Genomic DNA, 57,671 nt, shown 5'->3' on the forward strand with positions numbered 1-57,671 from the left:
GCATGAGGGCGCGGCCGCGCCGCGCTTGAGCGAGGGGCAGGACGTCGAGAAGCAGCTCGACCGCTGCCACGCGGACGCGCCGGACATGGTGGTCTGCGGGCTGGGGCTGGCGAACCCGCTGGAGGCGCAGGGGATCACCACCAAGTGGTCGATCGAGCTGCTGTTCACGCCGATCCAGGGCTACGAGCAGGCGAAGGACCTGGCGGAGCTGTTCGCCCGGCCGCTCGACCGCAAGACGCGTTTAAAGGTCTAGGCGCATGCAACTGACCGTCTGGACATACGAGGGGCCGCCGCACGTCGGCGCGATGCGGGTCGCCACCGGCATGACCGGCGTGCACTACGTGCTGCACGCCCCGCAGGGCGACACCTACGCCGACCTGCTGTTCACCATGATCGAACGGCGCGACCACCGGCCGCCGGTGACCTACACCACCTTCAAGGAGCGCGATCTCGGCTCGGACACCGCGGAACTGTTCTCCCGGGCGGCCAGGGACGCCTACGACCGCTTCCGGCCCGAGGCGATGCTGGTCGGCTCGTCGTGCACGGCGGAGCTGATCCAGGACGATCCGGGCGGGCTGATGAGTGCCCTCAACCTGCCGATCCCGGTGGTGGCGCTGGAGCTGCCGGCCTACCAGCGCAAGGAGAACTGGGGCGCGGCGGAGACCTTCTACCAGCTGGTGCGCGGCCTGATCGGGCGCAACGACGGGCAGACGCCGGTCGGCAGCCCCGCAGGCGAGCGCCCCCGGGCGAACATTCTGGGCGCCACCGCGCTCGGCTTCCGGCACCGCGACGACGTCGCCGAGATCACCCGGCTGCTAGGCCAGCTCGGGATCGAGGTCAACGTCGCCGCGCCGCTGGGCGCCAGCCCGCACGACCTGCAGCGGATCCCGCAGGCCGACGTCAACATCCCGCTCTACCCCGAGGTCGCGGGCACGCTCGCGCGCTGGCTCAAGCGCGAGTGGAAGATGCCGCAGACCGAGACGATCCCCTACGGCGTCAATGCCACCCGGGAGTTCGTCCAGGAGGTCGCGGAGATCTGCGGGGTCGATCCCGCCCCGGTGCTCGACGCCATGCCGACCCGCCTGCCCTGGTGGTCGCGCTCGGTCGACAGCAACTACCTGACCGGCAAGCGGGTGTTCGTGTTCGCCGACGGCACGCATGCGATCGCCGCCGCGCGGGTCGCCCAGGAGGAGATGGGCTTCGAGGTGGTGGGGCTGGGCACCTACGCCCGCGAGTTCGGCCGGGAGGTGCGCGCGGCGGCGCAGGCCTACGGCGTCGAGGCGCTGATCAGCGACGACTACCTGGAGGTCGAGGCGCAGATCGCCGAGCTGCAGCCCGAGCTGGTGCTGGGCACGCAGATGGAACGCCACATCGCCAAGCGCCTGGGGATCGGCTGCGCGGTGATCTCCGCCCCGGTGCACGTGCAGGACTTCCCCGCGCGCTATTCCCCGGTGATGGGCTTCGAGGGCGCCAACGTCCTGTTCGACACCTTCGTCCACCCGCTGGTGATGGGCCTCGAGGAACACCTGCTCGGCATGTTCCGCGAGGACTTCGAGTTCCACGACGACGCCCGCCCCTCCCACCACGGTCCCGGCGCCCGCGTCGAAGCTCTCGAGCCCGCGCCGCAGCCGGCCCCCGACGCCGCAGTGCCCGAAAAGCAGCTGGAAACGGCTGGCGCCGATGCCGGCGACACCGCCACGCTGGACGCCCCCACCGACGCGCCCGCCTGGACCCCCGACGCCGAACAGGAACTGAAGAAAATCCCCTTCTTCGTCCGCGGCAAAGCGCGCCGGAATACGGAGAAATTCGCCCGCGAGCGCGGGCTCAGCAAGATAACGGTCGAGGCCTTGTATGATGCCAAAGCGCACTTCGGCTCATAACAGCACGCCCCTGCGCGTGGTCATCGTGACGCTGGATACGCATCTGGCGAGCGCGACCGAACAGGCGTGCCGTCAGTTACAGCAGCGCGAGCTGCCGGGTCTGGAGCTGAACCTGCACGCGGCTACCGAGTGGAATCGCGATCCCGACGCCCTTGAACGCTGCCGCGAGGACATCGCGCAGGGCGACATCGTCATCGCCTCGATGCTGTTCATGGAAGACCACATCCAGGCGGTCCTGCCCGACCTGCAAGCCCGGCGCGACACCTGCGATGCGATGATCTGCGCGATGAGCGCGGGCGAGGTCATCAAGCTGACCCGGATCGGCCAGTTCGATATGAGCGGCGAGCAGTCCGCGCCGATCAAGCTGCTCAAGCGCCTCAAGGGATCTAAGAAGCCAGGCAGTGGCAGTTCCGGCAGCAAGCAGATGGCGATGCTGCGCCGGGTGCCGAAGATGCTGCGCTACATCCCAGGCACCGCCCAGGACGTGCGCGCCTATTTCCTGACCCTGCAGTACATGCTGGCGGGCTCCACCGAGAACGTCGCCAACATGGTGCGCTTCCTGGTCAACCGCTACGCCGCCGGTACGCGTGCGCCGCTTGCCGGCACCCTGGCCGCGCCAGCGCCGCGCGAATATCCGGACGTCGGCGTCTACCACCCGCGGATGAAGGACCGGATCGCCAGCGACGCCGGCCACCTGCCCCGCCTGTCAGGCGCAAAGGCACGCGTCGGCGTGCTCCTGATGCGCTCCTACGTGCTGGCCAATAACGCGCAGCACTATGACGGCGTGATCCAGGCGCTGGAGGCGCGCGGCCTGGAGGTCGTGCCCGCCTTCGCAAGCGGCCTGGACAACCGGCCGGCGGTCGAGACCTTCTTCATGAAGGACGGCCAACCGACGGTCGACGCCGTGGTCTCGCTGACCGGCTTCTCGCTGGTTGGTGGCCCGGCGTACAACGACGCCGGCGCGGCCGAGGCGATGCTGGAGCAGCTCGACGTGCCCTACATCGCCGCGCACGCCGTGGAGTTCCAGACGATGGAGGCCTGGAAGGCCTCCGAGAACGGCCTGATGCCGGTCGAGGCCACGATGATGGTCGCGATTCCGGAACTGGATGGTGCCACCGGCTCGATGGTGTTCGGGGGCCGGTCGATCAATGCCGACGACGGCCAGCTGCGCGACATGCACGTTCATCCCGAACGCGCCAACATGTTGGCGCGACGGGTCGATAAGCAGGTCCAGCTGCGCAAGTCGGCGCGCAAGGACCGCAAGCTCGCGATCGCGCTGTTCAACTTCCCGCCGAACGCAGGCGCGACCGGCACGGCGGCCTTCCTGTCCGTGTTCGAGAGCCTGCACCGCACGTTGGGCGAGTTGAAGCAAGCCGGCTACACGGTTGACGTGCCCGAGACGGTCGACGAGCTGCGCGCGGCGATCGTCCAAGGCAACGCCGAGCAGTTCGGTGCACTCGCCAACGTCCACCACCGCACCCCGGTCGATCAGCACGTCAAGCGGGAGACCTGGCTGAAGGACATCGAGGCCGCCTGGGGCCCGGCGCCGGGTCGGCAGAACGCCGACGGCCGGCACCTGTTCGTCATGGGCGCACAGTTCGGCAACGTCTTCGTCGGCGTACAGCCCGGCTTTGGCTACGAGGGCGACCCGATGCGCCTGCTGTTCGAGAAGGGGTTCGCGCCGACCCACGACTTCTCCAACTTCTACCGCTACATCAAGGAAGACTTCGGCGCGCACGCGGTGCTGCACTTCGGCACCCACGGCGCGCTCGAGTTCATGCCCGGCAAGCAGACCGGCCTGTCGAACGACTGCTGGCCGGACCGGCTGATCGGCGATCTGCCGAACTTCTATCTCTATGCCGCCAACAACCCATCCGAGGGCATGCTGGCCAAGCGGCGCGGCGCCGCCACGCTGATCAGCTACATGACCCCGCCGCTGGCGCGCGCGGGTCTCTACAAGGACCTGCTCGACCTCAAGCACTCGATCGAGCGCTACCGCGCCCTGCCGCCGCAGCAACAGGACGAGCGAGATCAGCTGACCGAGCTGATTCAGGCGCAGGCGATCAAACTCGATCTGGCGGACGAAGACGCGGCTACCTGGACCGGGGCAACGGCCGAGGAGAACATCTACCAGCTGCACGAAGACGTGCGCGAACTCGAGAACACGCTGATCCCCTATGGTCTGCACACCCTCGGCGAGGCTCCCACGCCGGCGCAGCGGGTCGAGATGCTGACCGCCATGGTGGAGAGCGACGCCGAGGCGGACGGCAAGACCTCCCTGCCCTACGCCACGATCGAGGCACTGGTCGAAGGCCAGAGCCCCGAGCAAGCGCTCCAGGCCGGGGGCCGCAAGCGCGACGCGTCGGCCCTGGACCGCGCGCGCGAGCTGCAGGGGATCGACCGTCAACTGAAGACGCAAACGGAAACGCAGGCGATCCTGCACGCGCTCGACGGCGGCTTTATCCCACCGGCCCCGGGCGGCGACTTCCTGCGCAAGCCGAGCGTTCTGCCGACCGGGCGCAACATTCACGGCTTCGACCCCTTCCGCCTGCCCAGCGCGTTCGCCATGCACGAGGGCCGGCGCCAGAGCGATCAACTGATCGAGCGCTACCGTGCCGATGGCAACGGCTATCCGGAATCGATCGCGCTGGTGCTCTGGGGCACCGACAACCTGAAGAACGAGGGGGCGCCGATCGCCCAGGCGCTCAGCCTGATGGGGGCGGAGCCGCGGTTCGACAGCTACGGCCGGCTGGCCGGCGCGAAGTTGAGCGACCTGGATACGCTGGGCCGGCCGCGGATCGACGTCGTTATGACGCTGTCCGGCATCTTCCGTGACCTCCTGCCGATGCAGACCAAGCTACTGGCCGAGGCGGCCTACCTCGCCGCACAAGCGGACGAGGCGCCGGAATGGAACTTCGTGCGCAAGCACGCGCTCGCCTACATGCAGCAGGAGGGGGTCGATCTGGAGACCGCCGCGCTGCGGGTGTTCTCGAACGCCGAGGGCGCCTACGGCTCCAACGTCAACCAACTGGTCGAAAACGGCCGCTGGAACGACGAGGACGAGCTGGCCGACGCCTACACCAAGCGCAAGTGCTTCGCCTATGGCGTCTCTGGCAGCCCGATGAAGCGCCCTGCGCTGCTGAACCGCATGCTGGGCGACGTCCAGATGGCTTACCAGAACCTCGACTCGACCGAAGTCGGCGTGACCTCGATCGGCTACTACTTCGACACGTTGGGCTCGATCAGCCGCGCCGCCGGCAAGGCGCAACGCGAAAACGGCCAGGCCGCGGCCGGGAACGCCGGCAAGAACGGCGAAATTCCGGTTTACGTCGGCGACCACACCACCGGCAAAGGCAAGGTGCGGACGATCGGCGAACAAGTCGGTCTGGAGACCCGCACCCGCAGCCTGAACCCGAAGTGGTACGAAGGCATGCTGGAAAGCGGCTACGAGGGCGTGCGCCAGATCGAGCAGCAGATCACCAACACCATGGGGTGGTCGGCGACGACCGGCCAGGTGCAACCCTGGGTGTACGACCGCCTGACCCAGACGTTCGTGCTCGACGACGAGATGCGCGAACGCCTGGCGCAGCTCAACCCGGCCGCGTCCGCGCGCATGGCCAACCGACTGATCGAGGCGCACGAGCGCAACTACTGGACCCCGGACGACGCGACGCTGGAGGCCCTGCGGCGCTTCGGCGAGGAGCTCGAGGACCGGCTCGAGGGCATCGACGAAGCCGCGGCCTAACATGCGCCGCATCCGTCCTGGCACGCCGCCGGGACATCATTCGCCGCCCTTGTGGGATGGCACGGCTGGGCAACAAGGGAGAGCCTCATGAGCACACTCACCGCGCGACGCAGCGGACCGACCCGGGGTGACGGCGACGGCAGCGTCCAGGTCAAGCTGGACCCGCGCGACGAGATTCAGGGGGCGCAGGTCTTCGCGGTCTACGGCAAGGGCGGCATCGGCAAGTCGACCACCTCGTCGAACCTCTCCGCGGCCTTCTCGCACCTCGGCAAGCGGGTTCTCCAGATCGGTTGCGATCCCAAGCACGACAGCACCTTCACGCTGACCGGCAAGCTGGTCCCGACGGTGATCGACGTGCTGCAGTCGGTCGATTTCCATCCCGAGGAGCTACGCCTCGAAGACTTCGTCTACGAGGGCTACAATGGCGTGATGTGCGTCGAGGCCGGCGGACCGCCGGCCGGTACCGGCTGCGGCGGCTATGTGGTCGGCCAGACGGTCAAGCTACTCAAAGAACACCACCTGCTGGAAGACACCGACGTGGTGATCTTCGACGTGCTGGGCGACGTCGTCTGCGGCGGCTTCGCCGCGCCGCTGCAACACGCCGAGCGGGCGTTGATTGTCACCGCCAACGACTTCGACAGCATCTTCGCGATGAACCGGATCGTCGGCGCCATCCAGGCGAAGTCGAAGAACTACAAGGTCCGGCTCGGCGGGGCGATCTGCAACCGCTCGCACGGCACCGATCAGCTTGACCTCTACAACGAAGCGGCCGGGCTGAAGACGATGGCGCAGATCAAGGACTACGACGTCATCCGCCGCAGCCGGCTGAAGAAACGCACGCTGTTCGAGATGGAGGGCGAGGACGCCGAGGCGATCCAGCAGGACTACCTGCAACTTGCCCAGAAGCTCTTGAGCGGCAGCGAGGCGCTGGAGGCCAAGCCGCTCAAGGACCGGGAAATCTTCGACCTGCTCGGCTTCGAGTAACTGCGCACGCGAGATCGCAACCTAGCATGACCCAAACCAGCTACCAGCAACGCCGCAGCCAGCTCGCGGAGTACTTCGACCGTACCGCGGCGACGGCTTGGCAGCGCCTGACCTCCGACGCCCCGGTGAGCCGCATTCGCGCCACCGTGCGGGAGGGGCGTGCGCAGATGCGGGAAACGCTGCTGGACTGGATGCCCGCCGACCTGACCGGCCGCCGCTTGCTGGATGCCGGCTGCGGCACCGGTATGCTGTCGGTCGAGGCCGCGCGCCGCGGCGCCGAGGTGGTTGCGGTCGATATCTCGCCCACGCTGGTGGACCTCGGCCGACAGCGCCATGCCGAAGCGGTGGAAGCCGGCCACGCCAAGCCGGGCGCCGTCGACTTCCGGGTCGGCGATATGACCGATCAGGAGCTTGGCACCTTCGATCATGTCGTCGCGATGGACTCGATCATCCACTACAAGCCCGATGACATGGTGGCGATGATCGCCAACCTGGCGGCGATGGCCGAGCGCCAGCTGCTGGTGACCTTCGCGCCGCGCACCCTGCCGCTTACGCTCATGCACCTGAGTGGCCAGTTGTTCCCGCGCGGCGACAAGTCGCCCGCGATCGAGCCGATCCGCGAGACCAAGCTGAAAAAGCTGATGGCGCGCGCGCCGCGTCTGCAAGGCTGGCAGCCCGGGCGCACGCAACGGATCGGCCACTTCTTCTACACCTCCCAAGCGCTGGAGGTGTTGCCGCGATGAAGAAACTGAACGCCCAACTCGCGCAGGGCTGGCAGCAACTCGGACCGCGGTTCCTCCCCTTCGCGGATGCCGCGTCGGCGGAACTGCCGCTCGGCCGGCTACTGCGCCTGTCGCTGTTCCAGGTCTCGGTCGGCATGGCCGTGGTGCTGCTGACCGGTACGCTGAACCGCGTGATGATTCTGGAACTGGACGTGCCGGCCTGGCTGGTTTCGCTGATGGTGGCACTGCCGGTTGTGTTCGCGCCGTTCCGCGCCCTGGTCGGCTTCCGCTCCGACACCCATAAGTCGGTGCTCGGTTGGCGGCGCGTGCCGTATATCTGGATCGGCACGATGCTACAGTTCGGCGGCTTGGCGATCATGCCGTTTGCGCTGCTGGTGCTCTCGGGCGATACGGTGCAGACGGTGCCGCCATGGGTCGGCCAGGGCGCCGCCGGCATCGCCTTCCTGCTGGTCGGCGCCGGACTGCACACGACGCAGACCGCCGGCCTGGCGCTCGCGACCGACGTGGCCCCGGCGGACAAGCGCCCGCGTGTGGTCGCGCTGCTGTACGTCATGCTGCTGGTCGGCATGGTCGCCGCCGCGCTCTCGTTCGGCGTACTGCTCGCCGAGTTCGACCAGATGAAACTGATCCAGGTGATCCAGGGCGCCGCCGCCGTCACGATCATCTTCAACAGCATCGCGCTGTGGAAACAGGAAGCCCGGAACAAGGAACTGACCGCGCCGGATCGCGATCGTCCCAGCTTCACCGAAGCGTGGCGCACGTTCCGGGGTCAGGGCCGCACGCTGCGCCTGCTGACGGCCGTCGGCCTAGGGACCGCCGGCTTTTCCATGCAGGACGTCCTCCTGGAGCCCTACGGCGGTCAGGTGCTGGGCCTCAGCGTGAGCGAGACCACGCTGCTCACCGCCATGTTGGCAGGCGGTATGCTGATCGGCTTCATGCTGGCCGCCCAACAGCTCAACCGGGGCCGGAACCATCACCGGCTGGCGGCGGTCGGCGTGCTGATCGGTCTCGTCGCCTTTTCCCTGGTGATCTTCGCGGCACCGCTCGGCTCGGCCACGATGTTTCGGGCTGGCGCGGTGCTGATCGGCCTGGGCGGCGGGCTGTTTGGCGTCTCAACGCTCACGGCCGTCATGGAGATGGCCGAGGGCAGCGAAAGCGGGATCGCACTGGGCGCCTGGGGGGCCGTGCAGGCTACCGCAATGGGCTGCGCGATCGCGCTGGGCGGCGCTGTGCGGGATGTGGTCAACGGCTTCGCGCTGTCCGGGGCGCTGGGCCCGGCGATGAACCAGGCCAGCACCGGCTACGGGGTCGTTTACCACCTGGAGATCTTGCTGCTGTTCGCGACCCTGGTCGCGGTCGGACCGCTGGTGCGTTCCACTCAGCGGTCAAACGAGAAGACGTCGCAACGGAAGTTCGGTCTGGCCGAGTTCCCCGGCTAGACAAGTGCAAGGAGTAGAGCCATGCCCTTTGGCGCCATTACCGAATATATGGACGTGGCACAGATCGTGCTTTACGTCTTCTGGATTTTCTTCGCAGGCCTGATCATCTACATCCGCCGCGAAGACAAGCGGGAAGGTTATCCACTGGAATCCGACCGCATCGAGAACACCAACCGCATCGTTTTGCAAGGCTGGCCGTCGATCCCCAAGCCCAAGCGTTTCCTGCTCCCCGACGGCAGCGCCTACTTCGCGCCCGACTTTAAGCGCGACGAGCGTCCGGTGCCGGCCGAGCCGGCGGGCAATTTCCCCGGCGCCCCGCTGATCCCGACCGGCGATCCGCTCAAGGACCAGATCGGTGCGGCCGCCTACGCCGAGCGACACGATACGCCCGAGCTGACTTGGCACGGCGAGGCGAAGATCGTGCCGATCAGCCAGGCCGAGGGCTGGAAGGTGATCGACAGCGACCCCGACCCGCGCGGCATGGACGTCTACTGCGCCGATGGCGAAACGGCCGGCACGGTGAAGGAAATCTGGGTCGACAAGCCGGAATCGATCATCCGTTACCTTGAGGTCGATTGCGGCACCGCCCAGGCGGCCAAAAGCGTTCTGGTTCCCTTCTTCCTGACCAAGGTCAAGGGCAACGCCCGGAAGAAGTGGATCGACGTGAAGGCGGTTACCGCCAGCCAGTTCAAGGACGCACCGACGGTGAAGGACAACACCCAGATCACGCGCCTGGAAGAGGACAAGATCATGGGCTACTTCGGCGGTGGTCACCTGCATGCCATGCCGCACCGCGCGGAGCCGCTCTTATGAGCCATGACGATTTCGATTTCGAGCCGATCCCGGGTCTGCCGAAGCGTCCGCCAGAGGGTGAAGAGATCCTCTGGCAGGGCGCCCCGAGCGCCCGGAGCCTGGGACGCTTTCTGTTCAATCTCAGGCTGATCGCGCTCTATTTCGGAATCCTGGCGGCTTGGGGCGCGGCCACGGCGATCTCCGACGGTCGCGGCATCCTCGATGCCGCGACCTCGGTGATCTGGCTGGCCGTCCTCGGGATTGGTGCGATCGCTCTGTTTCAGGGCTTCGCCTGGCTGGTCGCCCGCACCACCGTCTACACCATCACCAACCGGCGGGTGGTGATGCGCATCGGCGTGGCCTTGCCGATCACCTACAACGTCCCGTTCAGGGTGATCGACACCGCCAGCCTCAAAGAGCATAAGGGCGGCGCAGGCAACATCAGCCTGCAGCTGCGCGAAGGCAACAACATCGCCTACCTGCGCCTGTGGCCGCACGTCCGGCCCTGGCACTTCAAGCAGGCCGAGCCGACCTTGCGCGAGGTACCGAACGCACGGCACGTTGCAGAGATCTTGGCAAATGCGTTGCAGCGCTTCGTCAACCAGCCAAGCGGCGCGGCCGAAACGCCCGACCAGACGTCGACGACCGGTGGCAACGCGGATCAAGATGATCGGCAGATGCCGCACATGGCCCAACAGCAGGTGCGCGTCTCGGCGGCCGAATAGGCCGCGCAGAGACGCGCCCTGCGCGCCTTTCTACGCCGCGGCACAGACCGCGGCACACAGAACATCCCGGCGGCCCCCGCCCGCCGCAGACGTAGACGTAGACGCAGACAACCACAGTGCCGCGCAGGACCGCCGACAGCCAACGGCGCCGCGACGGCGCACCGCCCGCGACCCACGAACGGGCCACCGCGAGCCCGAGGAGGAGGACGAAGCGCGATGAGCGACAACCGTGGTGTGGTTCCGCGCAAGGCGATCATTGGCGCTGGCCTGATTCTGGCGATCACGATGGCGTTCGCTGCTTACGGCAGCATCACCGGTTTGAACCTGCCCGGCGAGCCGGACAGCGAACCGCGGACCAGCGTGCCAATCCGAGTCGACGACCGGCCGGATGGGTCGGTCGCCGTCTACGACGCCGATACCAATGAACTGATCGATACGGTCGCCCCGGGCGAAAACGGGTTCATTCGCGGCGCCATGCGCGCGCTCGCCCGCCAGCGGCAAATGCAGAACATCGGCGCCAAGCCCCCCTTCAAGCTGACGCTTTGGGAGAACGGCCGGCTGTCGCTGAAGGACATGGCGACTGGCGAACGGATTTTCCTGGAAGCCTATGGCACAACGAACCGCGACGCCTTCGCAGCCCTACTGGTCACCGCGACCAAGCAACGCGAACGGCAATAGTCCGCCGCACGCAGATCGGGCGGTTTCGAATCAACGCCGCGCGATGCGCGCGTTATCCTGACCGCACCTGTCGGGCGGTTTCGCCGCAACGCGGTCCCGCGCACAGGTAACACCACGCCGGCGCCGATTCGGCATGCGGCACGGGATCAACGGTAACGACGGACACCAGCGCGCACATGGACGCCTACCTCTGGCCAGCGCTGTTCGCCCTGTTCCTCTGGTGGTTCTCCACCGGAGCGGTGATCTATCTGGACGGCCTCCCCCGGCCAACCTTCAAGTGGAGCATGCTGGGAGCATCCGTCGTGCTGGTCGCCGCCCTGTTCGGCATCGGCGCGACGGCAAACGACACGACCCTGAGCGGCGCGTACTGCGCGTTTGCCAGCGGCCTGCTGGTCTGGGGATGGATCGAGCTCAGCTTCTACACCGGCTACGTCACCGGGCCACGCACACACCCCTGTCCCGAGGGCTGCCGAGGCTGGAAGCACTTCGGCCACGCGATCATGACCAGCCTGTGGCACGAACTGGCCATCCTGGCGGGGGCGGCGATCGTGCTGGCGGTCACCTGGGACCAGCCGAACAAGGTCGGTCTGTGGACCTTCGTCGTGCTCTGGTGGATGCACCAGAGCGCGAAGCTCAACGTGTTCCTCGGCGTGCGCAACGTCACCGAGGAGTTCGTTCCGGAACATCTCACCTTCCTGCGCTCCTTCCTGACCAAGCGCACCTCGATGAACCTGCTGTTCCCGGTCTCGGTAACGGTGTCGACGGTGGTGTGCGTCTACCTAGTCGACGCCGCCGTGGCGCCGGGGGCCAGCACGTTCGACGCGGCTGGCTACAGCTTTCTTGCGACCTTGATGACGCTGGCGATCCTGGAGCACTGGTTTCTGATGCTCCCCCTGCCCGCCCAGAAGCTATGGAGCTGGGGCCTGAAGTCGCGTCCCGAGGGACAGCCGTTCGAGGTCGACGTGGTCGCAGGGTTCCTGGGCGCGGGTAAGACCACGTACCTGCGCCGCGCCCTCGCATCGGTCGATCCGAATGTCCCGACCGTGGCGCTGATCAACGACTTCGGTGAGTTGGGGGTCGATGCGTCGCTGCTGTACGGACGTGGCGCGGATGTGGTCGAGCTGCCAAACGGCTGCATCTGCTGCTCGCTCCGCCAAGACCTCGCCCAGCAGCTGCGCGAGGCGCTCGCAACCTACCGGCCGCAACGCATCCTGATCGAGCCGAGCGGAATTGCCGACGTCGCCAGCCTGCTGGGTGTCCTGGAAGAGGCCGACATCAAACCGTTGCTGCGCACCCTGCGCCTGACCACGGTGGTCGACGCGGGCGCTTTCCTGCGCGATTACGCTCAGCTGCCCGAGCATTTCGAGACACAGGCCCGCCTGACGCCGCTGTTCGTGGTCAACAAGATCGATACGGTGAACGAGGGTGAGCTGCAGACCGTCTACGATACGCTGCGCGCCCTGAACCCGCGGGCGGGGATCATCAAGGCAACCTACGGTCAGACGGAAAACGGTACGCCGGACGGCAACAGCCTTGCTCTCCTGTCCGCCGACACCACCAAGGCGCTGGACAGCCAACATACTGCGCACCATGTCCACGACGGCGCCCACGTCGCACCGGATGTCGACCCGGGGCAGCAGCAGAACAGCGAAGACGCGGGCAATGACGAGACGCCCCCCACGCACGTCAACGCACTCGGTCTCGACACCTGGAGCGCACGCTTGACCGGCGCCTGCGATCCGCAGAGCCTGCGGGCGGTGCTGGATGCGGTGGCTTCCGGTGCGTTCGGCGATGTCGCGCGGGTCAAGGGAATCGCCCGCGCGGGGGCCGGCTGGGTGCATTTCGACATGGCCGGGGGACGGTCGTCCGTCGCCGCCTTCGCGCCGCACCGGGACGACGAGCCCCGCGTGGTCGCAATCGGCCGGGAAGTCGACGGCGACCGCTTGAAGGCGGCGTTCGAAGCGTGCCGAACCCCGATCGTGGGGACCTGCTAGCTCCGATAGCCATACGCTGTCGGCAGGCCACTGACCTGCGGGGGCCCAAAGGCGACAGGCGCAGCAGAGAGACGCCAATGGACTACGAAAGCTTTTTCCAGCAACAGATCGGCAGCCTGAAGACGGAAGGCCGCTACCGCGTCTTCGCCGACCTGGAACGCCATGCCGGCGACTTCCCGCGCGCCACCCGTTACGAGGGTGCGGACCGCAGCGACGTCACCGTTTGGTGCTCCAACGACTACTTGGGTATGGGCCAGCACCCCGACGTGCTGGAGGCCATGAAGACCGCGATCGACCGCTGCGGTGCGGGCGCCGGCGGGACGCGCAACATCTCCGGCACGAACCACTATCACGTTTTGCTGGAGCAGGAACTGGCCGCGCTGCACGGCAAGGAGGCCGGCCTGCTATTCACCAGCGGCTACGTCTCCAACTGGGCCGCGCTCGGCACCCTCGCCGCACGCCTGCCGAACTGCGTCGTGTTGTCGGACGCCCTCAACCACGCCTCGATGATCGAGGGGATTCGGCATTCGCGCGCGGAAAAGCGGATCTTCGCCCACAACGATCCCGAAGACCTGGCCCGGAAGCTGGCCGACCTCGATCCGGAACGGCCGAAGCTGATCGCCTTCGAGAGCGTCTACTCGATGGATGGCGACATCGCCCCGATTGCGGAGTTCTGCGAGGTTGCCGAGCACTACAACGCCATGACCTATCTGGACGAGGTGCATGCCGTCGGCCTGTATGGGCCGAACGGCGGCGGCATCGCCGACCGGGAAGGCGTGGCGCACCGGCTGACGGTGATCGAGGGCACGCTCGGCAAAGCGTTCGGGGTGATGGGTGGCTATATCGCCGCGTCCGACGCGCTGTGCGACTTCGTGCGCTCGCATGCTTCCGGCTTCATCTTCACCACCTCCCTCCCGCCAGCCATCGCCGCAGGCGCGCTGGCCAGCGTACGCCATGTCCGAGACGCCCATGAGCTGCGCGCCCGTCAGCAGGACCGTGTCGAGAAGGTTCGCCGTTGGCTGGACGATGCGGGGTTGCCGCATCTGCCGAATCCGAGCCACATCGTTCCGGTCATGGTCCGCGATGCCAAGCAGTGCAAGGCCATCACCGACCGGTTGCTGAGCGAGCATGGCATCTACGTCCAGCCGATCAATTACCCGACCGTCCCGAGGGGTGCCGAACGACTGCGTCTCACCCCCTCGCCCCTGCACAGCGATCAGGACATCGAGCAATTGGTCGATGCGCTGTCGATCGTCTGGGCGGAACTCGGAGTCCAGTGCGCGGCTTAGGCCCGCCGGACTCAGAGCTTTCGCCGTCGCCAAGCCAGTTTCCTGCTCACGCACCCGATTCCGATCTTCGCATAGGGCCTTTTGCGGGCGTGAATTGATTCACGTCAACGCGGGCTTACAGCGGTCTTGTCAGGTTTATATGACAGTTACGGCAGGCCTGGGGAGATCGTCATGCGTATCCTGCTGATGCATCCGAACTACCATTCCGGTGGCGCGGAGATCGCGGGCAACTGGCCGCCGGCATGGGTGGCCTACATAGCCGGCAGCTTGAAGAAGGAAGGCTACGACAACATCCGTTTCGTGGATGCGATGACGCACGATCTCTCCGACGAGCAGATCCGGGCGATCATTGCCGCGGAGCAGCCGGACGTCGTCGGCACCACCGCGATTACGCCGTCAATCTATAAGGCGGAACGGATTCTGGAGATCGCCAAGGAAGAGGTGCCGGAGGCGGTGACCGTCCTGGGCGGCATCCACGCCACCTTCATGTACAAGCAGGTGTTCGTCGAGGCGCCTTGGATTGACTGCATCGTGCGCGGCGAAGGCGAGCACGTGTTCGTCGACCTGATCCGGACGATCGACGAGGGTCGCTGGCCTGAGGAGTGCGACCAGGTAAAAGGCATCGCCTGGCACGACGGCGAGCAGGTGATCGCCAACCCGGCGGCGCCGCCGATCACCCGGCTGGACACGCTGGCGCCCGACTGGGGCGTGCTCGAGTGGGACCAGTACCACTATATCCCGATGCAGAACCGCCGAGTCGCAGTGCCGAACTTCGCGCGCGGCTGCCCCTACACCTGCACCTTCTGCTCGCAGTGGAAGTTCTGGCGGACCTATCGGGTGCGCAACCCGAAGGACGTGGTCGACGAGATCGAGCACCTGTACCGGGAATACGACGTCGGCTTCTTCATCCTGGCGGACGAAGAGCCCACGATTCACCGGAAGAAATTCATCGAGTTCTGCGAGGAGCTGGCTTCCCGGAACCTGGATATCTACTGGGGCATCAACACCCGCGTGACCGATATCCTGCGCGACGAGGAATACCTGCCGCTCTACCGCCGGGCCGGGCTGATCCACATCTCGCTTGGCACCGAAGCAGCCGCGCAGATGAACCTGAACCGGTTCCGCAAGGAAACCACGATCGAGCAGAACAAGAAGGCGATCGAACTGCTGCGCAAGCACGGCATCGTCTCCGAAGCCCAGTTCATCGTGGGGATGGAGAACGAGACGCGGGAGCAGCTCGAGGAAACCTATCAAATGTGCCAGGACTGGGCGCCCGACATGGCCAACTGGGCCATGTACACCCCCTGGCCTTTCTCCGACATGTTCGCGGAGCTGGATGACAAGGTCGAGGTCTACGACTTCGACAAATACAACTTCGTCACGCCGATCATTAAGCCGGACCAGATGGATCGCGCGGAAGTGCTTGACCGCGTCATGCACAATTACCGCCGCTTCTACATGAAGAAGAGCTTCTTCTCCTATCCCTGGACGCGCGACAAGGCGAAACGGAAGTATCTGATGGGCTGTCTGAAGGCCTATGCCCTGTCCGGTTTCAAGCGGAAATTCTACGACCTCGGCCGGGTGAACTACTGGGGCTCCAAGAAGACGGTGCACTTCGACTTCGACGAGACCAAGTCGACCATCGTTCAGCCCTCGCTCGGTGAATGGAAACAGGCCCCGCGCAAGAAGCTGGAACGGGCACGCAACGTCGCTCGGGAGGCGCAGGTCAACAAGCAGGCCGCCCGTGAGCGGGCCAAGGAGGAAGCTGCCCGGATCAAGGCAAACGGTGGCCAGGCCGACGCCAGCACGCCCACGCGCAGCGGCGAGCCGGTATCTCTCAACAAGCGGCGCGAGCGCGACGAACAGCGCACCGCGGAGAGCACGCCAGCGGAATAGCCGCCACCTCCGAGCGATAACGGATGCGGCCCCGCCGGCCCTGTGCCGGCGGGGCCGTTTGCTTTTATCGGTTCCGCGTTAAGTTGCGCGGTTACCACCACAACGCCGACGCCGACCTAACACGCTCGGCAGGCTTCTGAGATTCTTGTACACAGCCCCTGACCGTCCGACAAAGTCGCCTCAAGGGGTAGCAATTGGAGGACCGGCGTGCTGAACGACGGCAGCGAAGCCCCCCACGGAACCATCCAGCCCCCCGCGCATGGACACACCGCCCCGCCCGGCCGTGTCGGCCCGAATGCCATCACGCGCGTTGGCGAGGCACTGGATGCGCTTTATGGGCGCGCGACGACCCATGCGGTGTTTGCCGATGCGGGCCTGACCGGCTACCTCGATGCTTGGCCGCACGAGATGGTCGACGAGCGCGAGGTCGCCGCGTTGAATCGCGCCCTCCACGCCGCCTTGCCAGGGGACAGTTTCCGCCAAGTCACCCGGGACGCAGGACGGCGAACCGGTGACTATCTGCTCGCCCACCGAATCCCCAAACCCGTGCAGGCGGTGCTACGCCCGGCGCCAGCGTGGCTGGCTGGACGCGTCCTTCTCAAGGCAATCGAACGCCATGCCTGGACCTTCGCCGGGTCAGGAACGTTCGCCGCGACGGCAGGCCCGCCGGTCACGGTTACGATCGTGAACTGCCCACTGTGCCACGACATCCGGGCCGATACCCCGGTCTGCGACACCTATACAGCGACTTTTGAACGGCTGTTCCGTGAGCTGGTTAGCCCACGCGCCCAGGCGACGGAAACGGCCTGCCAGGCGACAGGCGCCCCGGCCTGCCGCTTCGAGATCCGCTGGTAGCTCGACGCGTCCGTTCCTCCGCGCGGACAAAAGAAAACCCCGGCAACGTTGGTTGCCGGGGTTTAGTTTGTCGGAGGCTGGCCTGCCCGCAACGACGGGGCAGGCCAGCGCTCTGCTAGAAGCGGTTGTCGACCGCCGGTTCGGCGTTTTCCGAGCCGATACGCGGCTGCAAACCGTAGTTGGCGCCGTGATCCGGCCCCAGCTCGTCACGGAGCTGCGCGGCCTCGTCGCGGCTGAGGTTCGGGTCAAGGCCCGGATAGTCCTTGACCATGTTGGCGCCGAACAGCGGCTTGTACACGCCCTGGTGACAGGTCGTGCAGTTGATCTTCGGCGCATCGCCCGTCGGGCCCAGACGCTCCGGCGGCAGGAACTCGGTCGTCGGAATCACGTGCTCGTTGTTGAGCGCCTGGGTCATCCGCTGACCGTGCCACGCCGTCACGCGCTGCGGCGGGCTCTGATCCCAATCGCTCCAGGACCGGCTGTTGTGGCAGTACGTGCAGTTGACGCCCAGGGCTTCGGACTGGTGCATCATCAGGCTGTACGTCGCCTCAGTCGACTGGATCGAGTCCGTGCTCTGGGGATCGGGCAACGCCTGGCCGCCCTGCACACGGATCATCTGGGTCAAGTCACCCTCGCCAACCAGATAGCGCTCGAACGGATTGCCGGGCATAGCGGTATAGCCGACCTCCGTGTTCGGCGCGTTCTGACCATCCGGCCGCCAGCCCGCCAACATATTGTTGGTGCTGCGCGGATCGTCCGCGTTCTCCCACCAGACGTACTCCGGCAGGTTGTTGCCGCGGTGGCAGGTGAAGCAGGTCACGCCCGTCGCCCCGACGTGGTCTTCCCAGTTCTCGTTGATGTCCCTGGTCATCCGCAGCATCTGACGGCTGACCTGCTTGGTGTAGACATCCTCGTAGGCAAACCCCTGAGCCAGGTTGTGGCAATAGCCACAGCCCTGCTCCGGCGCCACCCATTGGGTGATGGCGTTCATCAGGCGGGTGAACTGGGCCTGGTTGAGGTCACCCAGCACTTCTACGTTCTGGTAGACCTCAGAGGCCTTCTGCCCGCCCTCAGGCGCCGGAGTTCCAGGTTCCGGCACCTGATTCTGCTGGATCAACGTGGCGAAGTCCTCGGGATTGTAGTTCTGCTCGAGGGCCACGCCGCGGTACCCGCGCTGCACGCTGTCCTTCGGCGGATCCTCGCAACCCGACAGCGCGACGGCAACGCCGAGCGAGACGAGCGCGAGCGATTTCTTATAGCTCCAAGCCATAGTGCGCTCTCCCTCTACTGTACCGTTGCCGCGCCCGACATCGCCGGGTCACTCATCTCGGTCATGCCCGGGAAGACGTCCGGATAGACCGGGGCCAGACCGTGCTTCACGCCCCAGAGGTACCAGTTGTCCACGACCGTGCCGGTCAGCAGGATGCCGATACCACCGGTCAGCGGGGTCAGCACCGCGAACCACCACGCCCAGCGGTGGATACTCTCCATGGTGGCGTTGAAGCCCATGGTCCAGCGCCAGAACAGAGCCGCACGCTCCGAGGCAGTGCCGCGATCGGTGATCTGCTCGCTTTCACGATCGCCGCCGTACCGGCTGGTCGCCAGAATGGTGGCGCCGTGCATGGCGAACAGCAGGGTCGAGCCGTACAGGAACGCGATCGAGAGCATGTGGAACGGGTTGTAGAAGAGGTTCCCGTACCGGATCGAGAACGCCGCGGTCCAGTCGAGGTGCGGGAAGATCCCGAACGGCACGGCTTCCGCCCAGCTGCCCATCATCACCGGGCGAATCAGGCCCAGCACGAGGTACAGCCAGATCGCCGAGGCGAACGCCCAGGCCACGTGCGTGCCCATGCCGAGCTGGACCGCCCGACGGTAAGTCCGCACCCACCAGAGCAGGATCGCCGAGGTCAGGAAGAAGCCGGCCATCAGCCACCAGCCACCCTCATTCAACGGCGGCAGGCTCAGCCCGTATTCCGGCGGCGGCGGCTCCAGCGCCAGCCAGGGACCCTGGCGAACGAACTGGATCGGATCCCAGTCGACGCTCGCGAACATGTTGAGACCGATGATCTCGATCGCGATGAAGCCGCAAAGGATCGAGGCGATCCCATACCAGCCGAGGTAGATCGGCCCAAGCTGACTGTGACCGAGGCGCCCCAGCCAGCTGTTGTGCATGGGGGTGCCGAAGCGCCGGCCGGTTCTACCGGGCGGCAAGGCCAGACCGGTCTCGACTGGTCCTTGGACTTCGACCCGTGTGAAGATATTCTGATATTCAGGCATGGTCGGTGTCCCTTCGCCCTAGTAGAAGCCACCGGCAGCATCCCAGACCGGGAGCTCGAGCCACCACCACCACCACTCGGGCCAGCCGCGCGTCCAGATCGGCCCGGAGATGATGATGCACACGGCGCTCCAGAACCCGGCGTTCAACGCCAGGAACAGACCTAGTCGGTGGATGCCGAGCGGGCCGATCGAGTAGCCGATGAAGTCACGGAAGAAATTATCCTCGTGCTCCGCGGCTTTAACCGGCTCGTCGTCCTTGCCGGTGTTCGCGGCGGACAGGATCGCACTGCCATGCAACGCCAGCGCGAAGGTCGTGGTGAAGAAGAAGCTCACCGCGAGCATGTGCGCCGGGTTGTAGTGGAAGTGCAGGTACTGGTAGCCGACGTTCGACACCCAATCGAGGTGCGATAGGATGCCGTACGGGAAGCCGTGCCCCCAGGCGCCCAGCAGTAGCGGGCGGAACACGACCAGCGTGATGTAGGCAAAGATCGCCACGCCGAAGGCGAAGGGTACGTGCAGTCCCATCCCCAGCTTGCGTGAGATCTCAACCTGCCGAAGCGCCCACGACACGAACGCCCCGATCGCGCAGATCGTGATCAGCTGCCACAGACCACCGTCCTGCAACGGGGCCAGTGCCAGGCCGTAACTCAAATCCGGCGGCGCGATATTGATCCGCCAGATATTCCATGTCGGGCCGAGCGCGGCGCCCCAAAGGATCAGGCTTGTCCCCAGGACGGCGAAGAACAGCGTCGTGACACCGAAGAACCCTACATAGAAGGGGCCCACCCAGAAATCAAACAGGTCGCCGCCTACAAGCGTGCCGCCACGGACCCGATATTTTCGTTCAAAACTCAACATAGCCATAACCGAACCCTCCAATCGGATACCGGCCTCGGTGCCCGTCAGCGGCGGGCCCGAGCCGCGGTGCGGGGCGCCGGCCCCGGCGCCCCGCCCGCTGACTCGTTGGTCGGGCCCGGTTTAGGCCTTCGACGGCTCGACCGACCGCTCGATCACGCTGGACTGTTGAGTACCGCTCGCAGCGGGCCCCTGCAGCCAGTTGAAGCGATCGGTGCTGAGCAGGATGAAGTGGATGAGCAGCGCCAGCACGAACAGAAACGTGCCCAACGCCACCAGCATCCGACGGGGATCGAAAAGAAGCCAAATCTTCCACATGGTAACTCCTCCTTACGCCAGAACTGGCAGGATCGTGGCCAGCGTCTGCTGGGCACCGTCCAAGATCACGCTGGCCTGCGCGGCACCGTCACCCTGGAGCCACGGACGCCAGATCCAGGCGAGGATGTGCGCGAACACAGCGATCGCCACGAAGATGATGAAACTCGACATGAAAATCTTGTGGAACTCTTTGGCCTCGCCTTCCGTCAGTCCGGAAAGGCTCTCGTTCCGGGCCTTGCTCTCGGTTGCCATATCTGCACCTACTCCCGTTTTGCTAGTTGCACCTAGCTGGAATACCGCTTTCCGTCTCGAACGCGGCTGTTGAGACCGCGATACAGACGATCGCGGCGGTTACCGGCCGGCCTTAGCCGGCCGGGTTCTCGCGTGGGCTGACCTCAGCCCATGAACGCGAAGGGGACGTATGTGTCCGCTGCCGCCCGCGCCTCGGCGAGCAGGGACAGCCGCTCGCCCGGCACCGCATGCGCGCCGCTTGGCAACACCCGCCCGACCATGGCCGCAACCAGGAAGATCGGCAGGCTCACCGCCATCAGCAGGCGATACTCGAAGGAGTCCCCTTTGCGGTGTTTCTTGTCGCCAGTCGCGGCGATCCGGTTACGATCCGGCATGTCCTTGTCCTCCCAGTTATAGGCCGAGCGGCCTTCGTTCGGCCGCTGCCAGGCAGCGGCGCGGCGCGCCTGGGTCGCCCCCTCGGCGCGGTTCCGGTCTGGAGCCGGGGTCAGGTGCACCACCGTCATGCCGCAGCTCCGGTATTCAGGGCCCCGCGTGCGGCGTCGACGTGCTCGGCAGCCACACGGGGAACGCCGTTCTGGCGGGCGATCGCCTCAGCGCGTTCGCGCAGGCGCTTGGCGGCGGAAATCCGCACCAGGAACGGCTGTGTTTCGATGTATGCGTCCAGCTTGGCCTGCGCCGCGTCCGCCCAGGGCAGCGTCTGCTCCAGATCCAGCTGCGCCTGGCCACGGGCCGGCGTCGCGTCCGCCGTATCCATTTGCGTGGACAGCGGCAGGATGTTGAACAGCGCGTCGAACAGCTGGTTGCAGAACTCCTGGACGACGTAGGTCGCACCCGCGTAGCCCATGAACGGTGTGCCCGTGCTGCGCCGGACGATCGCCCCGGGGAAGGACGCCGGAACGTACATCGCCCGCCCCCCGGCCTCGGCGTTGTACATCCGTTCGTTGTAGGAGCCGAACAGGACAAGCGGCGTGTTCTCCTGCACGTCGCGGCGGACCTGGGCGTTATCCGGCTTCTTGCCGGGCTTCCGGGCGTGATGGAACGCGCAGGGCACGCCCATCTCGTCTTCTAGGAACTTGCGCAAGCCGCGGGTGTAGGTTTCGCTTGCGACCACGCCGAAGCTGGAGGTCGCGAAGAAATCCTGCGTCACCGAGCGCCAGAGGTCCCACACCGGTTTCAGCGTCGTGTGCTTCTCCTGCTCGATGAACGGCTCCGGGTCGGCGCCGGTCAACTCGCCCAGCGTGCGAAGGAACTTGGTGGTCGAGAACACGCCGATCGGGGCCTGCAGGTACGGCCGGTCGAGCGCCTCGCAGAGCTTCCGCCCGAACTCGCGGTACATGCAGATGTTCACGTCCGCGTTATTCAACCGCGGAATGTCCAGCACATGACTGCCGAGCGGGAACACCATGTTCACTTCGCAACCGATCCCTTCGACCAAGCGACGGATCTCGGCCAAGTCACTCGGCATGTTGAAGGTGCCGAAGATCGGTCCGATGATGTTCACCCGGGGCTTGTCCTGCCCCTCCCGGCGCTTGGGCTTATCCGTCTTGCCCTTCTTGGGCCCGAATTCAGTCCATAGCCAGTTAATCGCGCGGTCGGCCGCTTGCCATTGATCCTCGTCAATGGTGCGACAAAGGAACCTACGAAGATTACTTCCTTCGGGCGTGACTCCACCGCCGATCATTTCAGCGATCGAGCCTGTGACCACGACAGCGGGCAAGTCGTTGTCCTGAGTCGCCGAGGCACGTTTGAGATTTTCTTCCGTGCCGGTCATTGACAATTCGTCTTCCGACAGGCCGGTCACGGTGATCGGCAGTTCGTGCGGCGGCAGGCCGTCGGTGTAGTGCAGCACCGAGGTCACCGGCAGGTTCTCGCAGCCCACCGGGCCGTCGATCACCACCCGCATCCCCTGGATCGCGGTGAAGGTGTAGATGGCGCCCCAGTAGCCCCCGGCGCGGTCGTGATCGAGTACGAGCATGGCTCTCAGGTCCCCACGCTGTCCGGAACGCCGGTGTCGCGCTTCTCGGCCTTCGCCGCGCGGCGCATCTTGCGCTTGGCCGACGGTACCTCGGTGAAGCCGTAGCCGGCCGTATGGCCCTGGCCGACGCCCTCGAAGAAGGACACCATCTCGCGGAAGCGGTCGGCCCCGGCGGTCTGGGTCTCCACGATCCCGGTCAGCGCGCCAATGCCGGCGGCACCGAACAGCGGCCGGGCGGAGACCATGTTGGTGAAGTAAATCGCCGGCCAGCCGAGCTCCTTCGCCTTCTGCACCAGCGGCGTCGTGCCGATCGACAGATCCGGGCGGACCTCCTGCATCGCCGCCGTGTCTTGCTCCAGCGCAGCGCGGTACTGCACGTGGCAGCCGTGCGCTTCGAGCCACTCGCGGTCGATCCGGCTCCATTCCGTGCGCGGGCAGGCCGTGCCGACGTAGGGCACCTCTGCTCCGGCCTCGATCAGCAGCCGCGCGACCAGCAGCTCCGAGCCCTCGTAGCCGGAGACCACCAGACGCCGGCCCTTCAGGCTGTGTTCGGCGAGCGCCGCCTGCACTGCCCGGCCCGCCTTCGCCTTGGCGGCGTCGATCTTGGACTCGGCCACACCGGCCGCCGCGCCGATGCGCTGCAGCCAATCGGTCGTCCCCTCCAGGCCAACCGGACCGGAGCCCACGACCGGGCGGCCAGCGCGATCGAACTGCTCAACGCAGCGGGTGTAGAAGGGATGCACCGCGCCCACGGCCACGCTGTCGAGCGCGGCGTAGAGGTCGCGCCACTCGCGCGTCGGCACGTTCGGCGCCACCTTCAGGCCCATCGGCTCGATCATCTGACCGACACCGACCGGATCGGCCGGGAACATCTCGCCCAGCAGGGTGATCGTCGGCGCGTCCTCGACCAGGTTGCGCGGCTTGGCGACCGGACCGGCTTCAGCCTCCTCGCGGGCGTACTTCAGCATCGCGCCGGCCAGGATGTCCTTCGCTTCCGCATGGGTCGGCACGCCGAAACCCGGCACGTCGATGCCGATCACGCGCACGCCGTTGATCTCTTTCGGCAGGCGGTCGAGCGGGATGCCGGAGGCGGTGGGCACGCACAGATTGATGATCACCACGCAGTCGTAGCGCTCCGGATCGGCCATCTGCTCCACGCCGTTCCGGATGTCCTGGTACAACTCGCCGGTGACCAGCGTTTCGGAGTTGAATGGCACGTAGCCAACCGTCCGCCGCGCGCCGTAGAAGTGCGAGGTAAAGCTCAGGCCGTAGACGCAGCAGGCCGACCCCGACAGGATCGTCGCGGTGCGGCGCATCCGCAGCCCCACCCGCAGCGAGCCAAACGCCGGGCACATCGACTGCGGCTGGTCGTGCGGGCCCTGAGGGTAGTCCTCCGCCAGCTTGGCCAGCGTCTCGGACTTGCCGGCCTTCCGCGCGGCGTCCATCAGGGTCTGTTTGCCGCCGTGGCAACCGCCCTCGGCAACGGCCTTGGCCGCAGCCTGCTCGATCGGTTCGCTCGGCGCACCCGTCGCGGGCGCGTCGTCGGCCGGCTTACCGGAGGCCTCAAGGCCCTGGATGCGATTGTCCGTCGTGTCGGTCATCGCCCGGCCCCTTACGCGTCCTCGTAAACCACTTCGAGCGACTTGCGCTGCGGCGCCACGCCGCCACACATGTCGGCCATCGTGGCCGGCTGCAGCTCGACGCCACGGCCAACATCCTCACCCTTGAACAGGTCGAGCAGCCCCTCATGCTCCAGCGGCGCGGGCAGGACCGGTGCGGCCTCGGCCGCGGCCAGGCCCAACTGCTCGAACAACGGGCCCCACGGGCCGCCGGGATAGCCGATGATCTCGTAGTTCGCGGATTTGCGGCGGATGTCGTCGTCCGCCGGGATTGAGGCGAGTACCGGAATACCGACCTGGCCCGCGAAGGCCTTCGCCTCGCCGGTGCCATCGTCCTTGTTCACCACCAGACCGGCGACGCCGACGTTGCCGCCCATCCGGCGGAAATAGTCGACGGCCGAGCAGACGTTGTTGGCGACGTAGAGCGACTGTAGGTCGTTCGAGCCGACGACGATCACCTTCTGGCACATGTCGCGGGCGATCGGCAGACCGAAGCCGCCGCACACCACGTCACCCAGGAAGTCGAGCAGGACGTAGTCGAAGCCCCAGTCGTGGAAGCCCAGCTTCTCCAACAATTCGAAGCCGTGGATGATGCCCCGGCCGCCACAGCCGCGACCGACCTCCGGACCGCCAAGCTCCATCGCGAACACGCCGTCGCGCTTGAAGCAGACGTCGGAGATGTCGACTTCCTCGCCAGCGGCCTTTTTCTTCGCGCTCGTCTCGATGATCGTGGGCGTGCTGCGCCCGCCGAACAGCAGCGAGGTGGTGTCGCTCTTCGGGTCGCACCCGATCAGCAGGACGCGCTTGCCCTGCTGCGCCATCATGTAGCTGAGGTTGGCGAGCGTGAAGCTCTTGCCGATCCCGCCCTTGCCGTAGATCGCGATGACCTGCGTCTCGCGCGCCTCACCCGGTTCGGCTGTCTGGTCCGGATTACTTGTGGCCGACGTTGTCATATGCCCCTCCAATCCAGGACCATCTTAAGGCAGGCGGAGTCGCCAAAGGCGGTCCGATAGGCTTGTTCGGCGTCTGTCGCCGCCCGCCGGTGGGTAATCAGGCCATCCAAGGAAAGCGCGCCACTCTCGGCCAGATCGCGCGTGGCGTGCAGGTCGCTTTCGCGCCATTCCGCGGCGATCCGGATGCGCGCTTCCCGCATGAAGGCCTGCGGAAACGCAAACGACGGACGGTCGCTGTAAAAGCCCGCGAGAACGACCTCGCCGCCGAAGGCAAGACGTCCGATCAGTTCATCAAGCAGACCGGCATCGCCGCTCACGTCGTAGATCGCGGAATAGTCCCGTCGGCCATCATCCTCGGGCGCCACCACGGTGTAGCCCTGCGCCCCCTCACGGCGGGCGGGATCGGCCTCCCAGACCACCGGCGACTCACCGCCTAGCGCGAGCGTCACGCGCGCCAACAGCCGGCCCAGCGTGCCGTGACCGACGATCAGCTCGGGCAGCTTGGCATCCTTGGCCTGCAGTGCATGGTACGCCGTCGCGGCCAGGGCCAGCAGCACGCCCCCCTCGCCCAGATCGTCGCTGACCTTCACCACCCGACTGGCCGGCACGACGACACGACTCGCAGCACCGCCGAACAGGCCGCGCACGTCGCCGAAGCAGCGCGCCCCGGGAACGAACACCCGGTCACCTTCCTGCAGACCGCTCTCACCATCGGCCTGACTGACCCGCCCCAGCGCCTCGTAGCCCGGCACCAGCGGATAGCCCATGCCCGGGAAGTGCGGCATCTGACCGGTCCAGAGCAGCCGCTCAGTGCCGGTCGAAATACCGGAAACCTCCATGTCCACCACGATGTCGCCGGCAGCCGGAGCCGCGAGATCGAGCCGGCTCAGCGCCAGCTTCTCGGGCTCCTCCAATACGACGGCTGTGGCGTTCAGCGGCGGGGTCACGGCGGCCCCCTCCCGGTTTGATGGTTTTCGCTATGTGTCAGTCTAACGTGACGCAAGGCTATGTCAATCTAACCTTACGTTCCTTGTGGCTTTCCGTGCTGAGATGACGCGGCACAGGAACGGCTGGCGTGTGCGCCATTCCCGCACCGCTTCAAAGCCAGCATGTCTCAGAAATCCCCGCTGCTCCGCGGCGGTGCGAGCGCGGCCACGCCCCATCGCAAGCAGGTAGAAACCGAAGTACGCATCCCCGACCGGCGCCGCCGAGTCGTCGCTTGCCATCGGCTCCGCCACGACGACCGTGCCGCCGGCTGGCAGGGCGCTGTAAACGTTGGTCAACAGACGCTCTACCCGGGCGTCATCGTGGTCGTGCAGAATGCGCACCAGGGTGATCACGTCCGCCCCCTGCGGCAGCGGATCGGCGAAAAAGTCGCCCCCGTGCGTCGTCACCCAATCGTCGAGTCCGGCTGCGGCGATCTGCTGACGGGCGCGCTCTGCAACCGCCGGCAGATCGAACAACATCAGCTCCAACGCAGGCATGGACTCGGCTGCGGCGGTTAGGAACGCGCCATCCCCGCCGCCGACATCGAGCAACCGGCGATGCTTGTGGAAGGGATAGGCCTCCAGCGCTTCCGCCGCGACGAGCGGCTGCGACTGCGCCATCAACTGCGAGTACGCGCCCACCTGCTCTGCCGGCAGGGTCTTGGGATCGTCGGTTTTGGCGTACGGCCAATATCCCCCGAGCTGCGTCGGCCCGCGTTCGCCGCGCAGCAGCGCGACCGGATCGGCCAAGTCGGCGTAGAGCATGGCGTGATGGTCGACCATCGCGGCGATCCCCGGACTGCCGACCACGACGGCCCCTTTAGGGCCCAAGCCGATCCGCCCGTCCGACCGGGTCTCCAGCAGCTTCAACGCGATCGCCGCCCGCACCAGCCGGTCAGCACCGTCAAGCGGCAGTGACACCCGCTGCGCCAGTTCCTCTCGCGTCTGCGGCCCGGCCCGCCACAGTAGATCGAACACGCCCAAATGCACGCAGCAGTACAGCACCTGCGCGTAGACGAAACCAGCCGTCAGGTCGAACAGATCGTGGGCCTGGCGCCGGGCGATCAGCCGGGTCAGGGGAAAACCCGCCGCCCAGCGCTGGAAACGTGCGCTGGCCAGCAGGCGGTTGCGCCAATCGGCCAGGCGATCGCGCAAACCGGCAGCCCCCCTGTCAGGCTGGGGCGCGTGGGCCTGGCGCTTTTGGGATGAGGGTGAAGCGGTCACCGTTCGCCCCTCGCAATCGCGGGCGCGGGGTTGCGCACGCGTCGTTCAGACAGCCAAGCCCGCCTTCGGGGCGCCAGCGGTTACGCCGCCGCCTGGGCCAGCGACTTCGGCAGGAAGCGCTTGGTCTCGCTGCGGATCAGTTGGATCAGTTGATCCCGGCCGGGACATTGCGGGATCGACGCCACCGCGTCCTCCACCAGCGTGTTCAGGCGTGCCTTGGCGCCCTCCAGGCCCAGCTCACGCACCGCGCTCGGGCGGTCCAGGGCCTCGTCGCGGCCGGTTGGCTTACCCAGATCCTCCGCGTCGGCATAGACGTCCCGGATATCGTCGGCGACCTGATAGGCCTCGCCCAGCTTGGCGCCAAGGGTGCGCCAGGGCTGGCCGTCCCGCCCGGCGGCTTCCGCGCCGATCACGGTGGCGGCCGCAAACAGCGAGCCGGTCTTGAGCTGCTCGTACTTGTCCAGCGGCACGCCGTTCGGCTCGCACTCCCAGGCCTGACCAGCGCAAATGCCGGACGGCAGCCCCACCGAACGACCAAGCGTGCGCAGCAGCGCGGGCAGCCGTTCCGGCGCGCTCGCCGCGGCATCGGCCAGCGTTTCGAAGGCCAACACGATCAACGCGTCGCCCGCCAGCACGGCCAGTCGCTCGCCATAAGCGACGTGCACCGACGGCTTGCCGCGGCGGACCTGCGCATCGTCGAAACAGGGCAGATCATCATGGATCAGTGAGGCACAGTGCAGCATCTCGATCGCCGCCGCGGCGGCATTGGCCGCATCCGGCGCGTCGTCGCCGCAGGCGCCGGCCACCGCCAATGCCAGACGCGGCCGCATCCGCCCCCCACCCGGGAACACCGCGTAGCGTACCGCGTCCGCCAACCGCGGCGGGGAATCCGGCGACTCGCGCCGGGCCAAGACGTCCTGAAGGACGCTTTCAATCCGGGTCGAGGTGTCCATACTGCCGCACTCCCCTGCCAGGCTGTCCAGGTTGTGACCGTGGTCCCTGCCCCGCTCGGCCATCGCAGACACGAGTGTCAGGTTTTATGGTCATTCATAAGTGTCATTATGACTAGACACCCCTTATCTGGCAAGTCAACGTCGACCGGGTCTCTTGCAAAGTTCCCAACGCCCCGGGAGGTCGAGTGAAACGCGCAGGCGAACGCATCGTGGTCATCGGCGGCGGCGTAGCGGGCTTGGTCTCCGCCCTCAAACTCGCCGCGCGCGGACTGGAGGTGACGTTGGTTGAACGCCAGAGTCACCTGGGTGGCAAGATGCGCGCCCTACCCGCCGGCGATACGGCCATCGACGCCGGCCCGACCGTGTTCACGATGCGCCAGGTGTTCGACGAACTGGCGCAGGAACTGGGCGAGCGGCTGGAGGACATCGTCAGCCTGCGCCCGGCCGACCGGCTGGCCCGCCACGCCTGGGACGGCGACGACAGCGCCCCTGCTAAGCGCCTGGACCTGTTCGCCGACGTGACGCGCTCGGCGGAGGCCATCGCCGCCTTCAGCGGGCCAGCGGAAGCCAAGCGCTACAAGGCCTTCACCGAAGAAGCCCGCAAGATCTACGCGACGCTCGACCGCCCGTTCCTGCGGTCGCCCAAGGCGACCCCAGTCGGGCTGATGCAGCACGCCGGGCCGAAGGACCTATGGGGCATCAAGCCGTTCGACCGGCTGTGGGACGCGCTCGGCCGGCATTTCCACGACCCCCGGCTGCGCCAACTGTTCGGGCGCTACGCGACCTATTGCGGGTCCTCGCCGTTCCAGGCGCCGGCCACGCTGATGCTGGTCGCCCACGTCGAGCAAAGCGGTGTCTGGCTGATCGATGGCGGCATGCACACCTTCGCTCAGGCTTTGGCCGAGCTGGCCCAACGCCACGGCGTCACGCTGTACACGGGCCGGGAGGTGCGGGAGATCGAACTCGCCGGCAACGCCGTCTCAGGCGTCCGGTTGGATGACGGCACGCACCTGCAAGCGGACGCGGTCGTGTGCAACGCCGACGTGGCGGCGCTGGCCGACGGCAAGCTGGGTCGGCGGGCCGCACGGGCAGCGCCGCAGACGCCGACGGAGATGCGCTCGCTGTCCGCCATGACCTGGACCTTCCTGGGGTCCGCCGGCGAGTTCCCGTTGCTGCACCACAATGTGCTGTTCTGCCGCGACTACAAGAAGGAATTCGCCGATATATTTGATCGCCGCCGCCTGCCGGACTCCGGCACGGTCTACATCTGCGCGCAGGATCGCAGCGACGGGGGAGAGCTGTCCGCGGCCGCCCGGGAGCGCGGATCCGAACGCCTGTTCATGCTGGTCAACGCACCGCCGACCGGCGACCGCGACCGCTTCGACGAACCGGAGATCACCGCATGCGAGGAACGCCACCTGGCCCTGCTCAGCCGCTGCAACCTGGATTTGTCAATCGACCGTTCGACCTGCACGGTGACCACGCCGAAGGACTTCGCCCGGCTGTTCCCGGGGACCGGCGGCGCGCTGTACGGACGGGCGAGTCACGGCTGGCGGGCGTCGTTCCAGCGTCCGCCGATCCGCACCAGGCTGACGGGTCTGTACCTGGCGGGGGGCAGCGCGCACCCGGGTCCGGGGGTGCCGATGGCGGCGATGTCGGGGCGTCTGGCGGCGGAGTGCCTGTTGGCGGACTGGGGCATCAGCGACCCAACACGGACGGCCCCGGGTTCGATCAGCCGGTCGCGCCGGGCGGCTACGTCTGGTGGTACGTCGACGCGCTGAGCGACGACGGTCAGCACGGCCTGACCATCATCGCCTTCATCGGGTCGGTGTTCTCGCCGTACTACGCCTGGGCCCGACAGCGCGCACCCGGCGGCGCGGCGGACCCGCTGAACCACTGCTCGATCAATGTGGCCCTCTACGGCGAGGGGCCGAACCGCTGGGCGATGACGGAACGTGGCCGCACCCGCATCGATCGCGGCGCGCGGCACTTCTCCGTTGGTCCCAGCGGGCTGCACTGGGATGGCCGGACGCTCACCATCCACCTCGACGAGATCGCCGCGCCGCTGCCACGCGCGGTGCAAGGGCGCGTGCGCGTCACCCCGCACGCGATGACGACCCAGGAGTTCGCGATCGATCACCAGGATCGCCACCACTGGTGGCCGATGGCCCCCACGGCGGAGGTTTCGGTCGCCTTGAACAAACCGGCCCTGTCCTGGCACGGCACCGGCTACCTGGACCGCAACCGCGGCGACGAACCGCTCGAAGCCGGTTTTCAGGAATGGGACTGGGCGCGCGCCCCGCTGCCCTCCGGCGGCACCGCGATCACCTACGACACCTTCCGCCGCGACGGCTCCGACCACGCGCTGTCCCTGCTCGTCAGGAAAGATGGCGGGATCGAACGGTTCGACAACGCCGTCCTCAACGATCTGCCGTCGACATCGATCTGGCGCATCCGCCGCAAGGGCCGCGCCGATGCCGGCCATCGGGCCTGCGTGTCGAAGACGCTGGAGGACACGCCCTTCTACGCCCGCTCGCTGGTCGAGACGCACCTGGCAGGCGAACCGGTGCGGGCGATGCACGAAAGCCTGTCGTTGACGCGCTTCGACACGCGGATCGTGCGCCTGATGCTACCCTTCCGAATGCCCCGTATCCGCGCCTGACCGGGGTTCACGGGAGCGGATGAAGGCGGACTCGCCCTCCCGTCCCTCGGCCGCCGCCTTGGCCTTATCTTCGCGCTCCATCTTTTTCAGCGAACGCAACTGCCAGATGCCGAAGCCGATCAACAGCCCGAAGACCGTCATCCCCTCCAGCAGCACAATCCAACCGCCATCCATGGCGCGTCTCCGCTGTTCGGATAGACGAACGGGGCTATTCCCTCTCCTTCAAGCGGCGAAGGCCCCTACGCAAGGTCGGGAACACACCCTCCAGGCGATATAGGCCGCCCCGAAGCTTCGGCCAGGATCGAGCCTACCCGCGTGCCTGGTCGCGCTGCTCCAGACGCATGAACAGGTCGATCACGAAGGCCGCGGCGCCCTCTTCGACGGGAGCGGACGCATCCGCTGCGTCCGGCTTGAAACCGTGCAGCGCGGGCAATGCCTCGTGCACGGCCTGAACCAGGAACCGGGTCTCCGGCAAGCAGGGATAGTCGCTGTAGTGCGCAACCGGCATCGGCCCCTTCAACGCGTCGACCATCAGCCCGACCTTGCGCATCGCCGGTACAACCGCCCGCCGGGACAAGGAATCGTGGCCTTGCCGGGCGACCTGATGGCCGATCGCCCGGTACAGACGGCTGGCGGCGGTGATGCCTGGGCGGCAGGAAGCCGGCAGCGCGGGAATGCCAGCTTCCGCACGCTGATACAGCTCCTCCGCGTGGGCTAGCAGCCGTTCCACCGTCCGCGCGACGCCCGGACCAAACCGTGGGTCGGCGAGCCAAGCGTCAGCGTCGATGCCTTCCGCCTCCAGCCAATCGATCGGCAAATAGACGCGCCCCTGGCGCGCATCCTCGCCAACGTCGCGGGCGATATTGGTCAGCTGCATCGCCACGCCGAGGTCAGTGGCCCGCGAGACGACCTCCGCCTGGCGCGCGCCCATCAGCATTGCGACCATCGCGCCGACCGCCCCGGCAACCCGGGCGCCATAGGCGCGCAGATCCTGAATCGTGCGGTAACGCCGCTCCTCGGCATCCCAGGCGAAGCCTTCCAACAGCGCTTCGGGCAAGGTCTGCGGGATCGCATAGGCGGCGACCACGTCGGCAAACGCCCGGTCCGCGGCGTTGTTGCCTGGGCGACCGTCATAAATCCACTGCAAGCGCTGGCGCAGTTCTGCGAGCGCGCGCGTGCGATCCGGGCGAGTGTCGACGGCGTCGTCCGCTTCCCGACAGAAAGCGTAGAGCCCGCGCGCCGGTTCCCGCACCCGGCGCGGCAGCACCAGCGACGCGGCATGAAAGCTGCGCGATCCGGTACGGATCGCCGCCGTCGCCGCTGCGGCATCGGCCGCGCGGAGGGTTGCGTCTCTAGGCGAATTCACTGGCATCGGGCACCACCTGGTCGAGCACGCGAGCGGACGAGAGGACTCCGGGCAAACCGGCACCGGGATGGGTACCGGCACCAACGAGGTATAGACCCTCGACGTCCTCGCTCTTGTTGTGGGGGCGGAACCAGGCGCTCTGTGTCAGTCGCGGCTCCAGCCCGAAGGCCGCGCCGCGCTCGGACAGCAGGCGGTCCTGAAAATCCTGCGGCGTGATCATGTGTTCGGACACGATGTTCTCGCGCAGGCCCGGCAACTCGGTGCGCTCCAGGAAATCCGCGATCCGCGCGCGATACGCCTGCGCCTGCTGCGACCAGTCGATCCCGGCATCCATGTGCGGCACCGGCGACAACACGTAGAAGCTATCGCAGCCGTCCGGCGCCAGCGACGGATCGGTCGCGGTCGGCCGGTGCAGATACAGCGAGAAGTCGTCGGCCAGGATTTTGCGCTCGAAGATGTCCTCGATCAGCTCCTTGTAGCGCGGGCCAAGCAGGATCGTATGGTGCGCCGTCTCCGAGTACTGTCGCTTGGTGCCGAAGTACCAGACGAACAGACTCATCGAGTAGCGCGCGCGGTCCAGCTTGCGGTCGGTCCAGCGCTTGCGGACCTGCGGCGGCAGCATCCGGCGGTAGGTGTAGGCGCTGTCGGCGTTGGAGACGACGATCTCGGCGGGAATGCGCTCGCCGGTCGTAAGGCGCACACCGGTCGCCCGGCCGTCCGCAACCTCGATCTCCTCGACCTGCGCGTGATAGCGGATCTGGTTGCCCTGCCCCTCCACCAGCTTCGCGAGACCGCTGGCCAGCCGGCCGGTGCCGCCCATCGCGAAATGGATACCCCAGTGCCGTTCCAGATAGGAGATCAGGCAATAGACCGAACTGGCATGGAAGGGGTTGCCGCCGATCAAGAGCGGATGGAACGACAGCATGACCCGCAGCCGCTCGTCCTTCACGTAGCGGCTGACCGTCTGATAGACGCTGCGGTCGCCGCGCAGGCGCATCAGATCCGGGGCGACCCGCGCCATATCCATGATCGACCCGAAGTGCACGTGACCGAGCTGCTGAAAGCCGACCTCGAAGATCTCGCGGCTGGTTTCCAGGAAACGCTCGTAACCCGCGACGTCGTCCGGGGACAGTTTGGCGATGCGCTGGCGCATCGTCTCCGGGTCGCCGTTGTAGTCGAAGGTCGTGCCGTCGGCGAAGCGCATCCGATAGAAGGGGTCGACCGGGCGCAGCTCGACGTCGTCGGACAGCTTGCGGCCGGCCAGCTCCCACAGTTCCTCGAACAGGAACGGCGCGGTCACGATCGTCGGCCCGGCGTCGAACACGAACCCGTCCTGCTCGAACACATACGCCCGGCCGCCCGGCTTATCCAGCTTCTCCAGCACGGTGACCCGGTAGCCACGCGCGCCCAGGCGCACGGCGGCGGCCAGCCCGCCGAAGCCACTGCCGATCACCACGGCATGCGGCCGCTGCTCCGGATCGTGGGCGCTATCGGCCGCGCGTGCCGTGGTGGTGTCGAACATGCGTGTGTCCCTCGGTTGCCCTCTAACAAACCACGTGTGTTGCGCCAGCGCCGCGCTTGGCCGCAGCGGACCTAAGCGGCGCTGCTCGCGTCAGTGAGGCCGGCGGCCTCGAAGATCAGGTCGGCCACCACGTCCGGTTTCTCCTCGTGCACCAAGTGACCGGCGCAGGGAACCGTGGCCAGGCGCGTGCCTGGGCGATGCGCCGCAACCCGCCCAGCCTCCGTCGGTGGCACGGAGACGTCGTTCGCGCCCACGATCATCACCAGCTCCCCCTTGAGCGTGGGCAAGTCGCGCTGCAAGCGCTTCAAATTCCAGCGCGCCATCATCCCGAGCGCGGCCGCGGTGTGACGGGAGAAGCGGATCAGGCGCGCGTACAGCTCGATGCCGCGGGCATCGATGCAGGACCCCGTCCCCCACAGCAGCCGTTCCACGGCCGCCGGTTCGCGCGCGTTGAGTGAGAATACCCGCGCGGCGAAGCCGCCCTTGTTCAACACCTTCGCAATCGGCGAAAAGACGATCCCCGGCAGCCCGGGCAGCGGTAGCAGGGCGCCGTTGATCGACACCAGCGTGTCCAAGGTGAGGTGCCCGTGCAGTTGCATCTGCGCCAGCACGGCCGCGCCCGCGGAATGCCCGGCCGCCACCTTGGGCGCTAGACCAAGGGTCTGCAGCAGCTGCCCCAACGCCGTCGCCATACCGGGCAGCGACAGCGCGTCTTCCCGGGCCGGCCAGCTGGAAAAGCCGTGCCCCGGCATGTCGGGCACGATCACGGTGAACCGCTCCGCCAGCAGCGGCGCCAAGTCGCGGAACGAATGGCTCGCGGCACCGGTACCGTGGATCAGCAACAGCGCCGGCCCCTGCCCCATCACCTGGACATGCCAGGTCACGCCGCCAGCCTCGACGAACCGGCTGGCCTCCCGGTTCGGCCAATCCGCGCCTTCGCGCGCCCACTCAGGAGCGGTATAGCTGACCCGGCACTCAGACACGGTGGGTCCCCGATTGTGTCCCGCTCACAACGACTTCTCCGCGGTCTTGACGGCCTGCGACAGCGCGCTCGCATCGGCGTGGGGCAGCGGCAGGTAGTGGCCGCCCATCGCGCCAGCTAGTTCGTGCGCGCTCTGGCGCGGACGGGGCGAGGTGTCGATCAGCAGCGCCGTAACGCCAGTCGCACGCAGCCGGCGCGCGGCCGCCTGGGCATCCGCCTTCGCCTGCGCGCGGTCGGTGCCGCCGGTGTGGTCGACGTTGGCGCGGCCATCGGTCATCAGGATCACCACCGGCGTCTCGCCACGACGATTGGCGTGATCCGCCAACACCCACGCCTCGGTCAGGCCAGCGGCGAGCGGTGTCCCGCCACCGCCAGGCAGGCTGGCGAGCGAGCGCTTGGCGCGGGTCAGGGAGCGGGTCGGCGGCAGCAGCACCTCCGCCGCCTTGCCCCGGAAGGCGACCAGCGCGACCTTATCGCGCCGGACGTAGCAATCCGCCAGCAGGAGTTCGACCGCGCCCTTGGTCTCTGCCAGCCGATGCAGTGCGGAGGAGCCGGAGGCGTCGACACAGAAGATCGTCGCCGTCTCGGTCTTGTGCTTCAGGCGCTTGATCCGGAAGTCGTCCGGCTGCACCACCAGCCGGCCGCCAGAACCGCCCTTACCCGGCAGCCCCCGACCGCGCAGCGGCTGCCAGGGGGCGGCGGCACGCAAGGTCGCCAGGACGTCCAGCTTGTTGTCGCCGCCCGGCGCGCCACGAAAGGTGCCGACCTGCCGGCCACGGGTGCGCGACTTGGCGAGCGCGCCGGCCCGCCCGGCCTGGCCACTTTGGCGCCGGCCCATCTGGTCGCGCAGCCGCTCCAGCTGGCCCGGCTGCAAGGCGGATTGCGCGGCGGCCAGAATGGTCTCCGCCAGTTCCTGGGCGCTCGGCGCGTCCTGCTCTTCGTCTTCCTCGTCGCGGTTTGAGTCTTCGTCCTGAGACTCTGGGTCCTGCGTTTCGGGCTCTTCGGGCGGCTGCTGCTCGGGTGCCTCCTGCTCCTCTTCCGCCTGTTCCTCTTGCGGGGGCGGCGGCAGCTGGGTGGCGCGCGGCGCCAGGACCATGCGCGCGGCGACCTCGGCATCGTCCTGGCGGACGGCATCGACACCGTTCAGGGCGGCGTGCGCCTTGGCGACCTTGAGCGCAAGCAGCGGCGCCCGCATCGAATGCACGCCCAACGCCTGCGCCGTCCCGGTCAGTGCGCTCAAAATCTCCTCGGACGCGCTCACATGGGCCAACCGCGCGCGCGCCAGTTCGATCGCCCGCGCACGCTTGGCCTGTTCGCCGTCGGTGTCGTGCGGCGGCACGGACGACAGGTCGATCTGGATCGCCAGTCGCTCGGTCAGCGCGCCCGGCGGCTGCTCCTCGTCCTCCGCCCCCTCGTCGCAGGCGACCAGGGCGAAACGGCTGGGCAACGTCTGGGCGAACCCTTCGCGCTCCAGGCGCACCTCGCCGTTGTCCAGGACGGCGGCGATCCGGGCGGCCGTGCCGGCATCCATCCGCTCGGCCATGGCGATCTGCATTACCTTGCCATCGCCTTCCGCGAGCAGCCCCTTGCTCACCACAGGCTTCCCGCTCTGCAACGTCGTTGCCAGATCGAGCCCGCCGATCAGCCGGTCGTCGGAGACGTTGAGCGGGATCTTGCGCATCGGGCCGAAGTCGCCGAGGCGATCCGTCAATTGATCCAGCCAGCGCTGGCGCACCGGGCCGGCGCGTGCGCGCAGCAGCACGCCACCGATGCCCATCGGGTCGACGGCAAAAACCGCCAGCGCCAGCAGCGCGTCGCGCCAGACCGCCCCCGCGCTCGGCCGCGAGGCCGACCGGGAATCGGCGACCACGCCGGAGCCCGTGTCCGCACGCACGTCCGCCCGTGGGGTCGTGGAACCGGTCTCAAGCTGCGCGAACGCGCCGTCCATTACGCCGCCTCGCCGCTCTGCTCGGCGTCCGCGTCGAAGAGCTCCGACAACACCCGCTCGACACGCGTGGTCGACCCCGCCTCATCCAGCGGATCGCGACGCAGGCGGTGACGCAGCGACATCGTGGCGACGCGGCGCAGATGCGCGTCGGTGACTTCCGGATCGCCGTCGATCGCCGCTGCGGCACGGGCGGCGCGCATCAAGGTCAATTCGCCACGCAGGCCGTCGGTGCCGAGCTGAATGCAAATCTCCGAAGCCCGCTTCAGTGCTGCATCCGGCACCTGCGTCTCCGCCAACCGCGCCTTGGCGTCCAGGATGGTCTGACGCAGCTTGTCGTCCTCCGCCTGCCAGGACCGCTTGAACCCCTCCTTGTCGCGGTCGAAAGCATCGCGCCGGCGGACCACCTCGATCCGGGTGTCGAGGTCGCTCGGCGTCTCGACTTCCAGCGACAGACCGAAGCGGTCGAGCAGCTGCGGGCGCAGCTCGCCCTCCTCCGGATTGCCGGACCCGACCAGGACGAACCGCGCCGGGTGACGGACCGACAGCCCCTCGCGCTCGACCACGTTTTCGCCGGAAGCGGCCACGTCGAGCAGGACGTCGACCAGATGATCCTCCAGCAGGTTGACCTCGTCGATGTAGAGGAAGCCGCGGTGCGCGCGGGCCAGCAGGCCCGGCTCGAAGTGCTTTTCGCCATGAGACAGCGCCCGCTCCAGATCGAGCGCGCCGACCACCCGGTCTTCGCTGGCGCCCAGCGGCAGATCGACCACCGGCACTTCGACTGAATGGGTTGGCACCTCGCCGCCGCCCGCCTGCATCTTGGGGCAACCGGGCTCGCACAGCTCCGTGTCGCGGTCGGGGGCGCAGTGATAACGACACCCTTCGACCGCCTGCATTTCCGGCAGCAGCGAAGCAAGCCCGCGAACCGCGGTCGACTTGCCGGTGCCGCGGTCACCGAAAATCAGCACGCCGCCCACGCTGGGGTCGACGGCGGCAATGGTCAGGGCAAGCTTCATCTCCTCCTGACCGGCAATGGCGGAGAAGGGGTAGGCAACAGCCATACGGTGTGCGCTCCGTTTTGTCTTCGTATCGCGTGCCTGGGCGAAAGGTTTGGTTTAACCCACGCCGCACGCGTTCATCATTTTAGGACTCGTAACGGATCGGAGCTGGCCGTGCCAGTGCGCGCGATGGCGCAGCGACACGGCTCAGACCGCGCGATAACCAGTCCGGCCGGCGCTGCGGACGACCTCCGTGGATGCGCCGTCATTTGCGATCCCCAGCGCCTCTAGCGCCCGGGCGACCATGTGGCAGGCGTTGAGAGCAGCGGCCTCGTACTGCTGCTCCGGCTTGTCGTGGTCGATGAACCGATCCGGCAGGGTCATCGGCCGGATCTTCAGGCCGTGGTCGAGCAGCCCCTCCTCCGCCAGGAGCGTCAGCACCTGCGTCGCGAAGCCGCCGATCGCGCCCTCCTCGACCGTCAGCAGCACCTCGTGCTCCTTGGCCAGACGCCGCACCAGATCGCGGTCCAGCGGCTTGGCGAACCGCGCGTCCGCCACCGTCGTCGACAGCCCGCGCGCCGCCAGCTCGTCCGCCGCCCGATAGGCCTCGCCCAGCCGGCCGCCGTAGGACAGGATCGCCACCTTGCTGCCCTCGCGCACGATCCGGCCCTTGCCGATCTCCAGCAGCTCGCCGCGCGCCGGCATCTCAACGCCCAGCCCCTCGCCGCGCGGGTAGCGCACCGCGATCGGGCCGTCATCATAAGCCGCCGCCGTGGCGACCATGTGCATCAGCTCCGCCTCGTCACCCGCGGCCATCAGCGTGAAGTTCGGCAGCGTGCCCAGATAGGTGACGTCGTAGCTGCCCTGGTGGGTGACGCCGTCGGCGCCGACCATGCCCGCCCGGTCGATCGCAAAGCGCACCGGCAGGTTCTGGATCGCCACATCGTGCACCACCTGGTCGTAGGCGCGCTGCAGGAAGGTCGAATAGATCGCCGCGAACGGCTTCATGCCCTCGCACGCCAGACCGGCGCAGAAGGTCACCGCGTGCTGCTCGGCGATGCCGACGTCGAACATCCGGTCCGGGAACTTCTGGGCGAACTTGTCCAGCCCAGTCCCCCCCGGCATCGCCGCGGTCACCGCCATCACCCGCGCGTCCGCCTCGGCCTCCTGGATCAGCGCCTGCGCGAAGGTGCCGGTATAGCTCGGTGCCTGCGGCGTTGGCTTCGCCTGCTTGCCGGTGACCACATCGAACTTGGCCACCCCGTGGTACTTGTCCGCCGCGCCTTCCGCCGGCTCGTACCCCTTGCCCTTCTGCGTCACACAGTGGATCAGGATCGGCGCCCCACCTTCCGTGTCGCGGACGTTGCGCAGCACCGGCAGCAGGTGGTCGAGGTTGTGACCATCGATCGGTCCGACGTAGTAGAAGCCCATCTCCTCGAACAGCGTGCCGCCGGTGAACAGGCCACGGGTGTACTCCTCCGCCCGCCGCGCGGCCTCGCGCACCGGACGCGGGAACTGGTGGCTCAGATCGCGCATCGCCCCGCGCACCGAACGGTAGGAGCGCGAGGACAGGATCCGCGACAGATAGGCACTCATCGCCCCCACCGGCGGCGCGATCGACATGTCGTTATCGTTCAGGATCACAACCATGCGCGAACGCAGCGTGCCGGCGTTGTTCAGCGCTTCGTAGGCCATGCCGGCGCTCATCGCCCCGTCGCCGATCACCGAAATGACCTGATTCTGCGCGCCCTTGTAATCGCGCCCAACGGCGAAGCCGAGGCCAGCGGAAATCGAGGTGGAAGAATGCGCCGCCCCAAACGGGTCGTAGTCACTCTCCGCCCGGCTGGTGAAGCCGCTGAGGCCGCCGCCCTGGCGCAAGGTGCGAATGCGGTCCTTGCGTCCGGTCAATATCTTATGCGGATAGCACTGGTGCGAAACGTCCCAGATCAGCTTGTCATCGGGCGTGTTGAAAACGTAGTGGATCGCCGTCGTCAGCTCGACCACGCCCAACCCGGCGCCCAAGTGACCACCGGTTACGGACACCGCATCGATGACCTCCGCGCGCAACTCGTCAGCGAGCTGGCGCAAGTCGGTCTCGGGCAGCCGTCGCAGATCCGCTGGCGTCGCCACACGATCGAGCAAGGGACGGTTTCGCTCGGCCTGTTGCGTCATCGCTTGTCCTCCCAGCCGCAGAAGCCCGCGTCAACGCGCTCATCCAGACGGAAATCCGGCGCGCGGGCCATCCGTGCCGGCTCGCGAAGCCTTGGCATCCACTTCAGGCGCGTTACAAAGCCAAGCATAGGCGCGCCAAAGCGATGTGTCTACTTTTCTTGACGTCAACTATCCTTGACGTTTGGGTGCGGTTGTCGACGGTCCTTGCTGGTTCGCCGTCCCGCAATCCGAGACGACACCGCTGGGTTACGTTGCCGCACCTGCCCTCATCACGCGCCACCGCCTTTGAGGAGGACTGGAGGAACACGCCAACGGGCTACAGGTATCCGGTGCTGCCAACTCTTGCCGACCTGGGCGGCACGCGACGGAGAGTTGCCGGGATACAGGCAAAATATTAACCTTGCACCCCGTGCGTCACACACCGCTGAAGGAGGCATCCATGGCTGATACTCCAGGCTCTCCCGAGTCTATGGACAAAGCGGCCGGCGGGCTGGTCGCGTTCATTTTGTTTCTGTTCCTGATCATCGTCATTGCGTCCTGAGCCATAGCCAAACTGCCAAGACCACCGGGCGCCGCGCGCGGGACGTGCGGCGCCCAACGTTCTTCGGTGAGACCACCACCGCCTAAGCCTGACCGACGCCAGCGCGCATCACGGGCGTTGATCCGCACTGCTCCGCCCCCTACTTAGGGAATATGATGACCCTGGATTCCGCGATACCGCTCATCGTTTCCGTCGTGCTGGCGCTCGCAGCGGCAGCTTCAGGGGCGATCTTCAAACCCGGCAGTTGGTACAAGGCGCTCGCCAAGCCTCCGTGGCGTCCACCGGACTGGCTGTTCGGACCGGTGTGGATGATCCTCTACGGCATGATGGCGGTCGCTGCCTGGATGGTTTACGAAGCCGCGGGCTTCGCCGGGGCGGGCACGGCGCTCGGCATCTATTTCGTGCACCTGCTGCTGAACGCCGGTTGGTCGGCCGTCTTCTTCGGTATGAAGAGCCCCGGCTGGGGCCTGGTCGAGGTCGTTGGACTCTGGGCCTCGATCGTCGCGACCATCGTGGCCTTCCTTCCAATCAGCACGACGGCGGCCTTGCTGCTGCTCCCCTACCTGGTGTGGGTCAGCTTCGCGGCGGTTCTGAACCATCGGATCTGGCAGCTGAACCCCGGCGGCAAACCGGCCGGCCAGTCCACGGACTCCAAGCAGGCTGCCTGACACCGCGGTGGCGATAGCGCGGTGCCGGTGCCCGTCCTGTTGCAACAGCAACCGCTTGGGCCAAGTGTCCATGTGACACCAGCCCCGCACAGCCCAAGTCCCTTGGGTGACATGGAAGCTCGCGTGAGCCGCACGCTGGGAAGGACGCCGTGACGCTGCGACACGACCAGCGAACCGAAGCGGGCCCGCCCGATCCGCACGACGAACAGCCGCAACCCGCAAAGGCGCGGCGCCGAGGACGCACCGGCTGGCTCGGGCTCGGCTTCCTCGGGCTCAAGCTCGGACCGAAGGTGACCAAGCTTGCGCTCGCCGGGGCGAGCGTGGCCGCCTACTCCACCCTATTCAGCTGGCAGTTCGCCCTGCTCCTGGTCGCGGCGATCTTCATCCACGAACTGGGGCACGTCTGGTCGATGCGCCGATGCGGCATGCCCGTAAAAGGCATCTACCTGCTCCCCTTCGTCGGCGGCGTGGCGGTGGGTCAGGCCGATGCCGAGAACCGCCTGAGCGAGGCACAGAACTACGAGATCGCCATGATGGGCCCGGTGTTCGGGCTCGCTTCGGTGGCGCCGCTGTTAGCTGCCTACGGCGCAACTGGCAGCGATTTCTGGGGAGCCAGCGCGGCGATGGTCGCGCTCGTCAACCTGTTCAACCTGCTGCCGATCTTCCCGCTGGACGGTGGCCGGGTGCTACGCGCTTTGTTCGCTTCCGCAGGGCGCGGGCCCATGCTGGGGGCGATGGCGGTCTCGCTCGCGGCGACCGCGATCGGTCTGTTCGTGCTGGGCATGCCGATGCTCGCGATCCTGCTTGGTATCGGCATGCTGGAGTTTTACGGCGAGTTCCGTCACGGTGCCGGAACCGGCACCCCGATGCGCAAGGCCACCGTCGCCGCCGCCCTGATCGGCTATTTCCTGCTGGCGGCCCTGTTGGCCGGCGCGATTTTCGCCACCGGGACGACCAGCGGCGGCGCGCTGGCGCTCGACATTCTGCGCGGCTGATGCGCGCGCCAGCGGTATCTTGCTGGACGCCGGCGGGGCTGAATGCCACTTAGGTTCCCACAAGCCGCACCGGCTTCGCCGTGCATGCCCGCGCGCGACGTGCATGGTAACCGCCGCCGATCGCTTGGGCTGCGCAAGACGGCGGTCCTGCCCGCCTGCGACGAGGACTGATGCCGACACCGCGACGCGCCAACAGGCCGCGCCTGCTGCTTGCCGCCGCCGGGCTGCTGCTCCTCGGCGCCTGCGCGCCCCAGCCAGCGCCGGTCGAGACCCGCACCCCGCTGCCAGACGGCTTTTCCGACACCGGCGATGCCCCACGCCCGGACGATTGGTGGCAAGCGTTCGATGATCCCGCGCTCGACGAGCTGATCACCCGCGCGCTCAACGACCGGCCGAGCCTGCGCGCGACCTGGGCCCGGCTGGCGCAGGCACACGCAGTCGCCGGCCGCACCGCTGCAGACCGCTGGCCCAGCCTGTCCGGCACCGGAGAGGCAAGCCGTCGACAGACCGGTGAACTGCGTGGAGATGACAGCAACGACCGGGCTCGAAGCGGCACCGGTGGCAGCTTCACGAACGACAATGTCAGCGAGAACTACAGCCTCGGTCTGTCGGCGTCTTACGAATTGGACCTGTGGGGCCGGGTCGACGCCCAGGCGGATGCCGCCCGACTGGACGCGCAGGCCACCCGACAGGAGCTAAACGCCGCCGCTCTTTCGCTCACCGGCGAAGTGGCGGATACCTGGTACCAGTTGCTTGCCCAACGTGCGCGGCTGGATCTCCTGAAGCGCCAGCTCGACACCAACCGGACGGTCGAACGCGTGGTCGAGGTGCGCGTGCTGCAGGGACAGGCCGGCCTTGCCGATCTGCTGCGCCAGCGCGAATTGATCCAGCAGACGCAGCAGCAGATCGACGCCGCTCGGGGCGAGGTACAGTTGCTGGAAAACGAACTGACCGTGCTGCTGGGCCGGGCGCCGCGGACGGGCGCGTTGCCCGACGGGCGCAACCTGCCCCAGGGACCGGCCTTGCCGCGCACCGGGGTTCCCGCGGACCTGATCGCGCGCCGACCGGACGTGCAGGAGGCGCTGCTGCGCGTCCAAGCCGCGGATAAGCGCGTCGCCGCGGCCATCGCCGAACGCTTCCCGCGGATCGACCTGACGAGCAGCCTGACCACGGCCGCCACGGCGCCGGCCGACCTGTTCACCAGCTGGACCTCCAACCTGGCCGCGCAGCTCTCGGTGCCGCTGTTCGATGCCGGGCAGCGCAAGGCCGAGGTCGACCGGAGCCAAGCAGTGGTCGCCGAGCGCTTGGCGCAGTTCGAGGACACCGCCCTGACCGCGTTGCAGGAGGTCGAGGACGCCCTGACCCGGATCGACCAGCAGGGCCGCCGTGTCGAACGCCTGAACCGGCAGATCGAGTTGGCGCGCCAGTCCGTGGCGCGCCTACGCAGCCGCTACGTCAACGCCAACGTCGACTTCCTGGACGTGCTTGACGCCCTGACCCGGGTACAAAATCTGGAACGCGAGCTGATCGAGGCCCGCCGCCAGCGCCTGGCCGCGCGGGTTGCGCTGGCCCGAGCCCTCGCCGGCGATATCGACCCGCCGCGTCCAACCGGGGAGGCGTTCGAGGTGCTGGCGCCGGTGCAAACACCCGACAGTGGCCAGGCCGCGGCCAAGGACGAGGAGACCGATACGTGAGCGCCGACGAGCAAGACCGACCGCGCGCGACCTGGCGCCGCCGTCTGCTGCGGGGGCTACTGCAGGGGGTCCTGCCGCTTGCCGTGCTGGCTGGGGCCGCGGCCATCGTCTACACCTTGATGTCGAGCCAGCCGTCGAGCGAGCGCGCGCCCGAGCGCAGCGAACCCGCGCGTCTGGTCGAAACGGTCACGGTCACCCGCAGCGATCGCACCGCGACGGTGCAGGCCTGGGGCGAGGTGATTCCAGCCGACTCCGTTCAGGTCGCCCCGCGGGTCGGCGGCGAAATCGTCGACGTGGCCGACGACCTCGAACCCGGCGGCCGGGTCCGCAAAGGCCAGGTGCTGGCCCGCGTCGACGACAGCGACTACAAGGTCGCGTTGCGCCAGGCGCGAACGGAACTCGCCAAGGCCCGGGCGGCGCTCAGGATCGAACAGGGCAACCAGAAGGTCGCGGAAACCGAGGCCGAGCTGCTGGACCAGCAGCTCAGCGAGCAGGAACGCGACCTCGTCCTGCGCCAGCCACAGTTGCAACAGGCCCGCGCCGACGTCGACGCCGCCCAGGCGGCGGTGGAGGACGCCGAGCTCGACCTGCAGCGCACGCGGGTACACGCCCCGTTCGACGCCGTGGTGCAGTCGGTCTCGGTGGATGTCGGCAGCCAGGTTTCCGCGGGCACCACGATCGCCGAGCTGATCGCCACCGACCGCTACTTCGTCGAACTGGCCGTGCCGGCGGCAAAGCTGCGATGGATTGAAGCGCGCCAAAGCAGCCGGGGGCCCGGCTCCCGCGTCCAGTTGGCCAACCCGAGCGTTTGGGGCGAAGGCCGTACGCGTACGGGCGAAGTGGTACGCGTACGCCCAGACCTGAGCGAACAGGGCCGGATGGCCCGTGTGCTGGTCGAGGTCACCGACCCGCTGGACCAGCAGCCGCCGATGCTGGTCGGCAGCTACCTACGCGGCCGGATCGCCGGCGACCGGCTGGAGCAAGTTGTGGCATTGGATCGCGCCTATCTGCGTGAAAGCGACAGCGTCTGGGTGATGACCGGCGACGGCCGGCTGGAAATCCGGGCGGTCGAAATCGCATACCGCGGGCCAGAGGAAGTTTACGTCTCGGTCGGCCTCGGTGACGGGGACCGGGTGATCACCAGCGAGATCGCGACACCAACCAACGGCATGAAGCTCCGCACCCGCGGCGACGAGGGGCAGCAAGGCAACGACGCGGCGGGCAGCGGGGCGGTATGAGCGACCACAACGATCCGCAGAGTCCGCTGCAACGCATCCAGGCGCGCCGGGCCCAGCGCCCGGACCCGGACGCGCGCGGCCCGCTTGCCTGGATGGCCCGGCATCGGGTGGCGCCCAACCTGCTGATGGCGGTGTTACTGATCGGCGGACTGCTGATGACCACGCAGATCCGCCAGGAGGTCTTCCCCGAGTTCCAGGCCGACAGCGTGATCGTCCAGGTGCCCTACCCCGGCGCCAGCCCATCGGAAGTCGAGCAGGGGGTCATCCTGGCGGTCGAGGAGGCGGTTCAGGGGATTATCGGCGTCGAGGAAGTGACCTCGACCGCGCGCGAAGGCAGCGCGACGATCACCGCGGAGGTGCAGCAGAGCGCCGATTACCAGCGGGTCTACCAAGACGTCCGACAGGCGGTGGACAGCATCACCACCTTTCCCGACGATGCCGAAGAACCGGATCTGCGCTCCAAGAAGTGGCGGCGCGACGTGCTGGACATGCAGATCTTCGGCGACGTCGACCGCGATGTCCTGCGCGAGGCGGCCGAGCGCGTGCGCGACAGCCTGATCCAGGCCGACGGCGTAACCCAGGTCGGGCTCGAGGGCATTCGGGAGTTCCGGGTGTTGATCGACGTGCCGCAGGACTCCCTGCGCGCTTACGACCTGACGTTGGAGGAGGTGCGCCAAATTGTGGCGGACTCCGCGCTGGACCGCGCGGGCGGCAGCCTGGAGACCGGCAAGGGCGAGTTCCTGGTGCGCTTGAAGGAGCGCAAGGAGTGGGCGGACGAATTCGCCCAGATCCCGGTGGTGACCAGTAAATCCGGTTCGATCGTCCGCCTGGGCGACATCGCGGAGGTGCGCAACGGCTTCTCCGAAACCGACGAAGCTGCCTGGTACAACGGCACGCCCGCGATCGGGGTCGAGGTCTTCCGGGTGGGGAACGAGACTCCCACCGGGGTCTCGCAAGCCGTGCATGACGCCTTGCCCGAGGTGCTCTCGGAACTGCCGCCGCAGATCGACGTCACGATCCAGGACGATGCCTCGGAGGTCTACCAGCAGCGTATCGATCTGCTGCTCAAGAACGGCTTCATGGGCCTGTGCCTAGTGCTTGTGCTGTTGAGCCTGTTTTTGGAGTTCAAGCTGGCGTTTTGGGTGACCGTCGGCATCCCGGTGGCGTTCGTTGGCACCTTCATCTTCATGCCGGTGCTGGACGTCTCCATCAACATGGTCAGCCTGTTCGCCTTCATCCTGGCGCTCGGCATCGTGGTCGACGACGCCATTGTCGCGGGCGAGAACATCTACGAACACCGCCAGCGCGGGATGGGCGCGATCGAGGCCGCGATCCACGGCGCGCGCGACATCGCGGTCCCGATCGCCTTCTCGATTCTGACCAACGTGGTGGCCTTCCTGCCGATGGCGCTGATCCCGGGCGCCTGGGGGCAGATCTGGGCGGTCATCCCGGCGATCGTGGCGACCGCGCTGCTGATCTCCTGGGTCGAGGCGATGCTGATCTTGCCCGCGCACCTGGGCCACGTCCGGCCAAATCCGACGACCGGGATCGGCGCGCGCCTGCACGCCTGGCAACGCATCTTCGCCGACGGTCTGCAGAGCGTGACCGAACGCGGCTTCGGCCCGCTGCTCGCGGTTGCGATGCGCCTGCGTTATCTGACCATCGCCGCCGCGATCGCGATCCTCGCGGTCGTCGTCGCGATCCCGGTTAGCGGACGCATGGGCTTCATCCTGATGCCGGAGGTCGAGGCCAGCGTGGCGGAGGCGACCGCCGTGATGCCCGTCGGCGCGCCGGACAGCCGCCGGGAAAAGGTTCGAGAAACGCTCGTCGCGGCGGCGGAAACGGTGCTGGCGGAAAACGGCGGCACGCAGCTCGGCGACGGCACCTATGCCGAGATCGAGTCCGACCAGATCGAGGTCCGTGTCTACCTAAGCCCACCTGATGTGCGGCCGATCTCCACCCGCGCGTTCACCGAGAAGTGGCGCGATCAGGTCGGCGAGCTGTCGGGCGTCGAGTATATCCGCTACTCCAGCCAGGGCGGTCCAGGCGGCGGACCGTCGCTGTCGGTGGAACTGAGCCACCCGGACGTTGACACCTTGGAACGCGCGGCCTCCGACCTCGCCCAGCGGATGTCCGGTCTAGCGCCGGTCAAGGACGTCGACGACGGCACGGGCGACGGCAAGCCACAGCTCGACATTACGCTCACCGAGGAAGCGCGCGCGCTCGGTCTGTCGGCGGCGGAAATCGGCCGTCAGGTGCGCGGACAGTTCTACGGCCTGGAAGCGGTCAAGCAGCAACGCGGGCGCAACGAGGTCACCGCGCTGGTGCGCGCACCGGAATCTGAGCGCGACGGCCTGGAAGACATCGAGGACATGCTGATCCAGGTCCCGGGCGGCGGCACCGTGCCCCTGACCCAGGTTGCCAACATCAACCGCGACCGTGCCTACACCAAGATCACCCGACGCGACGGCCGGCGAACCGTCACGGTGACCGCCAACGTCACCCCGATCGAGGCTACCAGCCGTGTCACCGCAACGCTGCGCGCGGAGATGCTGCCGCAGCTCACCGCGGACTACCCGGGACTGGACTACGCGTTCGAAGGCCGCCAGGCGTCAATGCGCGAAGCGTTGGATTCCTTCGTCTACACCGTTTCCGCGGGGCTCTTCCTGATCTTCGCCCTGCTGGCGATCCCGTTGCACAGCTACGTTCAGCCGCTGATCGTGATGACCGCGATCCCGTTCGGTGTGGTCGGTGCGATCCTGGGCCACTTGCTGATGGGCTACGCGCTGTCGATCATCTCGATCATGGGCATGATCGCGCTGGGCGGCGTGGTCGTGAACGGCGCGCTGGTGATGATCGACTACGCCAACCGACGCCTGAACGAAGGCCACGATGCCTTCACCGCGATGCATATGGCTGGCGTGCGTCGCTTCCGGCCGATCCTGCTGACGACGCTGACGACTTTTGGCGGGCTCGCGCCCATGATCTTCGAAACCAGCCGGCAGGCGCGCTTCCTGATTCCGATGGCCCTGTCGCTTGGCTACGGCATCCTGTTCGCCACCGCGATCCTGCTGTTGCTGACCCCGTGCTTGTACCTGGTCCTCGATGACCTCCGCCGCCTGCCCGAGCGCCTGGGCCTGACCCGCACCGCCTTGCCCGACCGCGATCCGGCCGAGTAAAGCGTCCACTGGCCACGCATCGCGCCTTACGCCGCGTGCTTGGTCATTCGCCGCCGCCATGGCAAGCCCCGGCATCTCTATCGCCTTTTATTCCCTAAATGGCCAATCCGGTGAGCCCGACACCGCGATCTCTGGAGCCCTCAATGGAGCCGCTCAGAGGGAGTTAAATCAGAAGGCCGACTTCGATGACCCCCCAGAGTGCAGCTGCACTGACGGCGAGTGAGAGTAAGGAAACGGCGATGGCGATCGCCAGGATCAGGCCGTCTTCTTCCAAGAAAGCGAAGGCCAGCAGCATGATCGCAGCGATCGGCAACAAATGGCTGAACGGCACCGGGATCAGCAGCGTTGCGCCGAGCAGAAACGCGATCAGTCCGACCACGCGCTTCCTGGTTTCAAACGGCGTGTTCCAGCGCGGTCTAACGGCGCGTTCGATCCAGCGGAGGGTCGGCGTCACCCGGGCAATCAAACGGCCAAGACGTCGCGTGGAAAACCGGCGGTGCGCGACGCGCGCTGGGAGGACGGGCTCGTCGCGACCGAGCATCATCTGAATCGCCGGTATCGCCAGCAGAACCCCCGCGAAGGTGGAGACGCCCGGCAGCAGACCGACCAGCCCGATGAGCAGCATCACGATGCCGAACGAACGCTCGCTCAGGCGTCCGATAATCCACCCGAGAGTCACCTCGTCGGACGTGGCGTCCCGGGCGAGTTTGTCCAGGATCTCAGATGTCGGCACTCGCTCGGAGAGACCCATGCCCCATATATAGCACAAGCAGTAACGGACCGCGCGCATGTGCGATCAGCCAAGCCGCGTGAGAGTAATGACCGGTGCGAAACGCTACGGCATGGGGGTGCGATTATGCGCAGGCTACCCCGGTCCGACCTTGTTGTATCCGGCCCGTTGCCCCCTTCTCAGCCCGCCGAACGATCAGCATTCACAGGACGCAGCGGGGATTCACCAAAAGGAGTTTGGATATAGAACTTCTGCGGGGCATGACGGAAAGGAGTATGATTCCTTTGTTAGCCAAAAAACATCAATGACGAAATCAAGCGAACGTTTCATTCTTTTTAGGTAGTGTGATGTGCGCGCGGAATCGGTAAAACAAAAATCCAACACCGAACTTGGGAAGCCCATCGGGGAACACGGTGGTGCTGACGAGACGGGTACGTTCACAGCCGGTTGATTAAAGACCGATCGGGTCAGGTCGCAGATCAAAAAGAACCGGCCAACCCGCCCATGGGGATATGCCGCTATGACCGAGATTAATGCCTACGTTATCGATGCCAATCGCCTATCGCGCGAAGGACTCATCGCCATTCTAAGTCGCGGCGACCTGACAGTTGCAAAAGAAGCCTCCACGCTCGATGAGTTGCGTACACAGGGCTCCGAAGACGCCGAGCCCAACCTGATCCTGATCGACTGCGGTCACGATCCGGAAGTTGCCCGCCGCAATCTCGACCAGCTGCGCGGCTGGTATCCGACGTCCAAGATCGTCGTCCTCAGCGCCAGTGAGGATCCAACCTTCCTCGTTGCTTGCTTCAGCGCTCCGATCGACGGACTGGTCTCGAAGAACGTCTCCTCAAGCGCCCTGCTGAAGTCGCTCCATCTAGTCATGGCGGGCGAGCGGGTTTTCCCCTCGCAGCTGGTCACCATGCTGCTGGCCGGCGGCGCCAGTGCAGCCGTCTCGTCCCCGAAACTGCAGGCGGGCTCGCCGTCGCTCTCGGAACGGGAAACGCAGATCCTGCAGTGCCTGGTCGCCGGCGACAGCAATAAGGCGATCGCCAACCGCCTGCACGTCACCGAGGCGACCGTAAAGGTCCATCTCAAGAGCATCCTGCGCAAGATTCAGGTCCGCAACCGCACGCAGGCCGCGATTTGGGCGCTCAACCGGGGCATGAACGCAGGCGAAATCAACATCGATCCCAAGAACCTCAGCACGGACCACGGCCAAACGCTACGGTAAGACGTTATCAGCCGGGCACAAACGCACCGAACCGGCAGAGTCCGTCGATTAAACTCGAACAATGATAAAAGCACCCGGGGACGGTCAGAACCGCTACCCATGAGGGCAACGATCCTCAGGTAGCCGTTCTGGTCGTCTTTTTTTGGTGGCTACATGGTGTGCCGACCGACCGTCCCCCTTCGCGCCGCGCAATCGCGCAGCCGAGTGACTGTGGCATAGGAACAAAAAGGCGACCACCCATGGGATGGCCGCCAGATCAGCTCAGGGAAACGACAAAGCGGCGCCAAGCAGCCAGGCGCGATTAGACCAACCGCAGCGCGACCGGGCGACTGTTGCCGGCAAACGCCAAGACCGTCCGACTGCGGCGGATCGGCAGGCTCTCATAGCACCGACCGGCATAGACGCGGGACATCGCCATCTCGCGCGTTGCCGGACTGGCGAATTCGGGATCAGGACGGGGCCAGCCATCGTCCTCGTCCGGCTGCCCCTCGACGGCGGGCACGGAGGGCCGGACCCGGCAGACCGTCCAGTTCCGTGGACGCAACCACAGATCGCTGCCGTCCCGGGCCTGCACCACGCCACCATCGAAGCAGCTCTGCGCGGCTTGGCGCCATGCTCCGTTGTGATCTGGCCCTTCCACGACGAACATCATCGTCGCCGGAAGGTCCCGGCTGCCCAGCGGTCGGCAATAGACTTCGTAGTTCTGCATCTATCCATCCCCCGCACCACGGCGACCCCGCCAGGAGTCCGACCGTTTTCTACGCGAACGTGAGGAGGATAGAATGCGCGCTTGGCGTAATTTTGGCACTTGCGCAGGAGCACTAACCCCTTCGTTCGCGTGGGTCCTACGCCGGGGGCGCGTGGCTCTACGCCAGGGGAAGGAGCGGGCCGTACGCGCTCACTCCGCCTGCCAGCGCGCGAAGATGGCACTGACCAAAGTACGACCCGCCTGATCGCACACGCCCATCTCGCCGCTTTCCAGCATACCTGCGCGTTCGGCAAGCGCTTCCGCCAGCCCGTAGTGCAGGGACGTGCTGGACATCCGGATCGCGTAGACGGTGGCGACCAGGAACAGCGCGTCCTCGCTCAGCACCTGGGTGGCGAGTTGCAGCAGTTCGGGCAGCCCCTCGTAGAGCTGCCAGACCTCCCCCTTGGTGCCCCGGCCGTACTTGGGCGGGTCGAGCAGCACACCGTCGTAGGTGCGCCCGCGCTTGACCTCGCGGCGCAGGAACTTGACCGCATCGTCGGCGATCCAGCGGATCGGGGCGTCCTGCAGGCCAGCGAGCTCCTGGTTGCGGTTGGCCCAGGTGATCGCCTTCTTGGACGCATCCAGATGGGTCACGTCCGCCCCTGCCCGCGCGGCGATCAGGCTGGCGACGCCGGTATAGGCGAACAGGTTAAGCACACGCACGGGCCGCCCCGCGGCGGTGCGCGCCTCGATCAGTGGCCGGAACCAGTCCCACTGCGCGGCCTGCTCGACGAACACGCCCAGATGCCGAAAGGGGGTGAAGCGCGCCTCGAACGCCACATCGGCGTAACGCATCGGCCAGGCCTGCGCGGGCGCCCCGTTGAACCCCCAGCGGCTGGCGCTGTCGTCGGTGCCTTCGAACCAGGCGTCGGCGGCCTGCCAGATCTCGTCCGCAAGCGCCGGCTGCCAGATCGCCTGCGGCTCCGGGCGAATCACGGTGTGATCGGCGTAGCGCTCCAGCTTGCGCCCGGCGCCGGAGTCCAGCAGCGCGTAGTCCTCCCAGCCGTCGGCCGTCGTTAGCAGCGGCAGGCGATGGGTCAAGTTGACACCACTCATTCCTGCCCTCCCGACCGGCGGCGGTCCTGGTTCAGCACCTCGTAAAGCATCACCGAGGCGGCGATCGAGACGTTCAACGAATCGGCGCGCCCACGCATCGGGATCAGCACCAGCTCGTCGCAGCCGGCCTCGTACTCGGCCGGCAGGCCGGATTGCTCGTTACCCATGAACACGAAGGTCGGCCGCGGGTAGGTCACCTGCTGATAATCGCGGGTCGCCTTCAGCGAAGTGCCGACCAGCATCCCGCCCTGGCGCGCGCGCCAAGCCTGGAAGGTCTGGAAATCCGTGTGCACCAGCCGCTGGCAGAACAGCGAACCCATCGAGGCGCGCACCCCCTCGATCGAATAGGGGTCGCAGCACTGGTCCAGCAGGATCGCCCCCGCCCCGCCGACCGCATCCAGGGTGCGCAGGATCGTCCCCAGGTTACCGGGGTCGCGGATGCCCTCCAGCACCGCCCAGCAGCGATCGCCCGTCGCGTCGACCGTCTCCAGCCGTTCCCAGCGCTGCGGCAAGACGCCGACCGCGCCTTGCGGATTGTCCTTGCGGGCGATCTTGGCGAGCACCGGTTCGCTCACCTCCAGCACGCTGCCGCCGTTATCGAGCGTGTGCGCGACCAGCCGCGCACCGACCCGGTGGTCACGCATTTCGGGCAGCACGACCAGCGTCTCGATCGCGTGCCCCTGATCGATCGCCTCGGCCAGGATGCGCAGCCCCTCGGCCAGGAAGCGGCCCTCGGACTCGCGGTGCTTCTTCTGGTGTAGCGCGCGGATCGCCTTGACCTGGGTGTTGCCCGGGCTGGTGATCCGCTTGATGGCACGGTCTTGGGAATTGGGTTCGACGGACATGACGCGCGCATTCCTTCCGCGAAAGGCAGCAGGGCGTCAAGGCGATGTGTCCGCCTTTCGGCCCCACCCTTGCCAGGGATGACCTCGGCTCACACGTGTCGGCGCGGAAATCACATTCGATTCAGGAGACTCCGCAATGCGCGCCCAGACCCTCACCGCCTTCGGCGGTCCCGATGCCTTCAAGCTGGCCGAAGTCGACGATCCCCGACAGCCCGGCGAAGGCGAAGTGCTGATCAAGCTCGCCGCGGCCAGCGTCAACCCGGTCGACACCAAGCTGCGCGGCGGCGGCCGCGAGATCGCGCCGGAACCGCCCACCGTGCTGGGCTGCGACGGCGCCGGCACGGTGGTCGCGGTCGGCCCAGGCGTCAGCCGGTTCCAGGAAGGCGATACGGTGTTCGGCTGCATGGGCGGCGTGAAGGGCCATGGCGGCACCTACGCCGAGTACATCCTGGCCGACCAGCGCCTGATCGCCCCCAAGCCAAGCACGCTCGACATGCGTGAGGCCGCGGCCCTGCCATTGGTCACGATCACGGCCGCGGAGGCGCTGCAACGCTGCCACGTGGGCGAAGGCACACGGGTCCTGATCCGTGGCGGTGCCGGCGGTGTCGGCCACGTCGCGATCCAGCTTGCCAAGGCCCGCGGCGCGTATGTCGTCGCCACGGTCTCCAACCCGGAAAAAGCAGAAATGGCCCATCAACTGGGCGCCGACGCCGCGCCGAACTACCACCAGCTGTCGATGGATGCGATCGTTCAGGAGCAGACGGACGGGGCCGGTTTCGACGTGGTGCTCGACGCCACCGGACGCGACGATTTGTCGGGCGCCTTCGCGTTCGCCAAGGTCAACGGCCAGATCGCCGCCATCGTGACGACCTACACCACCGACCTGTCGCAGATGCACGCCAAGGGACTGTCGCTGCACGCGGTGTTCATGCTGCTGCCGATGCTGACCGGCCAGGGCAAGGAAGCCCATACCGAGATCCTGGAAAACGCCCGCGCGCTTGCCGAAGACGGCCGGCTACGCCCGCACCTGGACGTCGAACACTTCACTCTGAAGACCGTGCCAAAGGCGCACGAACGGCTGGAAAGCGGCAAGGCCGTCGGCAAGGTCGTGATCGACATCGACGTGTAAGCAGGAACGCCGATCACCCTGACCCCGGCCCGGGCGCGCTTGTGTCCGGGCCGGATCGCCTCAGAATTTCATCAGTACCACGCCAGCGGCGATCAGGCCCGTCGATGCCCATCGCCAGCCGCTCACGGATTCGCGAAGGATGAAAAACGCGATCAGCGTCGCGAACAGGATGCTGCTCTCGCGCAATGCCGCGACCAGGGCGATCGGCGCCCGAGTGAAAGCCCAGACGGCGATCCAATAGGAACCGAACGACATCGCCCCGGCAGTGGCACCTCCCCTCCAACTCGGTCGCAGTGCCAGAAAAGCCGCATGGCCACGCGTTGCCAGCACATACACGACCATCACGCAGGCATCGCCGATGACCATCCAGAAAATGAAACCGGATGGGGTTCCGGCGACACGGGCACCGACACCGTCGACCAGGGTATAGCTGGCCGTGAACCCGGCTGTCACGAGTGCGAAGGCCAGCGCCCGCCCACCCATCCATCCCGACACGGCCCCTTTTACCGCCATCAACAGAACACCCGCCGAGATCGCGCAGACCGCAACCAGAGCCGCCATATCGAAGTGCGCGCCCAGAGCCACGACGGAAAAGAGCGTCACCAACAGCGGCGCGGTCCCGCGCGTGACCGGATAAGCCTGACTCAGATCTGCATGAGCGTAGGCCTGAATCAGAAATAGCTTGTAGCTCGCATGCAGTGCCGCGGCTCCAGCGATCCACGGCCAGGCGTCCAGGTGCGGCGGGGGGACGAAGGGCAGCAGCGAAAGCGCGATGACCGCCTGGGCCAGGGCGAGCAGCAACATGGTCGAGACGCGATCCAGGCTGACTTTCACGGTCGAGTTCCAGCCAGCGTGCAAAAGCGCGGCCAGAAGTACCGCCGCAAAGACCTGATTCTCCAAGAACCTGTCTCCGGAAAAGCGCCGCGATCCCTAGAGACCTGGCTTCAGGCATACCGGCGCGGGGGCCGGTTGCATGGACCTGGCCGGTCCCTGGAGCCGGGAGGGAGGCGATTTCATGTGTGCCACTCTCTTATCGGCGATACGATTCCAGCAGAAAAACGATCTTTCCTGACGCGATAAGTGAGTATTTCGCACATGAAGAGAGGCGCTTTACCACTGAACGCACTCCGGGCCTTCGAGGCCACCATGCGACATGGTCAGATGCGCCTCGCCGCCGAGGAGCTTGGTGTGACCTACGGGGCCGTCAGCCGCCAGGTGCGCGGTCTCGAGCAAACGCTCGGCGTGCCCCTGTTCGAAGGTCCGCGCAACCGGCTGACACCTTCGCGTGCGGCGGTCGACCTCCACCCTGCCTTGCAGGAGGCCTTCGACGGTATCGAAGCGGCGGTCGCCCGACTGGTCGACCGGGACCGCCGCGTCCTGGACGTCTCCTGTCTGGGGACGCTGACGATGCGCTGGCTGATTCCGCGCCTGTTCGGGTTTCACGCGGAGCACCCCGGCGTCGAGGTCCGGCTTTCCGCCGACGATGGCCCGGTCGACTTCGCGCGACAATCTCTCGATGTCGCGATCCGTGTCGGACACGGCCCTTGGACCGAGGGCGAGGTGATCGAGCTGTTCCCGGACAAGGTCGGTCCGGTGCTCAGCCCGATGCTGGCAGAGCGTGTCGAAGACCCCCTACGCGATGCTCCGGCGCTGCACACCAAAACCCGGCCTGCAGCCTGGCAAGACTGGTGTCGAAGCCAGGATCTCCCGGCCCCCGAAGGCGGCCGCGAATTCGAGCATTTCTACTTCATGCTGGAGGCCGCAACGGCCGGGCTGGGGGTTGCGATCGCCCCCGAGGTCCTGGTTCGGGACGACCTGGCGGCGGGCCGTCTGAGGGCCCCTTTCGGCTTCGAGCCAAGCGGGCAGACCTATGTCGCTCTGGCGCCCAAGCGGCCGGGTCGTGAAACGCTGGCTTTCCTGGACTGGCTGGCACGAAGCCGCGCCGTTTGAGCCCGCCACCGCGATGATGCCCCCATGGCGGCCACAGCTTCGGTCAGCGGATAAACGGGTGCGACTCACGCCTGCCGCGGGATCAGCTCCGTCGCCTTGGGCGACAGCAGCGCCAGGATCTCCAAACACTCGCGGAACAGGGCACGGTCCGGAGAGTCGGTGGCGAGCAGGGTGAGGGCGGTCTTGAACAGGCCGTGGCCGACCGCCTCCACCTGCCCGTTCTCGGTCATCTGACGCTTGTCCTCGGCCAGTTCGTCGAGATAGCCGCGACGCGCGTCGAGCGGCTGGGCGAGGAATCCATCGACCCCGCCATAGCGGGCCTGGAACGCGCTCACCGCGCTCTTCACGCCATAACCTGCCGACAGCTGGGTGAGGATGTCGCTCGCTGCGACCTCCTGCACCGCCGCGCGGAACCGCTCGACAAAATCGCGCCGACTCTCGGCAGCGGGATCGGGGGCGGCCTCAGCCGGCGGGCCACCGCGCACACGCTTCAACAAACGCCCCAGCATCTAGACCAGGCTGCGCTGACTGGCGTCGACCGCCGGATGGCCGTGGCGGGACAGCAGGTCGGCCTGGCGCTGCTCGACGACGTCCCGGTCGAAGTCTTCGATCATGGCGTTGAACATACGGTGCCAGTTGACCCGTGCGTCAAGGCGCAAGGCCAGCGCACCCAATCCGACGCTGGCCCGGTCCATGAAGACGAACTCGCTCGGCAACTCGATCCCGCCGGCTTCCGAGAGCTTCTTGCGCACCTCGGACAGACGCGTACGCCCTTCCGAAACGTGCTCGCGATGGCCAATCGGGCGGTCGCTGTCGTCCAGCAACGGCGCGTAGACGAAGCGCGCCCACTCATTCAGGACCTCCATCAGACCGTGGGTCAGTTTGCCGAACCCCCAACAGCGGTAGGCATAGGCCGCCTTCTCCTGGTCGTCGTCGCGCAGCGCCTCGTACAGCCGGATCACCCCCTCAACGAAGCTCGCGGGAAAGACACGCACGCAGCCGAAATCCAGCAGGTTGATCGCGTTGTCCGGGCGGATCGTGTAGTTGCCGAAATGCGGGTCGCCGTGGATCACCGCATAGCTGTAGAGTGGCCGATACCAGAGCTGGAACACGTTCATCGCGATCCCATTGCGCGTCTCCTGGTCATAAGCCTCGAGGTCGAACGCGGCCGTGATCGGCTCGCCATGCAGCCAGTCGGCGGTCAGCAGACGGTCGGTCGATAACTCGGCGACCGGCTCAGGGACGTGCACGTTGGGCTCGTCCGACAGCATCTCGCGGTACATGGCCATCCGACGGTATTCGAGGGTGTAGTCGAGTTCCTCCAGGATGCGCGCCTTCAGTTCCTCGACAATTCGACCGGTGCGGATCGAGCCCTCGTAACGCTCGAACAGCGCCATCATCCAGCCGGCTTGCTTCAGGTCGGATTCCACCGTCTCGGACATGCTCGGATATTGCAGCTTGCAGGCGACCTCACGTCCGTCGTGCAGCGTCGCCCGGTGCACCTGCCCCAGCGACGCCGCCGCAGCCGGCTCCAGCGAAAACTCGGCGAAGCGCTTGCGCCAGCCTGCGCCCAGTTCGTTCGTCATCC

48 protein-coding genes and 1 pseudogene (1 of these 49 running past the window's edge) are annotated in these 57,671 nt (G+C 67.0%); 23 read left to right on the plus strand and 26 right to left on the minus strand.

The window, feature by feature from the left end; all coding sequences use genetic code 11:
• From RHOSA_RS24825 to bchJ, 13 genes and pseudogenes are all read left to right on the plus strand, one after another.
• Positions 1-253: pseudogene (locus RHOSA_RS24825) on the plus strand (ferredoxin:protochlorophyllide reductase (ATP-dependent) subunit N); the annotation flags it as partial.
• Between the two features lie 4 nt (positions 254-257).
• Positions 258-1,880, plus strand: a complete 1,623-nt coding sequence (gene bchB / locus RHOSA_RS0114700) for a ferredoxin:protochlorophyllide reductase (ATP-dependent) subunit B (protein ID WP_027289268.1) — start codon at positions 258-260, stop codon at positions 1,878-1,880.
• On the plus strand, positions 1,852-5,625 hold the full coding sequence (locus tag RHOSA_RS0114705) for a magnesium chelatase subunit H (protein ID WP_437123672.1): 3,774 nt from the start codon (positions 1,852-1,854) through the stop codon (positions 5,623-5,625). The genes bchB and RHOSA_RS0114705 overlap by 29 nt, the downstream gene beginning before the upstream one ends.
• A gap of 87 nt (positions 5,626-5,712) precedes the next feature.
• Positions 5,713-6,609, plus strand: a complete 897-nt coding sequence (gene bchL / locus RHOSA_RS0114710; protein WP_027289270.1) for a ferredoxin:protochlorophyllide reductase (ATP-dependent) iron-sulfur ATP-binding protein — start codon at positions 5,713-5,715, stop codon at positions 6,607-6,609.
• A 26-nt stretch (positions 6,610-6,635) separates the two neighbouring features.
• Positions 6,636-7,352, plus strand: coding sequence for a magnesium protoporphyrin IX methyltransferase (bchM, locus tag RHOSA_RS0114715; RefSeq protein WP_027289271.1), 717 nt, complete (start codon positions 6,636-6,638; stop codon positions 7,350-7,352).
• A complete protein-coding gene (locus RHOSA_RS0114720) occupies positions 7,349-8,791 on the plus strand; it encodes a BCD family MFS transporter (RefSeq protein WP_027289272.1) in 1,443 nt (480 codons plus the stop codon). Before bchM ends, RHOSA_RS0114720 begins: the two co-directional genes overlap by 4 nt.
• 21 nt (positions 8,792-8,812) lie before the next feature.
• Entirely contained in the window at positions 8,813-9,604 is a 792-nt protein-coding gene (gene puhA / locus RHOSA_RS0114725) for a photosynthetic reaction center subunit H (RefSeq protein WP_027289273.1), read from the plus strand.
• A complete protein-coding gene (gene puhB, locus RHOSA_RS22775) occupies positions 9,601-10,308 on the plus strand; it encodes a photosynthetic complex putative assembly protein PuhB (protein WP_051432181.1) in 708 nt (235 codons plus the stop codon). The genes puhA and puhB overlap by 4 nt, the downstream gene beginning before the upstream one ends.
• Positions 10,309-10,524: 216 nt before the next feature.
• Positions 10,525-10,986: a photosynthetic complex assembly protein PuhC gene (gene puhC / locus RHOSA_RS0114735; RefSeq protein WP_027289274.1), complete on the plus strand. Its 462-nt coding sequence runs from the start codon at positions 10,525-10,527 to the stop codon at positions 10,984-10,986.
• A 176-nt stretch (positions 10,987-11,162) separates the two neighbouring features.
• Positions 11,163-12,980 (plus strand): putative photosynthetic complex assembly protein PuhE, encoded by a 1,818-nt coding sequence (puhE, locus tag RHOSA_RS24395; protein WP_051432182.1) that lies wholly within the window; start codon positions 11,163-11,165, stop codon positions 12,978-12,980.
• Positions 12,981-13,057: 77 nt separating this feature from the next.
• Entirely contained in the window at positions 13,058-14,269 is a 1,212-nt protein-coding gene (hemA, locus tag RHOSA_RS0114745) for a 5-aminolevulinate synthase (RefSeq protein ID WP_027289275.1), read from the plus strand.
• A gap of 171 nt (positions 14,270-14,440) precedes the next feature.
• Positions 14,441-16,165 (plus strand): magnesium-protoporphyrin IX monomethyl ester anaerobic oxidative cyclase, encoded by a 1,725-nt coding sequence (gene bchE, locus RHOSA_RS22785; RefSeq protein WP_081728745.1) that lies wholly within the window; start codon positions 14,441-14,443, stop codon positions 16,163-16,165.
• 207 nt (positions 16,166-16,372) lie between these two features.
• A complete protein-coding gene (bchJ, locus tag RHOSA_RS0114755) occupies positions 16,373-17,020 on the plus strand; it encodes a bacteriochlorophyll 4-vinyl reductase (RefSeq protein WP_244880652.1) in 648 nt (215 codons plus the stop codon).
• A 115-nt stretch (positions 17,021-17,135) separates the two neighbouring features.
• Here the strand turns inward: bchJ and pufC are convergent, their stop codons facing one another.
• From pufC to RHOSA_RS0114815, 12 genes are all read right to left on the minus strand, one after another.
• A complete protein-coding gene (gene pufC, locus RHOSA_RS22790; RefSeq protein WP_081728746.1) occupies positions 17,136-18,290 on the minus strand; it encodes a photosynthetic reaction center cytochrome PufC in 1,155 nt (384 codons plus the stop codon).
• A gap of 14 nt (positions 18,291-18,304) precedes the next feature.
• Complete coding sequence (gene pufM / locus RHOSA_RS0114765; RefSeq protein ID WP_027289277.1) at positions 18,305-19,297, minus strand: photosynthetic reaction center subunit M; 993 nt, start codon at positions 19,295-19,297, stop codon at positions 18,305-18,307.
• Positions 19,298-19,315: 18 nt separating this feature from the next.
• The gene (pufL, locus tag RHOSA_RS0114770; RefSeq protein ID WP_027289278.1) at positions 19,316-20,161 is read right to left on the minus strand and encodes a photosynthetic reaction center subunit L; all 846 of its coding nucleotides are present in this window, start codon (positions 20,159-20,161) and stop codon (positions 19,316-19,318) included.
• A 114-nt stretch (positions 20,162-20,275) separates the two neighbouring features.
• Positions 20,276-20,470: a light-harvesting antenna LH1, alpha subunit gene (gene pufA, locus RHOSA_RS0114775; protein WP_027289279.1), complete on the minus strand. Its 195-nt coding sequence runs from the start codon at positions 20,468-20,470 to the stop codon at positions 20,276-20,278.
• A 12-nt stretch (positions 20,471-20,482) separates the two neighbouring features.
• Positions 20,483-20,722 carry a light-harvesting antenna LH1, beta subunit gene (gene pufB, locus RHOSA_RS0114780; RefSeq protein ID WP_027289280.1) on the minus strand — a complete coding sequence of 80 codons (240 nt, stop codon included), beginning with the start codon at positions 20,720-20,722 and terminating at the stop codon, positions 20,483-20,485.
• Between the two features lie 143 nt (positions 20,723-20,865).
• Entirely contained in the window at positions 20,866-21,225 is a 360-nt protein-coding gene (locus RHOSA_RS25790) for a hypothetical protein (RefSeq protein WP_051432183.1), read from the minus strand.
• Positions 21,222-22,697 (minus strand): chlorophyllide a reductase subunit Z, encoded by a 1,476-nt coding sequence (bchZ, locus tag RHOSA_RS0114790; protein WP_027289282.1) that lies wholly within the window; start codon positions 22,695-22,697, stop codon positions 21,222-21,224. The genes RHOSA_RS25790 and bchZ overlap by 4 nt, the downstream gene beginning before the upstream one ends.
• Positions 22,698-22,702: 5 nt before the next feature.
• Positions 22,703-24,298: a chlorophyllide a reductase subunit Y gene (gene bchY, locus RHOSA_RS0114795; RefSeq protein ID WP_051432184.1), complete on the minus strand. Its 1,596-nt coding sequence runs from the start codon at positions 24,296-24,298 to the stop codon at positions 22,703-22,705.
• 11 nt (positions 24,299-24,309) lie between these two features.
• On the minus strand, positions 24,310-25,269 hold the full coding sequence (locus RHOSA_RS0114800; protein ID WP_027289284.1) for a chlorophyllide a reductase iron protein subunit X: 960 nt from the start codon (positions 25,267-25,269) through the stop codon (positions 24,310-24,312).
• Positions 25,266-26,216 (minus strand): chlorophyll synthesis pathway protein BchC, encoded by a 951-nt coding sequence (bchC, locus tag RHOSA_RS0114805; protein WP_437123673.1) that lies wholly within the window; start codon positions 26,214-26,216, stop codon positions 25,266-25,268. The genes RHOSA_RS0114800 and bchC overlap by 4 nt, the downstream gene beginning before the upstream one ends.
• Before the next feature lie 63 nt (positions 26,217-26,279).
• Positions 26,280-27,410 (minus strand): methyltransferase, encoded by a 1,131-nt coding sequence (locus RHOSA_RS0114810; protein ID WP_027289286.1) that lies wholly within the window; start codon positions 27,408-27,410, stop codon positions 26,280-26,282.
• A gap of 149 nt (positions 27,411-27,559) precedes the next feature.
• Entirely contained in the window at positions 27,560-28,432 is an 873-nt protein-coding gene (locus RHOSA_RS0114815) for a polyprenyl synthetase family protein (protein ID WP_027289287.1), read from the minus strand.
• A gap of 185 nt (positions 28,433-28,617) precedes the next feature.
• Here RHOSA_RS0114815 and crtD point away from each other — a divergent pair, with 185 nt between their 5' ends.
• The gene (gene crtD, locus RHOSA_RS0114820) at positions 28,618-30,213 is read left to right on the plus strand and encodes a 1-hydroxycarotenoid 3,4-desaturase CrtD (protein ID WP_027289288.1); all 1,596 of its coding nucleotides are present in this window, start codon (positions 28,618-28,620) and stop codon (positions 30,211-30,213) included.
• A complete protein-coding gene (locus RHOSA_RS0114825) occupies positions 30,108-31,094 on the plus strand; it encodes a carotenoid 1,2-hydratase family protein (RefSeq protein ID WP_244880654.1) in 987 nt (328 codons plus the stop codon). Before crtD ends, RHOSA_RS0114825 begins: the two co-directional genes overlap by 106 nt.
• On the opposite strand, the gene RHOSA_RS0114830 is transcribed toward RHOSA_RS0114825, so the two are convergent.
• From RHOSA_RS0114830 to dxs, 7 genes are all read right to left on the minus strand, one after another.
• Positions 31,062-31,268, minus strand: coding sequence for a hypothetical protein (locus RHOSA_RS0114830; RefSeq protein WP_027289290.1), 207 nt, complete (start codon positions 31,266-31,268; stop codon positions 31,062-31,064). The two genes, RHOSA_RS0114825 and RHOSA_RS0114830, sit on opposite strands and share 33 nt — an antisense overlap.
• A gap of 133 nt (positions 31,269-31,401) precedes the next feature.
• The gene (locus RHOSA_RS0114835) at positions 31,402-32,466 is read right to left on the minus strand and encodes a phytoene/squalene synthase family protein (RefSeq protein WP_081728747.1); all 1,065 of its coding nucleotides are present in this window, start codon (positions 32,464-32,466) and stop codon (positions 31,402-31,404) included.
• Positions 32,447-33,982: a phytoene desaturase gene (locus tag RHOSA_RS0114840; protein ID WP_027289292.1), complete on the minus strand. Its 1,536-nt coding sequence runs from the start codon at positions 33,980-33,982 to the stop codon at positions 32,447-32,449. The genes RHOSA_RS0114835 and RHOSA_RS0114840 overlap by 20 nt, the downstream gene beginning before the upstream one ends.
• Before the next feature lie 71 nt (positions 33,983-34,053).
• Positions 34,054-34,965, minus strand: coding sequence for an alpha/beta fold hydrolase BchO (gene bchO, locus RHOSA_RS0114845; RefSeq protein ID WP_027289293.1), 912 nt, complete (start codon positions 34,963-34,965; stop codon positions 34,054-34,056).
• A gap of 24 nt (positions 34,966-34,989) precedes the next feature.
• Positions 34,990-36,912, minus strand: a complete 1,923-nt coding sequence (locus RHOSA_RS0114850; RefSeq protein WP_081728748.1) for a magnesium chelatase subunit D — start codon at positions 36,910-36,912, stop codon at positions 34,990-34,992.
• Complete coding sequence (gene bchI / locus RHOSA_RS0114855) at positions 36,912-37,970, minus strand: magnesium chelatase ATPase subunit I (RefSeq protein WP_027289295.1); 1,059 nt, start codon at positions 37,968-37,970, stop codon at positions 36,912-36,914. Before bchI ends, RHOSA_RS0114850 begins: the two co-directional genes overlap by 1 nt.
• Before the next feature lie 144 nt (positions 37,971-38,114).
• Positions 38,115-40,079: a 1-deoxy-D-xylulose-5-phosphate synthase gene (dxs, locus tag RHOSA_RS0114860; RefSeq protein WP_027289296.1), complete on the minus strand. Its 1,965-nt coding sequence runs from the start codon at positions 40,077-40,079 to the stop codon at positions 38,115-38,117.
• Positions 40,080-40,775: 696 nt separating this feature from the next.
• Between dxs and RHOSA_RS22795 the strand changes: the two genes are divergently transcribed.
• The 5 genes from RHOSA_RS22795 to RHOSA_RS22810 all read left to right on the plus strand — a co-directional run bounded on the left by RHOSA_RS22795 (position 40,776) and on the right by RHOSA_RS22810 (position 48,394).
• A complete protein-coding gene (locus RHOSA_RS22795) occupies positions 40,776-41,288 on the plus strand; it encodes a TspO/MBR family protein (protein ID WP_037258634.1) in 513 nt (170 codons plus the stop codon).
• 149 nt (positions 41,289-41,437) lie between these two features.
• Positions 41,438-42,283, plus strand: coding sequence for a metalloprotease (locus RHOSA_RS22800; protein WP_051432186.1), 846 nt, complete (start codon positions 41,438-41,440; stop codon positions 42,281-42,283).
• Between the two features lie 170 nt (positions 42,284-42,453).
• Positions 42,454-43,977 carry an efflux transporter outer membrane subunit gene (locus RHOSA_RS22805; RefSeq protein ID WP_051432187.1) on the plus strand — a complete coding sequence of 508 codons (1,524 nt, stop codon included), beginning with the start codon at positions 42,454-42,456 and terminating at the stop codon, positions 43,975-43,977.
• Positions 43,974-45,215 carry an efflux RND transporter periplasmic adaptor subunit gene (locus RHOSA_RS0114885; RefSeq protein ID WP_027289297.1) on the plus strand — a complete coding sequence of 414 codons (1,242 nt, stop codon included), beginning with the start codon at positions 43,974-43,976 and terminating at the stop codon, positions 45,213-45,215. The genes RHOSA_RS22805 and RHOSA_RS0114885 overlap by 4 nt, the downstream gene beginning before the upstream one ends.
• Positions 45,212-48,394 carry an efflux RND transporter permease subunit gene (locus RHOSA_RS22810; RefSeq protein WP_081728749.1) on the plus strand — a complete coding sequence of 1,061 codons (3,183 nt, stop codon included), beginning with the start codon at positions 45,212-45,214 and terminating at the stop codon, positions 48,392-48,394. Before RHOSA_RS0114885 ends, RHOSA_RS22810 begins: the two co-directional genes overlap by 4 nt.
• Before the next feature lie 163 nt (positions 48,395-48,557).
• Here the strand turns inward: RHOSA_RS22810 and RHOSA_RS0114895 are convergent, their stop codons facing one another.
• On the minus strand, positions 48,558-49,145 hold the full coding sequence (locus RHOSA_RS0114895; RefSeq protein WP_027289298.1) for an exopolysaccharide biosynthesis protein: 588 nt from the start codon (positions 49,143-49,145) through the stop codon (positions 48,558-48,560).
• Between the two features lie 499 nt (positions 49,146-49,644).
• Here RHOSA_RS0114895 and RHOSA_RS22815 point away from each other — a divergent pair, with 499 nt between their 5' ends.
• Positions 49,645-50,355: a LuxR C-terminal-related transcriptional regulator gene (locus tag RHOSA_RS22815; RefSeq protein WP_051432188.1), complete on the plus strand. Its 711-nt coding sequence runs from the start codon at positions 49,645-49,647 to the stop codon at positions 50,353-50,355.
• Between the two features lie 301 nt (positions 50,356-50,656).
• Here the strand turns inward: RHOSA_RS22815 and RHOSA_RS0114905 are convergent, their stop codons facing one another.
• From RHOSA_RS0114905 to RHOSA_RS0114915, 3 genes are all read right to left on the minus strand, one after another.
• The gene (locus tag RHOSA_RS0114905; protein WP_027289299.1) at positions 50,657-51,064 is read right to left on the minus strand and encodes a hypothetical protein; all 408 of its coding nucleotides are present in this window, start codon (positions 51,062-51,064) and stop codon (positions 50,657-50,659) included.
• A 189-nt stretch (positions 51,065-51,253) separates the two neighbouring features.
• Positions 51,254-52,159 carry a class I SAM-dependent methyltransferase gene (locus RHOSA_RS0114910; protein ID WP_027289300.1) on the minus strand — a complete coding sequence of 302 codons (906 nt, stop codon included), beginning with the start codon at positions 52,157-52,159 and terminating at the stop codon, positions 51,254-51,256.
• A complete protein-coding gene (locus tag RHOSA_RS0114915) occupies positions 52,156-53,004 on the minus strand; it encodes a TrmH family RNA methyltransferase (protein ID WP_051432189.1) in 849 nt (282 codons plus the stop codon). The genes RHOSA_RS0114910 and RHOSA_RS0114915 overlap by 4 nt, the downstream gene beginning before the upstream one ends.
• 136 nt (positions 53,005-53,140) lie before the next feature.
• Here RHOSA_RS0114915 and RHOSA_RS0114920 point away from each other — a divergent pair, with 136 nt between their 5' ends.
• Positions 53,141-54,133 (plus strand): zinc-dependent alcohol dehydrogenase family protein, encoded by a 993-nt coding sequence (locus RHOSA_RS0114920; protein WP_027289302.1) that lies wholly within the window; start codon positions 53,141-53,143, stop codon positions 54,131-54,133.
• A gap of 60 nt (positions 54,134-54,193) precedes the next feature.
• On the opposite strand, the gene RHOSA_RS0114925 is transcribed toward RHOSA_RS0114920, so the two are convergent.
• Positions 54,194-55,033: an EamA family transporter gene (locus RHOSA_RS0114925; protein ID WP_027289303.1), complete on the minus strand. Its 840-nt coding sequence runs from the start codon at positions 55,031-55,033 to the stop codon at positions 54,194-54,196.
• A gap of 195 nt (positions 55,034-55,228) precedes the next feature.
• Here RHOSA_RS0114925 and RHOSA_RS0114930 point away from each other — a divergent pair, with 195 nt between their 5' ends.
• Positions 55,229-56,083 (plus strand): LysR family transcriptional regulator, encoded by an 855-nt coding sequence (locus RHOSA_RS0114930; protein ID WP_027289304.1) that lies wholly within the window; start codon positions 55,229-55,231, stop codon positions 56,081-56,083.
• A 65-nt stretch (positions 56,084-56,148) separates the two neighbouring features.
• On the opposite strand, the gene RHOSA_RS0114935 is transcribed toward RHOSA_RS0114930, so the two are convergent.
• A complete protein-coding gene (locus RHOSA_RS0114935; protein ID WP_027289305.1) occupies positions 56,149-56,592 on the minus strand; it encodes a hypothetical protein in 444 nt (147 codons plus the stop codon).
• Positions 56,593-57,671: the 3' portion of an ABC1 kinase family protein gene (locus tag RHOSA_RS0114940; protein ID WP_037256443.1), read on the minus strand. Its footprint extends 295 nt past the window's final position; the window shows 1,079 of its 1,374 coding nt (coding positions 296-1,374); its start codon lies beyond the right edge, outside the window; the stop codon is at positions 56,593-56,595. It abuts the gene before it with no gap.

This window comes from Rhodovibrio salinarum DSM 9154, assembly GCF_000515255.1.
GTDB lineage: Bacteria > Pseudomonadota > Alphaproteobacteria > Kiloniellales > Rhodovibrionaceae > Rhodovibrio > Rhodovibrio salinarum.

What these genes read in the sequence shown, in the direction of transcription:
- bchB (WP_027289268.1), top strand. Translation starts at nt 258, where the DNA reads ATGCAACTGACCGTCTGGACATACGAGGGGCCGCCGCACGTCGGCGCG.
- RHOSA_RS0114705 (WP_437123672.1), top strand. Translation starts at nt 1,852, where the DNA reads ATGATGCCAAAGCGCACTTCGGCTCATAACAGCACGCCCCTGCGCGTG.
- bchL (WP_027289270.1), top strand. Translation starts at nt 5,713, where the DNA reads ATGAGCACACTCACCGCGCGACGCAGCGGACCGACCCGGGGTGACGGC.
- bchM (WP_027289271.1), top strand. Translation starts at nt 6,636, where the DNA reads ATGACCCAAACCAGCTACCAGCAACGCCGCAGCCAGCTCGCGGAGTAC.
- RHOSA_RS0114720 (WP_027289272.1), top strand. Translation starts at nt 7,349, where the DNA reads ATGAAGAAACTGAACGCCCAACTCGCGCAGGGCTGGCAGCAACTCGGA.
- puhA (WP_027289273.1), top strand. Translation starts at nt 8,813, where the DNA reads ATGCCCTTTGGCGCCATTACCGAATATATGGACGTGGCACAGATCGTG.
- puhB (WP_051432181.1), top strand. Translation starts at nt 9,601, where the DNA reads ATGAGCCATGACGATTTCGATTTCGAGCCGATCCCGGGTCTGCCGAAG.
- puhC (WP_027289274.1), top strand. Translation starts at nt 10,525, where the DNA reads ATGAGCGACAACCGTGGTGTGGTTCCGCGCAAGGCGATCATTGGCGCT.
- puhE (WP_051432182.1), top strand. Translation starts at nt 11,163, where the DNA reads ATGGACGCCTACCTCTGGCCAGCGCTGTTCGCCCTGTTCCTCTGGTGG.
- hemA (WP_027289275.1), top strand. Translation starts at nt 13,058, where the DNA reads ATGGACTACGAAAGCTTTTTCCAGCAACAGATCGGCAGCCTGAAGACG.
- bchE (WP_081728745.1), top strand. Translation starts at nt 14,441, where the DNA reads ATGCGTATCCTGCTGATGCATCCGAACTACCATTCCGGTGGCGCGGAG.
- pufC (WP_081728746.1), bottom strand. Translation starts at nt 18,290, where the DNA reads ATGGCTTGGAGCTATAAGAAATCGCTCGCGCTCGTCTCGCTCGGCGTT.
- pufM (WP_027289277.1), bottom strand. Translation starts at nt 19,297, where the DNA reads ATGCCTGAATATCAGAATATCTTCACACGGGTCGAAGTCCAAGGACCA.
- pufL (WP_027289278.1), bottom strand. Translation starts at nt 20,161, where the DNA reads ATGGCTATGTTGAGTTTTGAACGAAAATATCGGGTCCGTGGCGGCACG.
- pufA (WP_027289279.1), bottom strand. Translation starts at nt 20,470, where the DNA reads ATGTGGAAGATTTGGCTTCTTTTCGATCCCCGTCGGATGCTGGTGGCG.
- pufB (WP_027289280.1), bottom strand. Translation starts at nt 20,722, where the DNA reads ATGGCAACCGAGAGCAAGGCCCGGAACGAGAGCCTTTCCGGACTGACG.
- RHOSA_RS25790 (WP_051432183.1), bottom strand. Translation starts at nt 21,225, where the DNA reads ATGACGGTGGTGCACCTGACCCCGGCTCCAGACCGGAACCGCGCCGAG.
- bchZ (WP_027289282.1), bottom strand. Translation starts at nt 22,697, where the DNA reads ATGCTCGTACTCGATCACGACCGCGCCGGGGGCTACTGGGGCGCCATC.
- bchY (WP_051432184.1), bottom strand. Translation starts at nt 24,298, where the DNA reads ATGACCGACACGACGGACAATCGCATCCAGGGCCTTGAGGCCTCCGGT.
- RHOSA_RS0114800 (WP_027289284.1), bottom strand. Translation starts at nt 25,269, where the DNA reads ATGACAACGTCGGCCACAAGTAATCCGGACCAGACAGCCGAACCGGGT.
- RHOSA_RS0114815 (WP_027289287.1), bottom strand. Translation starts at nt 28,432, where the DNA reads ATGGACACCTCGACCCGGATTGAAAGCGTCCTTCAGGACGTCTTGGCC.
- RHOSA_RS0114830 (WP_027289290.1), bottom strand. Translation starts at nt 31,268, where the DNA reads ATGGATGGCGGTTGGATTGTGCTGCTGGAGGGGATGACGGTCTTCGGG.
- RHOSA_RS0114835 (WP_081728747.1), bottom strand. Translation starts at nt 32,466, where the DNA reads ATGCCAGTGAATTCGCCTAGAGACGCAACCCTCCGCGCGGCCGATGCC.
- RHOSA_RS0114840 (WP_027289292.1), bottom strand. Translation starts at nt 33,982, where the DNA reads ATGTTCGACACCACCACGGCACGCGCGGCCGATAGCGCCCACGATCCG.
- RHOSA_RS0114850 (WP_081728748.1), bottom strand. Translation starts at nt 36,912, where the DNA reads ATGGACGGCGCGTTCGCGCAGCTTGAGACCGGTTCCACGACCCCACGG.
- bchI (WP_027289295.1), bottom strand. Translation starts at nt 37,970, where the DNA reads ATGGCTGTTGCCTACCCCTTCTCCGCCATTGCCGGTCAGGAGGAGATG.
- dxs (WP_027289296.1), bottom strand. Translation starts at nt 40,079, where the DNA reads ATGACGCAACAGGCCGAGCGAAACCGTCCCTTGCTCGATCGTGTGGCG.
- RHOSA_RS22795 (WP_037258634.1), top strand. Translation starts at nt 40,776, where the DNA reads ATGACCCTGGATTCCGCGATACCGCTCATCGTTTCCGTCGTGCTGGCG.
- RHOSA_RS22805 (WP_051432187.1), top strand. Translation starts at nt 42,454, where the DNA reads ATGCCGACACCGCGACGCGCCAACAGGCCGCGCCTGCTGCTTGCCGCC.
- RHOSA_RS22810 (WP_081728749.1), top strand. Translation starts at nt 45,212, where the DNA reads ATGAGCGACCACAACGATCCGCAGAGTCCGCTGCAACGCATCCAGGCG.
- RHOSA_RS0114895 (WP_027289298.1), bottom strand. Translation starts at nt 49,145, where the DNA reads ATGGGTCTCTCCGAGCGAGTGCCGACATCTGAGATCCTGGACAAACTC.
- RHOSA_RS22815 (WP_051432188.1), top strand. Translation starts at nt 49,645, where the DNA reads ATGACCGAGATTAATGCCTACGTTATCGATGCCAATCGCCTATCGCGC.
- RHOSA_RS0114905 (WP_027289299.1), bottom strand. Translation starts at nt 51,064, where the DNA reads ATGCAGAACTACGAAGTCTATTGCCGACCGCTGGGCAGCCGGGACCTT.
- RHOSA_RS0114910 (WP_027289300.1), bottom strand. Translation starts at nt 52,159, where the DNA reads ATGAGTGGTGTCAACTTGACCCATCGCCTGCCGCTGCTAACGACGGCC.
- RHOSA_RS0114915 (WP_051432189.1), bottom strand. Translation starts at nt 53,004, where the DNA reads ATGTCCGTCGAACCCAATTCCCAAGACCGTGCCATCAAGCGGATCACC.
- RHOSA_RS0114920 (WP_027289302.1), top strand. Translation starts at nt 53,141, where the DNA reads ATGCGCGCCCAGACCCTCACCGCCTTCGGCGGTCCCGATGCCTTCAAG.
- RHOSA_RS0114930 (WP_027289304.1), top strand. Translation starts at nt 55,229, where the DNA reads ATGAAGAGAGGCGCTTTACCACTGAACGCACTCCGGGCCTTCGAGGCC.
- RHOSA_RS0114935 (WP_027289305.1), bottom strand. Translation starts at nt 56,592, where the DNA reads ATGCTGGGGCGTTTGTTGAAGCGTGTGCGCGGTGGCCCGCCGGCTGAG.